The organism is Ralstonia sp. OTU4908 (assembly GCF_038440115.1).
Taxonomy (GTDB): domain Bacteria; phylum Pseudomonadota; class Gammaproteobacteria; order Burkholderiales; family Burkholderiaceae; genus Ralstonia; species Ralstonia pickettii.
Genome location: NZ_JASATD010000015.1, coordinates 1 through 57,671, shown reverse-complemented (window position 1 = coordinate 57,671; position 57,671 = coordinate 1). Strand labels below are relative to the sequence as shown.

The following is a 57,671-nucleotide window of genomic DNA, read 5'->3' as shown; positions in this document are numbered from 1 at the left end:
CCTTGGTCAGTCCATTGATGAGAAACACCATGGGTGCCATCACCAGGATCAGCGTCAGCATCAACCAGGTAAACCGGGTAATGCCCCGGTCAAAGCTGGTCTGCACGCGTTGCGCGGCAATCAGGTTGGCCACATGACCAAAGGCGGTCCGGTGGCCGGTGGTCAGGACCACCCCCGTCGCGTAGCCGCTCACCACGGCGCTGCCCATGAAGCACAGGTTGGGCCGTTCGAAATCTGCCGCCGGCTGGCTGTCGGAAGGCTCCGCATGCTTTTCCTGTGGCATGGCCTCGCCAGTCAGGGCCGACTGGTTGACAAACACATCCTTCGCGCCGAGCAGCCGCAGGTCCGCCGGCACCATGTCACCGGCACAAAGCTGGACGATATCGCCCGGCACCAATTGCTCGATCGGGATTTCCTGGCTCGCTTCGGCGCCGTCGGATGCGACGCGTTTGACCGTCGCCGTTGTATGCACCATGCGACGCAACGCCTCCGCCGCCCGGTTCGAACGATGCTCCTGCAGAAAGCCCAGCACGACGCTTAGCACCACCATGACCGCAATCAGCACGGCTGCCCGTACATCGCCCAGCACCGCCGAGACGGTCGCCAGCGAGATGAGCAGCAGATTCAACGGATTGACCGACCGGCGCGCCAACTCGACCAGCACACCCTCGTGATGGCCGTTGGCCACGCGGTTGAGCCCATATTCGTGCAGGCGCTGCGCAGCGCCCTCCTGCGTCAGGCCGTGCATCTGGGTACCGAGGCGCTCCAGCACGTCTTGCGAGGCAAGCGCCGACCACATCGAGAGATCGTCGGCTGGTGCATGAGCAGACAACACATTGGGCAGCGCTTGCCAGCGTGGCTTCCCGCGCATTGCTAGTCTCCTTGTGCGCAGGCATGCGCCTGGCGAGCTGCGACCCTCGCATCCGACACCCAACCCCCCGCAGCGTGTGCGGGCATGCTGATCCTGACAGCGGCAGACAAAGACGGCGCGGGCGCGGTGTGCATGGGAAATTGCGGGCAAAGCACATGGACGTGCAAACCATTAGAGCGCAGGACGCGCGTCGGGGCTTGATGCAACTCAACGGTCGTCGTCAGTCGGGTGCTTGCTGTACATGTCCCGCCACTGGGGTTTCAATGCTGGCGCCACGCCAGCCTCCGCCGAGCGCAAGGAAAAGCGCCACGGTGTCTTGCAGCCGCTGTGCACGCACCTGCAGTGTGCCAAGCACGGCTTGCTGGTACTGCTGATCGGCACTCAGCACCTGCGGATAGCCGGCAACGCCGGCACGGTAGTCGGCGTCGAGCTCATCCAGTGCGGCACTTGCCGCTGCCTGCGCGCGCAACTGTGCGTCAAGCTGCACGGCATCGTGTTCCAGCGCCCGCAGCACATCGGCCACCTGCTCAAACGAAGCCAGCACCACCTGCCGATAGCCGGCATCGGCAGCCTGCAACGCCTGCCGCGACGCAGAACGGCGGAAATACAGGGTGCCGCCTTCAAACAGTGGGGCCACGAGGTTCACCCCTACGCTCCAGGTGCCGGCTTTCGCACCAAAGAGGTCAGCGCTTCGGCCGCTCATCCGGGCATAGTCTGCGCTGAGGGTCAGACTGGGCAGCATCGCCGCCGTTGCAACACCCACCTCGGCGCTGGCCTGGTGCAGGCGCGCCTGTGCGGCCAGAACGTCGGGCCGCTGGCGCACCAGTTCAGACGGCACCAGGCTGGGCAGATCCGCCGGCAATTGCAGCCCGTTGAGCGCCACGTCTACGGCATCTGCCTCGGAAGGAAATCGGCCAGTCAAGACGGCCTGCAGATTCGCAGCCTGGTCACGCTTCTGCTCCAGCGGCGGCAGCGATGCTTCCAACAACGCCAATTGCGCAGCAAGGCTCAACTCGCTGGCATGCGCCACGACGCCGGCTTCGACCTGCGCGTGTGCAATCTCCATCTGCTCTCGCACCACGGCAATCAGGCTGCGCGTGGTGTCGATCTGCGCCCGATAGGCAGCATGCGCGATCACGGCGTTCACCAGATTGCCGGTCAAGGCGAGGTAGGCGGCGGCCACCGCATACCTTTGTCCCTCCGCTTGCGCGGCTAGGGCTTCCACGGCACGCCGATTGCCGCCAAAGAGATCGACCGCATAGCTGATGGATGCGCCCAGAGTCCACAGCGTAAAAAGGCTTGGCGCCCCGGCCTGCCCAAGCCTGGCGGGCACCGCTGCCTGACGTGACACATCGGCCGATCCAGCCACCTGCGGGTAGAACACGCCCGCGCCGGCTCGCAACAGGTCTTGCGCGGCACGCAGGTTGGCTTGCGCCTGCTGCAGGCCGGGATTGGCCGTAATGGCGGCTTCCATGGCCAGATCAAGCGCGGGACTACCGAGAGCGTGCCACCAGTCTGCCGGCACGGTTGCCGCCGTGAAGCGCTGCGCAACGCCGTCTGCCGAGGGGGGCTGCGCAACTTCACCGTCACGAAGATAGCGATCGACGCCAGGCGCCGGCGGTGCATGAAAATCCGGCCCGACGGCGCAGCCCGGAACCACAAGCGCGACGCCTATCGCCCACGCCGCCGCTTTCACGACGCCCCCTGCAGGTAGACGTCGACCAGTTGGCCCGGATAGACGGCCAGCTTGTCAGGCTGCTTGAAACGGAAAAGCAACGGCAGCACGCGCACATCCACGCGTTCGGCGCGCTGGTCGGACAACTGAATCTTGGGCGACACGTACGGCTGCACGCGCACGAATTCCAGCGGCACGCTAACGTCGGTGCCGCGCACGAACATGCGTGCCTGCACCGTGCCGGGCGGAAGGCGGTGCACCAGAATCTCATCCACATACACGCGCACGGCCAGCTTGTTCTGCCCGGCGCTCATCGTGACGAGTGGCACGTTGGCCCGCGTGTAGGCGTCATAGGTGCCCTGTGGCGATACATAGCCGCCCATTGCTGTATTGACGGACATGACAACACCGTCCATCGGCGCCCGCACGGCATACTTTTCGAGCAGCGCTGCTGCCGCCGCCGCGCCCTTCTGCAAGGCATCGCGCTGTTTTTGCAGCGTGCGGATGTCATAGCTCCAGGCGCCGGCGCGCGTCAGGTCGTACTGACGCTGGGCAACAACGAGATTGCCGTGTGCCACCCGTACCGCGTTGGCAGCGTTGTCCATTGCATCGCGACTGACTGCCTTGGGATTGAGCCGTGCGGCCGCCTCAAGCTTGTCCAGCTGATCCTGCACGGTGCGCAAGCCGGCATCTGCTGCGCTCACTTGTGCACGCGTGACCTCCAGCGCTTCCTTGCGCGGTTGGGCCAGCAGCGCGTTCAACTGCGCATCGACGGCATCCGCTTGCGACTGCTGTTGCGCGGTCAGGGCGCGCTGCACGGAATCTTCGATCTGGATCAGCACGTCGCCGCGCTTGACCGCCTGCCCTTCTTGCACGGCGATGCGCGCGACGGTGCCCGACACCTCGGCATACAGGTTCAGGTTGGCACCGCTGGGCTGATCGCTTTCGACGATGCCGTTGGCGTAGATGCCCGTCGCGTACGGATTGGCTGCGGGCTGGAAGACGGGTGGCAACGGCGGGCGCTGCCGTGCGTAGTAGATCGCCGTGCCAATCCCCGCCAGCGCGCCCGCCACAGAGAGCACAAACAACCATCGGATCTTCATCGCATCGCTCCGTGTTCAATGCGGCTCAGCTTGCCGTCCTCCATGTCGAGGATGCGGCTGGCCAGGTCGAGGATGCGCGCGTCGTGCGTCACGATCACGATACAGCGGTGCGCGTTCAGGATCTCCGTCTTCACGAACTGCATGATGGAACGGCCGGTGTCGCCATCCAGCGATGCGGTGGGCTCATCCAGGATCAGGATGTCGGGCTGCGTGACGATGGCGCGCGCAATGGCCACGCGCTGCTGCTCGCCGCCGCTGAGCTTGACCGGCGGCAACTGGGCGCGGTTCTTCAGCCCGACGACATCGAGGTAGTGCATGGCCTGATCGAGCGCGGTGTCCCAGGCCACATGCCGCAGGATCAGCGGGATGGCGACGTTCTCGACCGTGGTGAGGCGCGGGAACAGGTGGTAATCCTGAAACACGAAGCCGATCCTGCCCAGGCGGAAATCGGCCAGCGCGTCGGCGCCCAGGCTCCAGATGTCGACCCCGTCCACCACCGCGCGGCCGCCATCCGGGCGCAGGATGCCCGATATGACGCTCAGCAGCGTGGTCTTGCCGCTGCCCGACGGTCCGACAATGAACAGCATCTCGTTGAACTCGGCCTCGAAACTGACCTGCATGAGCGCGCGCGTACGCGCTTCGCCCTCGCCGAACCATTTATCGAGGGCCTGAGCGGCAATGGCGACGTTGGCCACAATCAACCCCGGAAGATATCGAAGGGCTCGATGCGAAGCACTTTGCGCACCCCGATGTAGCCCGATATGCCGGCAATCACGATCACCATGGCCAGCGCCAGCATCAGATTGGCGAAGGTGATCATGGCTGCGTAGTCCGGAATGCGAAGACGCACCAGTGCGATCGACGCGGCGCATAGGCCGATCCCCAGCCCGTAGCCCACCAGCGCCACGAACGTAGCCTGGAAGACGATCATCGTGACCAGTTCGCGCCCCTTGGCCCCGATGGCCTTGAGCGCGCCAAAGCGCTCCAGGTTCTCCAGGATGAATGTGTAGAACGTCTGCCCAGAGATCGACAACCCCACCACGAAGCTGATCACGGTCATCAGCAGGATGTTGGTGCCAAGCCCGGTCTGGTAGGTATAGAAGTGAGAGATGCGGCCGATGAACTCTTCCCTGGTCAGGGCGCGATAACCGAGCCGGTCGACCGCACGTTCGATCGCCGCAATGTCGGCCTCGGTCTTGGGCTCGATCAGGATGTACGACATCGTGTAGCGCGTACTCGGCAGGTATTGCACAGCGCGGCGGTACGTTGTGTACAGGGTGGGCACACCAAACAATCCGCTGGACGCCACCTCGCCAATGCCGACGATCACCCCTCGATGGTCGTTGACTTCGAATTCCGTGCCGATATGCGGGTTTTCCAGCTTTCCGAACTCGGCGTCCTGGATGACGATGAAGGCGTTCTCGCCGTACAGATCCTGGATACGGCCACTGAGCATGCGAGGGCGGCCGAACAGGCTGGTGTCGTCGATGCCGACGACGGTCACGGGCTGATAGGAGCCGCTGCTCAGGCGCACGAGCGCGCCGCCTGAATAGAGCGGCACGGCAAACTTCACACCGTGAATGCTGCGTACCGCATCAAGGACGTAATCCGGCATGCCGATCGAGTTGGCCACGGTGTTGACAGCCGGGTCCATGACCCACATCCGTGCGCCGATGTTGTACACGGCAGACGAAGACCGATTGAGCACGCCCGCAAACAGCGACGTCATCTCGATCATCAGAAACACGGCAAAGGTAATGCCGACCAGCAAGCCGCTCAGCTTGGCCTTGTCATTGACCAGCAGCTTGTAGGCGAGTTTGAGAATGGCTTGCACATGGCCCCCTTGGCCATGCACGGCTGACAGGGGTGCGCCCCGGGGTGATATCGACCGGCCGATGCATGTGCATCAACGATAGCGATTCGGGGGCAGCGGCCATTGATGTGTCGCAAGGCCGGGCCGCGTCCAGCAGGGAACGAGCTACAGCGTATCGTCGTCGGAAAACAGGCGATGGCGTATCGCGTAACGCACAAGGGCGGCTTCGCTGGAGAGCTGCAGCTTGTCCATCAACCGCATCTTGTAGGTGCTGATGGTCTTGGCGCTCACGCACAGGCTGGTGGCGATCTCGGTCAAGGGCTCGCCGCGCACCAGCCGGCGATAGACTTCCATCTCGCGGTCAGACAGGCGCGTGTGAGCTGCCTCCTCACTGGGCTCGCCCAGGCTGTGCGCGAGCTTCTCCGCCATGGGGGGGCTGACATACGTGCCGCCGTTGGCCACCTTCTGCAGCGCGGTAACCAGTTCGGTGGCGGCGCTCTCCTTTGTCAGGTAGCCGGCCGCCCCAGCCCGAAAGGCGCGTGCCACGTACTGTTCTTCAGCGTGCATGGTCAGCACCAGCACGCGCACCCTGGGGTGGTCGTCGTGCAGCTGGCGGAGCAGTTCCAGCCCGCTGCGCCCCGGCATGGAAAGATCGAGCACGATCACCTGCGGTTGATGATCACGCACCAGTTGCACGACCTGTGTACCGTCGGAGGCTTCGCAGGCGACTTCAAAATCCCCCGCGCGCTCAAGGATATGACGCACGCCATCGCGCATCACGGCATGATCGTCGGCGATCATCACGCGAATCATGACGGTGCCTCCTCAGTGGCCTTGTGAACGGCGGGAAAGCTCACGCTCAAGCGAAAGCCGCCACCAGGTGCGTGTGTGATCGTTGCCTGCCCGCCCAGTAGCCGGGCGCGCTCGCGAATGCCAAGTAATCCCAGCGGCTTGCGTTCACCCACCGCCGGAGGCGCCCCACTCCAGCCATGGCCATTGTCTTGAATGGACAGTTCGAGCACGTCGTCCTGCTGCGAGAACTCGATCTCAACACGCGTGGCATCGGCGTGGCGCACGACGTTGTTGAGTGCCTCCTGCACGATCCGGAACACCGAGATGGCAGCGCGTTCGTTCATCGCCAGTTCTTGCGCATGCACAGTCACGACCAGGCCAAAGCGTTGGCGAAAATTCTTGGCCATCCATTCGAGGGACGGCACGAGCCCCAACTCGTCGAGCAATGGCGGCCGAAGATCCGCAGAGATCTGCCGAACGGCAACAATCGTCTCGTCGATCACGTGTTGCATTGCCTGGGTCTGGTCGATCAGCGCCTTGTGGCTCCGTGTGGCCTGCAGATCCGCTGCCAGCAGCGAAATGTCCATCTTGAGCGCGCTCAGGCGTTGGCCCAGATCGTCGTGCAGCTCGCGGGCGATGCGGTGCCGCTCCTCCTCGCGCGTAGCCAGGATGCTGTCCGACAGATGCTGCAGTTCTTCCTGGGAGCGCCGCAGCGCCGCTTCCGCACGCACACGCTCCGTGGTGTCGCGCAGCATCACCGTGAAGAGCTTGCCGCCGTTCACTTCGATCTGTGAAATCGACGCTTCGATCGGGAATTCACGCCCATCGGTATGCAGGGCAAACAGCGGGCGCTGCTTACCCATCTGGCGCTCCGATACGCCCGTCACCCCGAAGCGCCGTACATGCGCTTCGTGCGCGCCGCGAAACCGCTCGGGAATAAAGTCTGACAGTGGGCGGCCGATGGCTTGGCGCGCTGAACAACCGAACAGAGTTTCAGCCATGGGATTGAACAGCACGATGCGCTGGGTTTCGTCCACCGAAATGATGGCTTCCATTGATGACCGGATGATGCCGGCCAGCCGCGCTTCGCTCTTTTCGAGGTACGTCAGATCCCGGGCGACGGCGGCTCGCAACTTCCGCAGCCGCAGCCAATAGAAGACCAGTGCGATGACCGCAGAAATACTTGCCGAGGCCAGCAAAATGAAGGGGGCATCCCCGGCCTGAAGCGCAAACGCCAGCCGGGCAACCGCCGCCGCCAGCAGCAAAACGGCCAGCACCCCCACCACCAGTTCTGCCGAAGTGGATTGCAGCTGCAGCAGCCGCCTGTGCGTTGCCTTCGAGGATTGAGTATCTTGCTCCGCCACCGAGCACCACCAAAAGGTCGGGATGCAATCAACATAGCCCATTCCCAAGGCTGGAGGTACTAGCCGTGTGAAGGAGAAGCCCCCCGGAAAACCCTGCCGCCGCTGTCAGGGAATCCTGACAGCGGCATGGCACATCCCGACGACCATCTCAGCGCTGCCTGATTTCGCGCAAACGCCGCGCCTCCGATACTGACCGTACGGACACCGGGCCTTGATGGAGCGCAGTGACCGGATACCCACCACCTCACCGAGGATGTGTGGTTCAAAGACCACAGACGCCTTCCGGAGCCGCCCCCATGATTCCGCGCACGATTGAGTCCCCTTCACCCGTCGAAACCCGCCAACTTCCCCAGCTCAGGCTCGTCCGCGACGCAACGCAGATCCGCCAGACAACCCCCCTGATCCCCAGCAGTCAATGCACCAACTGCATGATGCACTGGGCCTGCATCGCGGGCGCTGTGCCATCGTCACAACACGAACAACTGGATCGGATGGTGCACACCTGGCGCAAGATCGCCAAAGGCGAAGCCCTTTTTCGGGCGGGCGACGTGTTCCACGCGCTGTATGCCATCCGGTCCGGTTCGTTCAAAACCGTGGTATCGCACCCCAACGGCGCAAATCACGTCACCGGATTCCAATTGGCGGGCGAAACGCTCGGCCTCGACGGCATTGCCGCCGATCGGCACACATGCGACGCGATCGCGCTGGAGGACAGCACCGTGTGCTCCATGCCCTTCCATTGCATTGAGGACCTGTGCCAGGACATCCGCCCACTGCAACATCGCCTTCACCAATTGATGGCCGAAGAGATCGTGCGCGAGTCGGGGCTGATGCTGCTGCTCGCCGGGCTGAGTGCGGAAGCGCGTGTCGCCACCTTCCTGCTGAACCTTTCCACGCGCATGCAGGACCGGGGATATTCCCCTTCCAGCTTCACGCTGCGCATGACCCGGGAAGAAATCGGCAGCTACCTTGGCATGCAGCTCGAGACCGTCAGCCGTGCGCTGTCGAGGTTCCAGCGCGAAGGCTGGATCGTCGTCAGCGGCAAGAACATCGAACTGACCGACAAGGCGGCACTGACGGAGCTTTGAGCGCTTGGGCCGCCGCATCAAAAAGAAACGCCGCCCCCCCCTTTTCGGATTGGGGCGGCGTTCATGCTTCCCCGCTTGATTTCCCCGAATGATGTCCGTCCACACTACGGCGCGATCTGGAGATGGTCGATGACTTGCGTCACGCCAGGTGCAGACCATGCCGCCCCCTTGGCCGCGCGCCGCTCAGAGGCGGAACCGACGTGACCGCTGAGCGTGACCGTCCCCCCATCGACAGAGACGCGGATGTGCTCGGCTTCACGCGCGGCATGCCGCTTGAGCGCCGCACCGATCTGCTCGGCAACATTGGCTGGCGCCACGCGCGCTTTGATCTGCAGCCGATTGATCAGGCCCGCCACACCGCGCAACGATCCCACCGCGTGCGCAGCCTGCTCGCTCTGGTAGGGCCAGTCCACCTCACCCGAGAGCGTCACCCAGCCGTTTTCGACCAGCACCTCGATGCGGTTGGACGGCAGGGTAACCTGCCATTCAAGCGCGGCGCGGGCTGCTTGGGCAACGTCTGCGTCCGTGTGCGCTCCCGGCAAGCGGACTTCGATTTTCTGCACGACACCACGCACGCCTGCAACACGCTCGGCTGCATGCTCGGCAGCAAGCTTTTCCATGTAGCTGCGAACGTGGCCGGTCAGTGTCACCACGCCGTTGTCCACCTCCACACCAATCGCTGCGGCATCCACCGCAGGCTCCCAAAGCAGTTCGTCGTTGACGTCCTGCTTGATACCCAGATCGCTTTTCATACTTTGCTCCTGCTGGATAGAGTCGCCTTGCTATGCCCAGTGGCGCTCACACGCTGTTTGGCAAGGCAGACAGCGCATGGCCGTCGGCTGGGCTTGCAGGCGTAAAAACGGAATCGCTTCGCCACAATCGACGCAGATACCGTAGCTGTGCTGCTGCATCCGCTCGCGTGCAGCGTTCAGTTGCTCAAGCTCGCTTCGGTAACGGGCAAGCATCACGTCGTTCGTTTGGTCCCCTGCCTCTTCATCGGCAAGATCCGCGTTTTCAAACGGCGCTTCACGCGGCACCGGCGCAGTGGATGCGCCCAGCGCCGACAACTGGCGCCGCACGCGTGCTTCCTGTTCGTCGAGCAAGCTCCTCAGCCGTTTCCATTGCGCCTCGGTAAAGCGGCTCATGCCCCGTCTCCTTCAATGGATTCAACGTCCGAGCGGTAGGTTCGGCCTCAGGCTTCCGTTGGCGACAGCCAGGCCGGACGTTGCCTTGATTGCTCCCACCGGCCTGCAGTCTTCACCTGTTCGATAAAACCCGCGATCTCTTCCTGCGACAACCCGCTGAGCACGTCGCGCTGGAACAGCGCCAGCACCGGCGCCGGAATGGTGGCCGTGATGCGCATGATTTCTTCAACAGCACGGAATGCCCCGCGGGCCGCCATGACGCAAATCACGGACAGGTGCGTGGACCCCGGCAATTGGTCAGCCAGGAAGTCCCGCATGGGCGAAGCCAGGTGGCCCATCCAGATGGGCGCGATCACGATGACGTGTTCGACATCATCAAGCGGCGGACCTTCATAGCGATACTTGGCGCGCGCATGGAATACCGTTTCGAGGACGCAGCGCGCATCTCCCAGGAAGCCGGCGCGCGGATGCTCGTCCGTCACCTCGGCAAGCTGCCATCCGCTCTGCGCAGCCATCTGCTCGGCCACCTGACGTGCCGTTCCGGTGCGCGAGTAGTACACGATCAGCTTCTTTTCCATCTCGTACTCCAGGGATTTCGAAAGCAGTGGAAATGGCGGATTGCCTCTAGGAACCAACCCACATCTGGTCGACGACGGCGCGCACGCCTGGTGCATCCCATGCGGCCTCACGGGCGGCACGGCACTCGTTGAGGTTGCGCAGCGGACCGTACAAGGTCACCGTCCCGTCCGCCACGGAAACATTCAGGCGCGACGCGTCAACTGCAGCCAGGCGTTGCAGTGCCTTTGCAATGCGATCGCTCAGGTCCGCGGGGCCCGAGGCGGCGCGCAATGTCAGCGCATTGGCCACGGATTTCACGCCGCGCACTCTGCGCACCGTGTCCAGCGCCGCACGGCGCTGGAAGTCCTGGTCGACTTCACCGCGCAGCGTCACGGCGCCGCCCTCGACAGTGATCTGGACAGCATCCGGCGGCACCGATGCATTCCAATGCAACGCGCTGCTGATCGCCTGCGCAATCTCGCCATCCGGGCGCTCCATATCCGGCGGCATCCGCACATCCACATGGATGACGAGCGCGGTCACGCCGGCAACACGCCGGATCGCTTCTTCCGCGGCATGCTTGTCGGCGAACGTGTCGACGCCGCCGGAGAGCGTGACGACGCCATCCTTGGCCTGCACGGCAAAGCGACTGGCATCCACCGCCGGGTCCCATTGCAATTCTTCCTCGACATCGTGCTTGAGCTGGATATCGTTCTTCATCGTGATCTCCTCAGGTTCAATTGAGGTCGAGGCTCAGTGCGACATCAGCACCGGCACGGTCATCGTGTTCAGCAGGGTGCGCGTCACCCCGCCCAGTACGAGTTCGCGCAGGCGGCTGTGCCCGTAGGCCCCCATCACGATCAGATCGGCATTGAAGTCGGCCGCTCGCGAGAGCAGTAACTCACCCACGGCGGCATCGGAATCTGCGCAATCGGTCTCTTCCACCGTTGTATGAATACCGCGCGCATTCAGCGCACGCGCCACCTGACCCACCGTGGTTTCCTCGGCCCAGTGCTTTGGCTGCGTGCTTGTGATCTGCAGCACGTGCACATTGGTGCCCGTCATCATCGGCATGGCATCGTGCAGCGCACGGGCCGATTCGCGTCCGCCGCTCCAGGCCACCAGCACGCGCTGCGGCAATGCGGTGAAGTTGCCCGCATACGGCACAACCAGCACGGGTCGGCCCGACTCCAGGATCAGGGTCTCCACAAAGTCGCCGGCAATGAATTCATCCGGTTCATCGTGGTTCCGTTGCCCGACGACGAGAAGGTCGGTCTCACGCGCTTCACGAAGTACGAGAGCCACGGGGTCGCCTTCCACTGCTCGCCACTCCGTTTCCACCGCAAGCTTCTCCGTCGCCAGGCGAAAGCGCGCGTGCACCGCATCCCGGATGCTGTCGCGCCGGATGCGGTCTTCCTCCAGATAGTGCGCAGCGTTCTCCATCATGTAGAACCAGCTGAGGCTTGGCGCAAAGCTCGCATAGATGCCGACGAGTTTGGCGCCGTGCGCCTGGGCATACTGGGCCGCAAGGTCAAGGCGGTGCATGGCGCGTTCGCTGCGGTCCAGATGCACCATCACACTGGCATAGCTCATGGTCAGATCCCGAAGTCGTGTCAGAAGATGCGCTACCGGACTAGGCAATGACGGCGTTGCTCAGCGGTTCGGTAGGCGCGTGCGACGTTTCCGTCGGCTCCGCGCGGACGAGCAGCACCGGCAGTGTGCTCCGGCGCACAACGCTCTCGGCGACGCTGCCGAGGAACAACCGTTGGAAGCCGCGACGCCCGTGCGTGCCCAGCACCAGGGCTTGGGCGCCGACGTTGTGCGCCGCCTGTTCAATGGCAGTGCCGATATCGAAGGTGCCGATCGGGTCGTCGACCACGACGCTATGGACGTGCACACCTGCCTTTTCGGCCTTGGCACGCGCGTCGGCAACGATTTGATTGCCTTGTTTGACCAGGGCCTCGGTAAAGGCGCCGACATCGATATAGCCAACGTCGTACATCAGGTACGAGTTATCGATCACGTGGGCGATGACCAACTCCGAGCCGAGCTTTTGTGCAAGCTGGATTGCCTCGTCCAGCGCCCGCTCTGCCGTCGGACTGCCATCCACCGCTACCAGAATCCTGTCGTACATGATGTGCCTCCATCGAATCCGTCGTCATCCCCAATCGGGGTTGCTGAATTCCATGTTGGACCACCAAGCGGATCACCCCTTGATTTACATCAGCGTTTGGCTCGCTGCAGCCTCACGCAATGCCAATTGATCTGCCTCAAGAGCCAGCGCGCAACGCTCGATAGACTCGTCCGCAATCCGCTGCCCCCGGGGTGCAGTCATGGAAAGCGCATGGCACCTTGTGCGGGATCAACCTTTGACACCGGCCCGTTCTTATAGTGAAAACGTACGCGCATCGGAGTTCAGCATGAGGGTCGATGAAATTTGTTCCCACCGCATCGTTCACGTCCAGGCGACGGCGACGCTGCAGCAAGCCGCCCGGCTGATGCGGGACGAAAGCGCCCGGGCGCTGCTTGTCACGGAACACGCCGCTGGGGGTTCTCGAGTGGTGGGCATCGTGACAGACCGGGACATGGTGGTGCACGGCCTTGCCAGCCGCAGCGACTGCAGCCAGACCGCCGTATCGGAAGTCATGACGCGCGGCCTTCTGACCATCCACGATGACGCCGTGATCAGCGAAGCCTTGCGCTCGATGCTGAGCCACGGCCTGCACCGTCTGGCGGTGGTCGATCGTCAGCAACGGCTGGTGGGCATGCTCAGCCTGGACGACACCATCCGCGCAATGGGTGGCGAATGGACCTTACTGGCCGGCATTCTCGGTCGCGACAACGCTGGCCAGTCCCGCCAGCACGCGCCGTCCGATTTGATTCTCTAAGTGTTCACCCACCGTTCTTCAGGAGCGCTGTCATGTTTACCAATGTTGGAACCGCGGACCGCGCCGTCCGCATCCTGATCGGCATCGCCATGATCCTGCTGGCATTTTTTGGCAAGGCGCCAGCATGGGTTGGCTGGCTGGGGCTGATCCCTCTGGTGACCGGCCTGATCCGCATGTGCCCGCTCTATTGGGTGCTGGGCATTGGGCGGCATTGACCAGGCGACAAGCGCGAACACCGCCCAGCTGGACAGAAGCATGGTCAGCAGACCAGCGGTGACCTTACCGGCAAAAGCACGGCCTCCGCTGATGGCCACGACAATCTTCGAGAACGTGTTGGCTGTCAGCGCAAGCATCACCAGTGCGCCGGCCGTCGGCGTCTGCAACGTGTGGCTGGCAACCTGCGTTGCGATGGAAGCGGTCGCGGCATGGACATCGGCAAATGCCCCAAACACGGTGACAGCCACCACCGCCGCTGTCCCGAACCATGTGCGCGCGGCAGCTGCGGCAAGCAGCAAGGCAGCCGTCCACAACGCAAAGCCGATTGCGACGCGCCAGTTGATGGATGACACCGAACTCTCCGGCGCCTCCTGGAGCGGCTCGTTGGCGCGCCATATCCAGAGCGCCGACCATGCCACGGTCGCCACCATGCCCACCACCAGCGGAGCCGCCAGCACGCGCAACAAGTCGATGTTGATGGCAGCGATCAGCAACAGCATCTGCACCAGCGTGGCGACATTGGACAGCAGCGCCGCGGCAACCGCCCCATCAACGGGGCGATGGTCCCGCCGGACGCGTGCTGCCACGGCCGTGATCGTGGCCACGCTCGATGCAAACCCGCTGAACAAGCCCGCCAGCGGCAAGCCGATCCGCTCTCCAAACCATCGCGCAGCAAAATGGCCCGTGTTGCCTGTCAGCATGACAAGCAGCACAACCAGCCACAACGTGTGCGGGTTCCAGGCGTTCAGCGGCCCCAAGTTCCGGTCTGGAACCGCGGGCCAGATCAGCAATGCCGCGACGGCAAGGATCAGCAGATCGGCGAGTTCACGCTGGGTAATGACCGTGCGGGCAAACCGATGCAAACCCGCTTTGGCATAGAGCAGGACAAGTAGGACCGTGCCGAGGCCCGCCGTCATTTCGGGCTCGCTCACGGCATAGGCGCCTAACAGCGTGGTCGCGACCAGTGCGAATTCCGTCGTCACGCCAGGATCAACGTTGGCCGAATGGTGATAACCGACCGCCGCCAACACCGCGACCGTCAGCAGCACCGTGGGCACGGCAAACGGTATCGGCAGGCTTGCCGCGATGGCACCCGCCAGCGCCCCGATCGCAAACGTTCGCATGCCCGCTGGCAGCTCTGCGCTGTCGGCATGACTCCGCTCGCGCTCAAGGCCGATCGCCAGCCCCACGCCCAGGGCAACCGAGAAAGACAGCAGTGAAGGCATTCAGTGGAGTCGAATGGCTGTTGCGTTGACCTGTTCAGTATTACGCGCGGCAACGCTTTCCGATTGATCTGGCGCAGTCGATGGTCGACTGCCGGGCGGTCGTTCCACAGCACTGTTCCATACTGACCAGACACGCCAACCTCGGAGACAGCGATGCCTGAATCGATGCAGGCCATGGTGATGGAAGGTGCCGGAAAGCCATTGATCTGGCGTGATGTGCCTATGCCCACGCCTGGGCCCGGTGAGGTCCGGATCGCGGTGTCCGCGTGTGGCGTCTGCCGTACGGACCTCCATATCGTAGACGGTGAACTGACCACCCCAAAACCCTCCCTGATTCCCGGCCACGAAATCGTAGGCATCGTCGAGTCGTGCGGCAAAGGCGTGACGGCGCCCACCCCGGGCGAGCGCGTTGGCGTGCCGTGGCTCGGCTGGACGTGCGGCGTCTGCCCGTACTGCCTGCACGGGCGCGAAAACCTGTGCGACCGCCCTGCCTTCACCGGCTACACGCGCGATGGCGGCTATGCGCAATACGCGGTTTGCGACGCGCGGTACTGCCTGCCGATTCCCGCGCGGTACGACGACGCCCACGCCGCGCCGCTGCTCTGTGCGGGGCTGATCGGCTACCGCACGCTGCGCATGGCCGGCGATGCACGCAGGATCGGCATCTACGGCTTTGGCGCTGCGGCCCACCTCATCACGCAGATCGCCGTGGCGGAGCAGCGCGAGGTCTTCGCCTTCACCCGCACCGGTGACACTGCGGCTCAACAACTTGCGCTGGACACCGGTGCCATTTGGGCAGGCGCCAGCGATGCCTCCGCACCGGAACCGCTCGACGCCGCGTTGATCTTCGCGCCCATCGGCGCGCTCGTGCCGCAGGCGCTGCAGGCCGTGGTCAAGGGCGGCTCGGTGGTTTGCGGCGGCATTCACATGAGCGACATCCCGGCATTTCCGTACCGGTTGCTATGGGAAGAGCGCAAGCTTGTTTCCGTCGCAAACCTGACGAGGGCCGATGGACTCGCGCTCATGCGCATCGCTGCAGAAGTCCCGTTGCGGGTGCACGTCACGCCCTATCCGCTGCAAGACGCCAATACCGCCTTGGAAGACCTCCGCGCCGGACGCGTGGCGGGCGCTGCCGTCCTGCAGGTGCCGTCGAAAGACCTTTGACGCGCATCAACAGCTCACGCGCCACGCTGTCTACGCTGGTTACACGCGGTGCCCGACTGCGCAACGCCTTGGAGACCACCATGTACCAACGAATCCTGCTCGCCGTCGACGGCAGCCACGCGTCCTACCTCGCGCTGCACCAAGCCATTGTGGTCAGCAAGGCGACGGGCGCGGAAGTCGAAGCCCTCTTCGTTGCCGATAGCAGCGATATCACCTTCGACATGGTTGGATCTGACTCGATTGCTTACGCCAAGCAGGTCGCCGGCTACGGCCGTGACACGCTTGCCGAGGTATCGAAGAAGCTGGATGCCGCAGGCGTCAAACATTCGACCAAGCTGCTCGAGAACTCCATTGCGCCCGGGCAGATCTCCGCAACGATCGTCGCAGAAGCCAACGAGACCGCAACCGACCTGATCGTGCTCGGCACACATGGCCGGCGTGGGCTCAAGCATCTGGTGCTCGGCAGCGTGGCCGAAGGCGTGGTCCGCAAGACCAACAAGCCGGTATTGATGGTGCGTAGTGAGGTCGAGGAATAAAGAACACCCATTGAGCGCTGCCCTCGCGTGTGTGTTCGGGGGCACTCGGCTGCCATTCTGTGCACAACGACACGCGCAATCCGATCCGCCGGCTGGGTGAGGCCCTCAAACCGCTGACCGACCCCGCACCGCTGGCCATGGTGATGCGTTTTGACGACAGTATTGCCGTGCTGAACCTGCGGGCCCGGGCCCGAACCGAGCACTTCCGAGACACGCGCTGGACGCTCGCCCGGCAAGTCCGCACAGCCCGTGCGGGGGCCCGCTGCGCCGTGCCCGTGCGGATTCGCGAGCTGTATGTCGTGCGTGACGCCGGCCCAAAAACAGGTGACGGACGTGACCCTCAAGGCCGCGAAGCCGCCCGAACCATGGCCGGATGAGGGTCGGGATTTGCTTGTGCATTCACAAACGCATTGCATAGACTCACCTTTCAAGGAATCCCTTATAGGCAAACGCATCATGTGTCGCTGGCTGGCGTATTCAGGCAATCCCATTCAGATGGAGACAGTGCTGTTCCGGCCGCGGCACTCGTTGATCGACCAGAGTCTGCGCTCCCGCCTTGGCGGCGAGACAACCACCAACGGTGACGGCTTCGGCATCGGCTGGTACGGCCGCTACTCTGAGGTGCCCTTCCGATACCGCTGCCTGCACCCCGCGTGGAACGACACCAACCTGCGTGAAGCCGCCCGCGCCATCCGCTCGTCGATGTTCATCGCGCACGTGCGCGCGGCGACCGACACCCCGGCGCAGGAGACCAACTGCCACCCGTTCCGCTACGGCCGGTGGCTTTTTGCGCACAACGGGCTGATCCGTGAATATCCGATGCTGCGCCGCGCCCTGATGATGGAAGTGGCGCCGGAGCTGTTCCGCTGGATCGAAGGCTCGACCGACTCCGAGATCATGTTTTTCCTGGCGCTGTCGTTCGGGCTCGACCGCGACCCGCGCGGCGCGCTCGAACAGATGGTCGGGCTGATCGAAGACATCGGCCGCCGCCACGGCGTCGAATACCCGCTGAACATGACGGTCTGCGCGACGGACGGCGTTCAGATCGTGGCGGCCCGCTACTCCAGCGAGGGCGAATCGCGCTCGCTGTTCCACAGCACGTCGTTCAGGCATCTGCACCAGCTCTATCCTGACAGCGCCGCGATTGAAGACGCGGGCGACGACGCCTTCCTTGTGCTGTCCGAACCGCTTGTCGACTTGCCGGGCGCGTGGGCGGAGATTCCCGAAGAGACCGTCGTCATCGTCAAGGGCGGCGTGGTCGAGCACCACCGTTTTGTCCCGCGCAAGCCCGGCCCCACGGGCTTTGACCTGCCGGCCAATCAAGCGTCTTACGGGCGCGAAGCCGGCTGATGCGCCCCAGCCGGGGTGATACAGGCATCACCCCGTGCTTTTCTGCCCCTCCGCTGAAACCTCCTGACAAAACGCTGTCAGGAGCCCTGCGTTAGGCTCCCGCCCACAACTTGTTCCGTAGACAAACCGGATCTTCATAATCCGCTACAGTTTACGGCTCGAATTCTGATTGCCGGCGCAGCGGCCGATGCTTGAACCCCGCCGGCATGCCCCTTACCTCCAAGCTCCAAGGAACGCCCTCCATGTCCTCCGGTGTCATTCGCCTGCGCGGAGCCCGTCAGCACAATCTCAAAAACCTCGATCTGGACCTGCGCACGGGCGAAATGACCGTCGTGACAGGCCCGTCGGGGTCCGGCAAGTCCAGCCTAGTTTTCGACACGCTCTACGCCGAAGGCCAGCGCCGCTACGTCGAGACCTTCAGCGCCTACGCGCGCCAGTTTCTCGACCGCATGGACCGGCCGCAAGTCGAGCACGTTGAAGGCGTGCCGCCCGCCATCGCCATCGACCAGACCAACCCGGTGCGCAGCTCGCGCTCGACGGTCGGCACAATGACGGAACTGAACGATCACCTGAAGCTGCTGTTTGCGCGCGCCGCGCAGCTGTTCGACCGCGAAACCGCGCTGCCGGTGCGGCACGACACGCCGGAAACCATCTACGACGAGCTGCTTTCGCGCACGCGCGAGGGCGATCCGCGCCTGGTGGTGACGTTTCCGGTGGAGCTGCCTGCCAATACCAGCCCCGAAGAAGTCACGCAGTGGCTGTCGGTCAGCGGCTATACGCGCGTGCAGGCCGAGCGCGTGGTCGAATCGTCCACGGGCAAGCGCAAGCTGCTCGATGTGGTGGCTGATCGCTTCCGCCTGCAGGGCACCGAGCGTGCCCGCGCGCTGGAGGCCATTGAGTCGTCGCTCAAGCGCGGCGGCGGGCGTGTGAGCGTGTACGTCTTGCCGGCCGATGAGGGCGCGGAGCCCGCGATCTGGCGCTTTTCCACCGGCCTGCACTGCCCCGAAAGCGACCTGCGCTACGCAGACCCGCAGCCGGCGCTCTTCTCGTTCAATTCCGCCTACGGCGCGTGCGATGCCTGCCGCGGTTTCGGCCGCGTGATCGGCGTCGATCTGGGACTGGTGATTCCGGACGAGCGCAAGACGCTGCGCGACGGCGCCATCAAGCCGATGCAGACGCCGGCCTGGAAGGAATGCCAGGACGACCTGATGCGCTACGCCGCCGCAGCCGACATCCCGCGCGGCACGCCGTGGGCGGAGATGACCGAAGCCCAGCGCAACTGGGTCATCAATGGCGACCCGGCCTTCAAGCGTGGTGGCTGGAACAAGCAGTGGTACGGCGTGCGCCGCTTCTTCGACTACCTGGAGTCGAAGGCCTACAAGATGCACATCCGCGTGCTGCTCTCCAAGTACCGCAGCTACACGACCTGCGAAACCTGCGGCGGCGCCCGCCTGAAAACCGAATCGATGCAATGGCGGCTGGGCACCAAGGAAAACGCCGACGCCGTGCTCGCGCCCGAACACCGTTTCATGCCGCGCGGCGTCGCCTGGAGCCGCACCCAGCTCGAAGCCTTGCCCGGGCTGACCGTGCATGACCTGATGCTGCTGCCGATTGAGCGCATCCGCCGTTTCTTCGATGAACTGACACTGCCGTCCACGCTGCTCGACGACGCGCTCAAGCTGCTGCTGGACGAGGTGCGCACGCGCCTGGCCTATCTGTGCGACGTCGGCATTGGCTATCTCACGCTCGATCGCCAGAGCCGCACGCTTTCGGGCGGCGAAGTGCAGCGGATCAACCTGACGACGGCGCTGGGCACATCGCTCGTCAACACGCTGTTCGTGCTGGATGAACCCAGCATCGGCCTGCACCCGCGCGATCTGGATCGGATTGTCCAAGCCATGCAGCGCCTGCGCGACGCGGGCAACACGCTGGTGGTGGTTGAGCATGATCCGTCCGTAATGCTGGCTGCTGACCGCCTGATCGACATGGGGCCCGGCCCCGGCGAGCGTGGGGGCAACATCGTCTTTGACGGCACGCCGTCGGCTATCCGTCAGGCCGATACGCTCACGGGCGCGTATCTGTCGGGCCAGCGCCGCGTGGCCGATGCGACGGACTGGCAAGCGCGTCCTGTCAACGACGCCACGCCGCGGCTGGTTCTGGAAGGCGCGTCGGAACACAACCTGCGCGATGTCACGGTCGAGATCCCGCTGCAGCGCTTGGTGTGCGTAACCGGCGTATCCGGCTCGGGCAAATCGACCTTGATCCAGGACGTGCTGCACCCCGCGCTGGCGCGGCACTTTGGCAAGGCAACGGAATCGCCCGGCGCATTCCGCGCCTTGCGCGGTGCCGATCAGATCAACGACGTGGTGTTTGTCGACCAATCCCCGATCGGCAAGACCGCGCGTTCGAACCCGGCCAGCTACGTTGGCGCGTTCGATGAAATCCGCAAGCTGTTCGCCAAGGCGCCGATGGCGCTGCAGCGCGGCTACACGGCCGGCACGTTCAGCTTCAACTCGGGCGACGGCCGTTGCCCGACCTGCGGCGGCTCGGGCTTCGAGCACGTCGAGATGCAGTTCCTCTCTGACATCTACCTGCGCTGCCCGGACTGTGACGGCACGCGTTATCGCGCCGAAATCCTGGAAGTGAAGATCCCCCGCGGCGGCCGCGCATTGTCGGTGGCCGATGTGCTGGAGCTGACGGTGAGCGAAGCCGCCAGCGTGTTCGCTGATGACGCAGACGTGCTGCGCGTGCTGCAACCGATCGTCGACGTGGGCCTGGAATACGTGAAGCTTGGCCAGCCGGTGCCGACGCTCTCCGGCGGCGAGGCGCAACGCCTGAAGCTGGCCGGTTTCCTGGCCGAAGCCGCACAGGCCGCCCAGGCCGCGGCGCGCAAGCGCGTGAAGCAGGACGTGCCGGCCAATGCCGGCCGCCTGTTCATGTTCGACGAGCCGACCACGGGCCTGCACTTTGACGACATCGCCAAGCTGATGCGCGCGTTCGGCAAGCTGCTCGACGCCGGGCATTCGCTGATCGTGATCGAACACAACCTCGACGTGGTGCGTGCGGCGGATTGGATCATCGACCTCGGCCCTGAAGGCGGCGACGCCGGCGGCCTGCTGGTCTGCGCCGGCACGCCTGCGCAGGTCAAAGACTGCGCCGCATCGCACACCGGCGCCGCGCTCAAGCAATACGAAGCCAGCGTCGGCCAGCCGGAAGCCATCGAAGGCGTGCCGCTGCAGACAGCACTGGCCGAGCGCCGCGCCAAGCGTGCGGCGCTGGCGGAAGTCCAGGGCGAAAATGTCGTGCGCATCGTCCACGCGCACGAGCACAACCTGAAAGGCCTGAACGTCGACATTCCGCACGGCAAGTTCAACGTGGTGACGGGCGTATCGGGCTCGGGCAAGTCGACGCTGGCGTTCGACATCCTGTTCCACGAGGGGCAACGCCGCTATCTTGAATCGCTCAATGCCTATGCACGCTCCATCGTGCAACCGGCGGGGCGGCCGGAAGTCGATGCCGTGTATGGCATTCCGCCCACCGTGGCCATCGAGCAGCGCCTGTCGCGCGGCGGGCGCAAGAGCACCGTGGCGACCACGTCCGAGGTGTGGCACTTCCTGCGCCTGCTGTACGTCAAGCTGGGCGTGCAGCACTGCATCCACGACGGCACGCCCGTGTCGGCGCAAAGCCCGGAGGCGATCTTCGCCCAGCTCATGCGCGATCATCGCGGCCAGCACATCGGCCTGCTTGCGCCGCTGGTCGTAAACCGCAAGGGCGTCTATACCGACCTGGCCAAATGGGCCAAGGCGCGCGGCTATACGCATCTGCGCGTCGATGGCGAATTCCTGAGCGTCGACCCGTGGCCGCGCCTGGACCGCTTCCGCGAGCACACGCTGGAACTGCCGGTGGGGGACATCGTTGTCTCGCCGGAAAACGAAGCCGCGCTGCGCGCGCTGCTGGAACAGGCGCTGGAATACGGCAAGGGCATCATGCACGTGCTCGCGCCGCTGGATGGCCTGCAACACGCCATGCACAACGGCGGTACGGCGCATGTCGGCAATGTGAAGGTGTTTTCGACCAAGCGGGCGTGCTCGACCTGCGGCACCAGCTACCCCGAGCTGGATCCGCGCATGTTCTCGTACAACAGCAAGCACGGCTGGTGCCCGAGCTGCGTCGGCACCGGGTTGGCGCTCACGCGCGAGCAGCGTGCCGCGTTTGACGACACCGTCCTGGGCGGAGACGATCGCGGCCGCGAGCAGACGCTGCCGTCGGAGGAAGTCGATCCGGAAGGCATGACCGACCTGCCTTGCCCGGACTGCCACGGCACGCGCCTGAACCCGACGGCGCGCGCGGTGACCTTTGCCGACAAGCCCATCGTCGACATTGCGCAGTGGACGGTCGGCCAGACCCGCCGCTGGGTCGAGGGCCTGGACCTGACCGGCCGCGACGCCGACATCGCCCGCGACGTGGTGGCCGAGATTCACAGCCGCCTGTCGTTCCTGGAGGAAGTCGGCCTGGGCTACCTGAGCCTGGATCGTGCCGCGCCGAGCCTGTCGGGCGGCGAAGCGCAGCGTATCCGTCTAGCGGCGCAACTCGGCAGCAACCTGCAGGGCGTCTGCTACGTGCTGGACGAGCCGACCATCGGCCTGCATCCACGCGACAACCAGATCCTGTTGGATGCATTGCGCAAACTGGGCGACAAGGGCAACACGCTGGTGGTGGTCGAGCACGATGAAGACACCATCCGCCGCGCCGACCACATCATCGATATCGGCCCGGGCGCCGGCAAGCGCGGCGGCACGCTCGTCGCGCAAGGCGGCGTGGCAGACCTGGCAGCCCAGCCGGATTCGCTCACTGGCCGATTCCTGTCTCAGCCGATCGAGCACCCGCTGCAGCCGCGCCGCCAGGTGGTTGCGCCGCGTGCCGGCAAGCAAGCCGTGCCGGAGCAATGGCTGACGGTGCACGGTGCCAAGCTGCACAACCTGCGCAACGTGACCGCAACGATGCCGCTGTCGCGTCTGGTGGCGATTACGGGCGTTTCCGGCTCGGGCAAATCGACGCTGGCGCGCGATGTGTTGATGACGAATCTGCTCGATGCGGTCGGCCGTTCGGTGCTGTCTTCGCCGGCAACCCGCCGTGCACGCAAGGCCGCGCAGGCTGAGACGCCTGAGGCGAAGATGCCGCGCAAGCTCGACGTCAAACACGACTGGCACGGCTGCGACAGCGTCACCGGCTGGGAAACCATCGACCGCGTGCTCGAAGTCGACCAGACGCCGATCGGCAAGACGCCCCGCTCGTGCCCCGCCACGTACATCGGCGTGTGGGACACCATCCGCAAGCTGTTTGCCGACACGCTCGAGGCGCGCGCCCGCGGCTACACGGCCTCGCGCTTCTCGTTCAACACCGGCGACGGCCGCTGCCCCGCCTGTGAAGGCCAGGGCGTACGCACCATCGCCATGAGCTTCCTGCCTGATGTGAAGGTCGGCTGCGACGTCTGCCACGGCCAGCGCTTCAATGCCGAGACGCTGGCCGTCACCTGGCGCGGCAAGAACATCGGCGACGTGCTCACCATGGAGATCGACGAAGCGGTCGAGTTTTTCGGCGCGATGAACAGCATCGCCCATCCGCTGCAGTTGATGAAGGACGTGGGCCTCGGCTACCTGACGCTGGGCCAGCCCTCACCCACGCTGTCCGGCGGCGAGGCGCAGCGCATCAAGCTTGTCACCGAGTTGTCCAAGGTGCGCGACGACGTCACGCGCCGCGGCCAGAAGGCGCCCCACACCCTGTACGTCCTGGACGAACCGACCGTGGGTCTGCACATGGCCGACGTGGCCAAGCTGATTCGCGTGCTGCATCGGCTGGCAGACGGCGGCCACAGCGTGATCGTGATCGAGCACGACCTCGACGTGATTGCCGAGGCGGACTGGATTCTCGATCTCGGTCCGGAGGGCGGCGATGAGGGCGGCACGATCGTCGCGGCTTGCGGGCCCGAGGCGTTGACGCGGGTGGCCGCCAGCCATACCGGCGCAGCATTGGTGCCAGTGCTGGCGCGCGGCAAGCAGGTCGATCCGAGCAAGGAAGGCGCGACGGTCTGACTTGGCGCGGCGGTCTTCACCCTGGTGGAGACCGCCGGCGCTGCCCGCCGCGTCGTGTGGCGTCGGCAATTCTTTCGCTTTCCTGAGCAAACCCGGACAAAGAGCCTGCCCAAGCAGGGTTTGCCCTAAAGAACCGGGCTGCGCTGCCGTCACATTGTGGAGATTGTGAAGAAAGCGTTTGCGCGCGTCCGACCATGGCCACCTCCTCCACGAGCAACAACTACGTTCCGCCGATTTCCATTCCGGGCATCGGGACGAACATTGACGTCAACAACCTTGTTACGAAGCTGATGCAGGCGGAGAGCAAGGGCATGACGCTGCGGCAGACGCAGCAGAAGGCGTTTCAGACGCAGTTGTCGGCGGTCGGCTCGCTCAAAAGCGCGCTGTCGACCTTCCAGACGGCGATGGCCGCCCTGAACAACCCGGACACGTTTACCGGCAACAAGGCCAGCGGACACGACACCTCGATCCTCACGGCTTCGCTGTCCAACACGGCGCCGGCCGGCACGTATCAAGTCAACGTGACGCAGCTTGCGCAGGCACAGGTACTGTCGGCCGCCGGGCAGACGTCGAGCAAGACGCCCATCGGCGGCGGCACGCCGACCACGCTCACCTTTTCATTCGGCAGCGTCTCGGGCGGCAGCTTTGCCAACGGCAAATACACCGGCGCCACCTTCACGCAGAACGGGAACCAGGCCGGCGGCTCGATCACCATCGACCCGTCGAACAACACGCTCGCCGGCATTCGCGATGCGATCAACAACGCCAACGTGGGTGTCTCGGCCAGCATCGTCAACGACGGCAGCGATTCGCCCTACCGGCTGGTGCTGACGTCCACCGCAGGCGGCGCCAATTCGGAAATGAAGATTGCCGTCTCGGGAGACTCGGCACTGCAATCCCTGCTGAGCCACGACCCCGCCGGCACGCAGAACATGACGGAGGTCGCGACGGGTCGCAACGCCATGGCCACCGTCAACGGCATCAACGTGCAAAGCGCCACCAACACGCTGACGGACGTGGTAGACGGCACCTCGTTCACGCTGGCCAAGACGGGCAGCACGACGGTCACGGTCGGCAGCGACGCCGGCCAGGCCAGCCAATCGGTGCTCAACTTCGTCAAGGCGTACAACGCGCTGCGCATCCAGCTGAATGCGCTGACCAAGTTCGACACGGCCAACGCCGCCAACAACGGCGCCCTGGCCGGTGACGTCAGCACCAAGGCGATGATCAACCAGCTGACTGACGTGCTGGGCCAGGGCATCGGCAACGGCACGTTCCAGTCGCTGGGCAGCATTGGTGTGACGATGGACAAGGAAGGCACGCTGTCGATCGACGACCCCAAACTGACCGCGGCCCTGAAGAAATCGCCCAGCCAGGTAGCGGCCGTGTTTGCCGGCACCGGCATGGCAACGGATTCCTTGCTGAAGGTTTCTGCGTTCTCGACGACCACGCAGGCTGGCAGCTATGCCATCAACGTGACCCAGTTGGCAACCCAGGGTTCGCTCAAGGGCTCGGCGGCCGCCAACACGACGATCCAGAGCGGCGTGAACGACAGCCTGTCGGTCACGCTCAGCGGCATCACGACCAACATCAAGGTGCCTGCGGGCAACTACACCGCGTCGAGCCTGGCTGCGCAGATCCAGAGCCAGATCAACGCCTCGCCCGACCTGCAGAGAGCCAAGGTGGAAGTCGCCATCGGCACCGATGCCAATGGCGTGCTGACGTTGACCGACAAGCAATACGGCTCGGTATCGACGGTGTCGGTGTCAGGGAATGGCGCCGCGTCACTGCTGGGCGGCAGCCCAACGGCCACGGCCGGACGCGATGTACAAGGCACCATCAACGGCGCCGCCGCCACGGGTTCGGGCCAGAACCTCTACGGCGCCAGCGGCTCGGCCGTGGATGGCCTGAGGGTGCAAGTGACGGGCGGTGCATTGGGCGACCGCGGCACTGTCACCGTGCAGCGCGGCTACGCGGCCCAACTGCACACCGTGTCGGGCAACTTGCTGTCGAACAACGGCATGGTGCAGAACGCCAGCGACGCCATCAACAGCTCCATCACCTCGCTCGGCAAGCAGATCGATCTGATGCAGAAGCAGCTCGATGCCAAGCAAGCGCTGTATTACGCGCAGTTCAATGCGCTGTCGAAGGTGGTGGCGAGTATGACGAATACGAGCAATTACCTGACGACGCAGTTGGCGATATTGCAGAAGCAGCGGACGGGGGGCTAAAGGTGCCTTGAGTGCGCCTCCGCTGCAGCCAACCGCTTAGTTACTGCTGCGGCTTCCCCCACAGCGGATTCTTGCTATCGGAACCCAGCACCTGGGCGAGCACTTCTGCATCGCCATCGCTCGCCACCGGAGCACCCTTGCGCGCACGGGCGTTCTTCGCACGCTTGCCGTGTTTCTTTGCGTGCACGACCTTCTTGATTCCGCTTTGCGGGGCATTGCCTGATGCCGGCACGGTGGAGGTGTGCTGGGCGCAGATGCCTGCGGTCATCCAGGCGGTGGTGAGGAGGGCTACGGCGAGTTTGTATTGCAGGTTCATTTGAGAGAGTGAGGTTGTTTTAGGGGTGAATTCACAACGACGTCGCCCCGTCATCTGGAAAGCGCGTCAATGTTGTTCAGGTTGGTGTTGTCATAAATCCGGTCAGCGCCTATGCCTGCAGGGACACCCGTGGAGACCGTTCTCTGACATCCCCCGACAAGACTCTGTGTCTGGAACTGCTCCGCCGCAACGACGCCGCCATCCAAAAATACAACGGAACGTTACGGAGAGATGCTTGCATGTCCCGCGATATCGGCCCCTGAAAGGCCGGAACGCTCACGCTTGCCTCGTGCCAGCGTGCCGGGTCATCCAGCGTCTGCCAGCGCACTGCAAGGGGCACTTGAATGTCTAGCAGCGCGCTGCCCACAAGGCTTGAACGTCGATCGCATGGCGCTTCAAAAACGCGCTCATCGTTGGCACCGATCACCAGAGTCTGACCGTCGATCTCAAGTCTCGCCAAACCTCGCAGGTACTGATCCGACAGCACTGCTGCAAACCAGCTCATTCGCAAACCCTTTCGGAATCGCTACCGTTTGCAGGGCCAGCATCGCGAGGCAAATTCGGCGCGAGCCATTGTTGCATTTCACGATGACAAGCTCTCTCTTAATTTTTCTAATTTTCGAACATAAAAATCTACCACTGGCAACCGATCGAAGTTATAGCATCAGCATTGAGAAAAAATGCAATCTTCTTATTCCCCTGTTTTCTCGTATAAACCATGGACGACACGCCAGTCCCCTGGGAAATCATTTCATATTCGCCAGTCACTTTTCCATCATATACTTCGGTCCACGTATTCGTAGTCTGATCCGGCATATTCTTGTCAAGAGTTTCACTTATCGACCTATTAAGAACGATGGGGATTGTTTTCTTTGAGTTCCGATACCGAACAAATCCAAACGAAAATTTAGCCGATGCGTCGTAGTAAGTTTTGATTTCGAAATTTACCGATTTTATCCCACCAGACTCAAAACACATGATCTCGCTGGATATATCTGCGTGTGCCACCATGGGTGTCACAAGGATAAAAGCAAAAATAAATTTTTTCACGGGAAAGCTCTATGGTCTCTGCAATTCCAATGATACTGAAATAGTGTGTTGCGTTGGGTAAAATTTCTTCTTCTGATGAGGAGGATTGCCAACCATTACCGGGTTCCCTTGAGCATCAAACACGGGCTCCTTTTGTGTGTTCCGCCTCCATTCGAAGGTTAAGGGAAGCATTTGGTCTGGAAAGACATCATCAAGGAGCGCATTACGCAGGTACAGCATGGCCTGCAACCTCGCATCGAGACCATTTAGGTTCTCAATACTTACATTACCATTCACATCTTTACTTACAACGACGGCATTGTCTTGGCCAACACCAGCATCCATATGACTAAGCATTCCCGCTCGAGTCGCAACGTAGAAACAAGCACTGTCAGCGCAATTGTAGGCATTGTGATCACCCTCGTTGTTGCGCGCAATAAAGACATCGGGATCCCAGCCTAGTCCGGAAAACTGGCCTGTCGTTACAGTTGCCGGAAATTTTCGGAATCTTCCATACGGCAAATAATTTTCGAGATGCGTCAACTGAATTAGGCCGCGCCCATAATAAGGAGTATACGTTTTTGACTCACCATTAATTTCTTTAACAAAATGCAGATTCCCCGTCTCCGGTATTACATGCGCGAAGAAATGCAATAAACGCTGCCGTGATATCGACAAACCATATTTTCTCGTCGCCTGATTGAACGGCAAAACCCACGCAATAGAACGCGCATGAGCAACATTCCATGTGGTTGAGTGAGGGACGAACTGTGTTCCAGTCAGATGAAGCAATCTGCGTGGAAAACATCTTGCCATCTCATCGGCATTCAACCACCCGCACCTTCTAAATATTCGAACGAATTCACGCGGATCGAATCGCCAATGCGCATTCGGCAGTGGTTGCCCTCCAGACGGTTGTCCCTGCGCGTCATATTGCGGCACTTGCAAATTCGCTTGCTGCCAAAAAGCGAGAGCCTCGATATGAGCGCGCAGCGCCTGAAATTGTTCTTCCGTCATCGGTTCGGGATTGGTTGGGCTGGCTTGCTTCAACCAGCCCCACCTTGCCTCAATCGTGGCAGCCTCCCACTCCGTCGGAAACTTGCAAATCAGCTTCTTGAGCAAAGCTTTTACTTCGGGGCTATCTAACCTCGTGTGTGCTTCCTCTGCTGTAATGGTGTCGTCATGGTCCCCATCCAACTCGCGAAGAATTGCCGGATCGCTACATAGACTGTCACCGCCTTGTGCGTCCTCGACAAGGCGCCACCCCCTCCAGTGAGGGAAGTCCGCATCGCTAAACTTGCGCACACCTTGGGCATTAAGGTTTACCCATCCGGTGCCGGTCGGCGTTCGAATTTTCCTCCAGTGTGGAACGTCTGTAGGGCTCAATGCGTCAGGACCTATTACTCGACCGAAACGCAGCAATTCGTACACAGCACTGGGACTTGGACGAGCATTCGCTGGATACGCATCACAGATTTGAGTCGCGTCACGCTTACGGTTGTACTCGGCTTCAGCTTCTGTGACCGCATCGCCTAAAGGGAGCCCCGTCAATCGATAAGTGGTTACATATGCGTGCCCACGCGCTCCTTGCGCGCCATCTCCTTCTGCATACCGCACACCAACAAAGACCTCTTCCCCGAGTGGCGTTCCTCCTGGGGGTGAAGGTTGATTCAATGGCGGGTGTTGCGAAAAAACCTGTGTGTCAGCAGCGAGATGAAAATAAAGTTCGCCGAATATAGCGTCGCTACGGCCATCTCCGGCTAATGGAACGTCCCCGCTAACACGGCCGATGAGCTGTCGCAGATTGGTATCGTCGCAGACGATCTCAAAGTGAATCTGATTCGGGCGTCCACCGATATAGCCCGCTTGCCCAAGTTCGTCCTTACGATAGATTCGACGGCCCTGCTGTACCGTACTACGTACCGTATGCAGGTGCATATAGATGGAAAAAAAGACAACTCGTGTAGGCGCGTTTCCCGTAGTGGCCACCCCGATTTCCGTTTCGTGTCTGATGACAACTACCCCGTCACTAGTCCTACCGCGATAGTTGAGAGGTGCGTTTTCCTCTGGCGGGGCGGGCGGCTCAGCGGATCCGCGGCGATAGACGACAGTGCCATCGGCGATTGCGCGAACGAGTTCCACGCCACTATTGCCTCGCGGCGGCGCCGTCAGGTGCAAGCCCCCATGCCATCCCAAGTTGTAGCTAACTGGATATGCACCGTTTCCGGGCTCGCCCCCGGGCATTGCTGCTTCAAGCCATTGGTCTTCAGTCTGGTCGGCGGCTCTCGGCGGAAGAAATGGCGGACTAATAAGCATCTTGCAAAACTCGATTCAAACAGAGAACGGATAGCGCTTTTTGGTCGAAAGCGGCGTCTGCGGAAACAACGGCAAGTCTCGATCTGCGCGAGTCGGCCCCTGAAACGTCCGCTGCGCCGCCTTATACGTAATCGCCCCAGCACACTCCACGGTGATGTTCCCACCTTCCAGCGTGATCGACGCCCCGCCGGCCGTGGCGATGCGGATGCGCTTGGCGGCCGCAAAATCCACGTTCATATTGGCCGACACCAGCTTCAGGTCCTGCTTGGCCATCAGCTTGAGCGCGTCATGCTGGGCTTGCACGTCGATGTTGTCTTGCCCCGCCGTCAGTTGCAGCCCGATGTTGTTGTCACCCGCCTTCGACAAACCTGCAGCCACGCCGATTGCCTGACCGGCGTGCATGCGCGCCTGCTTGCCGATGGCGAGGTTGGTGTCCTGGCCGCTGCCCAGCGCGATGCTCTCGCCGTTGGCGAACTGCAGGTCTTGCCCCGCCACCATGACGAGGCCCGCGCGGCCCGCCAGGTGGGCAATGGCCTCGCCCTGATGCGGCACCTTGCCTTGCGTGGCGGTGTTGCCGGCGCTGGCGTCCTGCTTGGCGGCGTCGAGCGCCTTGCCGTCGACCATGCCGGCCACCGCTTTGGCTTGCTTGGCCAGCGGGGCATCGTCGTTCTTGGCGGTGTCCAGCGAGGCAGTCTGATGCGTGACCGCCCCTTGCCCGAGCGATGACGTCAATTCCTTGGCTTGCTTGATCAGCGCAATGCCGGCAGCGTTGTCGCCGGTGGGCACGGCTTTGCCGCTGCTGGCGTCGCGGTAGGTGGTCAGCAGCAGACCGGCTTGGCCGCGCACGGCGGCGTGGCCATCGGTGCGCAACTCGAAGCCCTGGCCGCGGAAGCTGCCACGCCGGTTGTCTTGCTGATGGACGAGATGGCCGAGGTTGAGCTGGCTGAATTGCTGCGTGGTGGCGAGCTGCGTGCGCAACTGGCCGTCGCTGTCGTCAAAGACGAGGTGGTTGTAACCGCTGCCGCCGTGTTCTGCGCTCTTGAAGCCGGTGTGGGCGGCGGCGTTGCGGTGGCCTTCGGCTTCCGTGCCCATGCCGTGCCAAGCGGGGCTGTGGCCGCCGGCCACGTTGCCTTGCGCACTTGCGGCGCTGTCGCTGCCTTGCTTGTAGAGGGCCGTGCTGTCGCTTTGGTCGGATGCACCCTGCCCGCCCGGCGTTGGCGCGATGCCTGCCTCACCCTGACCGTTGTACAACGAGCCGATCACGACGGGCTGGTCGATGTCGTCTTCGCTGAACTTGACGAGCACCTCCTGCCCGATGCGCGGCAGCCATTGCCAGCCCATGCCGGAGCCGGCCTGCCGCTGCGCGACGCGCACCCAGCGGCTGCTGCGATCATCCGCACGCTCCCCTTGTTGCCAGGGAAAGCGCACGCGGATTTCACCTGCGGGGCTGGCATGGTGCTCGCCATCTCCGCCGGCTTGGGTCTGGCCGTTCGGGCCGACCACGATGGCGCTGTGTACGCCCTGCGCGGTGGGCGCCGCGTAGAGACGGCCGCAATCGGGCTCAGTCACGGCCGGGCGCCAGGGCCGGCGTGCGTCGCCGGCGCGGAACAGGCCAGCGTAGCCGTGCGTCCGTGCGGCTTTGAGCAGATCGCCAGTCGGCGTGCTGCGCTCGACGGGGCCTTCTGCCTCCTGGAAACCAAAAACGCCCGGGCCGGATTCCGGCGCGCTGGGCGGCGTATCGAATGCCAGCGCGGCATCGAGGCCGCCCAAACGCTGGCTGAGCGCGTTGTGCGTATCGACGGTCAGGTTGTTGATGCCGCAGTGCTCGACCAGATCCATCAACAACGGATAGGCGCCTTCCACGTCTTGCGGCAGGTGCGGGCAATCCACCACCTGCAGGCGCGTTCCGCTGCGCAGTGTGCGCACGGTGCCGCGCCCTGAAAACAACAGCGCGCGCGCTTCCAGGCTTTCCATGACCTGCTCGGCAATGCGCTGGGCATTGGCGGAATCCGGTGCGAGCGATGGGCTGATCGACAGATACGCATCCGGGCTGCCCGTGCTGGTGGCGAAGCGTGCAGGCGCGTGGGCGCGAGCGTTCTGCTTGCCTTCCGGGTCCCACGCGGCCACCGCGACGCCGCCTACCGTTGTGCGGCTGTGGCAGGCGAGTTGCTGGATGGCGTCGCGCTCTTCCAGGCTGTGCGCGCGGTGGAAACGGATACCGCCAGCCGATGCGGACTCCGCATCTTCCGGCAGCTGCGTGCTGTCGGCAAAAATCACCAGCGTGTGGCCGCCGTGCGCCTGGTCGTCTTCCACCGTGGTGAAGCCGAGCCCCGCTTCGGCCAGCAGGCGCGTGACGAAGTGGTAGTCGGTCTCGCGAAACTGGGCGATGTGCGCGCGTGTACCGAAATCGCTCATGCGTGCTTCGGCACCGGCCGCGTAGCGCCACGAGGCGTACGGCTCGTACGGCGACAGCATCTGCTCAATGATGTCGGCGAGCGGCCGATTCTGGAACACTTGGCTGTGGCGCTGCTGCGTGGTCAACCAGAACCATGGCACCACCGTCAGGCGATAGCGCGTGAGGCTGCCGTCCGCGCCGAGTTTCTCGGCCAAGCGAATCAGGCCCGTACGCTTGGCTTGCGTACCGTCGGCCAGCGTCGTGACCAGCGTGACCCGCTGGCCCAGCAATGATTTCAGTGCGATGCGCGCATTGGCGCTGACGGCCACCACGCGCCACTCAAACAGCTCGGACAGCGCCTCGCGACCAAGCCAGGCTTCCACCGCAAGGTCCGCAAGCGGCCCTTCGCCTTCGAGCGTATAGAGGCGGCGCGTGGGTGCGAAGAGGTTCTGAAGAAGGGTCGTGGCGTCCATTCGCTGTCCGGTGCTGCAACGCGTGGCGTATCACGGACGATTTTCGTGAGACCAGCGCGGGCATTTACGAGGCAGCGCAATGTCGGGCATCGCACTTGCCTCCGCTCAATTACCCGATTGTAAAAACGACCAACCGGATAGCCGGGCGGCTATTGCCCTTTGTAAGTGGGTGAATTGGCGGCCTTATTGGCAGCATTCTGTGGCGCAAGCAATGCGGCCAGCAGATCGGCATCAGGATCATCGGGCGCCAAAGTGCCTTTTCGGTTCTTGGCAGTTTTGGCAGTGGATTGCGCCTTTGGTTTGGTCGGCTGCTGCAACGCCTTAAATGGCGTGTTGGTCGATTTGGCGACGAGCTTGGCAGTTGCCGTCTTGCCTTCCTCGGTATCGGCCGTGGTGCCGCCGGACTTTGCCGCCACGGCATGCGCGGCTGCCGTTGCGTCATGCGTGTCTTTGGCGGGCAGGCTGGCAACCGGCGTCTTCTCGCTCTTATCGCCCTTCTCGTTTCCGTGCTCTTCGCCCGGCGCGACGTTGACGATGGTGGCGGCCTGCGCTTCTGCCACAGGCTCGCTTGCGGAGGCAACCGGCGCCGCAGCGGCCGTGTGAGCGGCTTCCGCGGCCGCAGCTTGTGTGGACGCAGGCGGTTGCGCGGCTGCAGGCGTGGCCTGTTCTGCCACCTGCGCGGGCGCAGATTCGCCGCTCGGATTCAGCAGGACCCACGCGCCGATACCGGCGGCCAGCACGACAACCGCCGCCGCAACGCCATAGCGCTGCCCCGACTTTTTCGGTGCCTTGCCGTTGGCCGCAACGCGGCCCTCCAGGCTCGCAAGAATGCGCGTATGCCCGGCCTCATCGGTCTCGGATTCAGAATTGAAGAGCGTTGGAGGCCCTTCTTGTTTCAAATCGCCGTTATTACTCATCACGGGTCCAGAATTGAAATAGAATGCGCGGCGAACGTATGGATTACAAACAAGCGCCGATTCCGGTGGTGGCTGCTGATTCTAAGTCTGGCCTTGCTGAAAGACAAATGATTGACGCAGGTTGCGGTATTTTCTTTATCGTTTCTTAATATTTCTGTGTAGTGGGCGCTGGATTATTACCGTTTATTAATAATTTAGCGTTGTAAATACAGATATAAATCTGGATGAATTGACGTAGGCGCGCACGCTCCGCAGGTCGGTATGGTTTTTGTCGCTCTGGTTCTCTACTTCGTTGCCATGGTGGTGGTGGCTGCCGTGCTGCTGCTGCCGTCGGTACGGCAGCGCTGCGCGGCGTTGCTGCGTGCGCAGTGGCAGCGCGTGAGCACGGGGGCTGCGGTGGTGGGCGCGCGCTCCGCAGGGTCGTTGCGCGAGTCGGTGGACAGCGCAACGTCCGGGGTGTCGGCGTTCAAGCAGTTCGTGGTGCGGCGGCGGATGCTGCTGCTCGGTGCGCTCGGCGTGCTTTCGGTGCCGCCCATGCTGGCACTGGCGCTGCGCGAGCAGCAGTCGTTCGAGTTCGATGACGATCAGGTGCGCGAGCCGGATCCGCACATCTCGGCGCTGCTCAACGGTGAACGGCTGATCCCGCCGCCGCCCCTGCCGCCCGAGGTGTTCACCACGCGTGAAGTCGAGCAGATTCGCCCGGCCATCCGCGATGCGAGCCGCGACTGGAACCTGCTCGACGCGGATTTCCGTCAGCGCCTGCTGCTGGTCTACAAGATCATGCGAGACGAACACGGTTACGAGATGGCGCTGCTCGAAGGCTACCGAAGCCCCGAGCGGCAAGTGAAGCTGGCGGCGATGGGCAGCAATGTCACGCAGGCCACGGCGTTCCAGAGCTATCACCAGTACGGCCTGGCGGCGGATAACGCGTTCTTCCGCGACGGCAAGCTGGTCATCAGCGAGAAAGACCCGTGGGCGATGCGCGGCTACGAACTGTACGGGCAGACGGCTGAGTCGGTCGGCCTCGTGTGGGGCGGCCGCTGGAAGATGATGGACCTGGGCCACGTCGAACTGCGCCGCAAGGGCGTGCTCGGCAAACAGCCCGCACCAAGGCAATGACGATAGGACACATGGGGAGCATGCAATGACACGGCCCTTCATCCTGCTGGGTGACAAGACGGACCACGGCGGCGTGGTGATCACCGCGTCGGGCAACACCAGCACCGGCGGCAAGGGCATCGCCTGCGTGGGCGACAAGGTGACGTGCCCGAAGAGCGGCCACGGCGGCACGACCGTGATCGTGACGGGCGACCCGAACGTCATCATCGACGGCAAGCAGGCGGCGCGCCACGGCGACAAAACCGCCTGCGGCGCCACGCTCCTGTCCAGCCAGGGCAACACCGGCAGCATCTGAACGGGCACGACATGGTTGCAAGACTCTTCCGGTCCGGGCTGACGCTGCTGGCTGTCTTCGTGGTGGTGTGGATTGCCGTCATCGTGTGGTGGCAGTCCGCCAACCGCATGCCCACCACCGCCGACATCCTGACCTACCTGCTGTTGCTGCCGGTCGGCATGATCGTCGGCTATTGGGTCATCAAGCGTGCGCTGGACGGCATCCGCTCGAATGTCGTGGCGGGCCGCGAGCTGGCGGCGGCCACCCCGGCCGCAACAGGCACCGATGCCAAAATCGCCGCCCCCCAAGACGCCACGCGCCAATGGCGCGCCGTGCTGCTCGCCAGCGCACTGCGTGCGCCGGCCGGCGGCGATGCCGCTTCAGTGGTCGAGGCCGTGCAAGCCAATACGCAACCCGGGTTGACCGATGTGCAAGGCTTCGGCCAGCCGATCTTTGCCGCGCAAGTGGAAGGCATCGACGTGGAAGACCTGCGTGCCGAACTTGCAGAGCAACATCCCGATGTCGACTGGCTGGATGAACGCCTGCGCGCCCTGTCGCTGGCGGGCCAGGTGGCCGAAGAACTCGCCGCACACGCCGTTGCGCACGCCCCGGAAACGACCGAGCCGGACACCACGCGGCTGATCATCACCGCACTGCTCCCGCGCGAGTGGACACCGCAGCATCAAGCCGCCGCCGATGGCTGGCTGCGCCGGCGCATCGCGTTGATCTGGCCGGCAGACCGTTTGACGCTGGAGCCCATCACCGCGAAGGGCGATGCCGATGCGCTGCTGTTGCTCGATCGCGCCACGCAAAGCGTCAACCGCGCCAGCGACGAGCGCGTGCTGCGCATGGTGGTGGTGGCAGATTCGCTGGTGGGCCCAAGCGCGGTCGAACAACTGATGCAGCACGAGCAATTGTTCGAAGCCAATCGCCAGCATGGCCGCGTGCCGGGCGAAGCCGCTGCGGGCGTGCTGCTGTGCGCGCCGGCGATGGCGCAGAGCCTGCTGCCACCCGCGCTGGACGGCGACGCCGCGGCAACGGAGGCGTTCACGATCACGCGCGCCGGCGTGGCGCGGCTGGAAGCGCCGACGCCCGATCGCGGTCAGCCGCAATTGCAGGCGCTGGGCGACGCCGTGGGCCACGTACTCGACACCTTGGCCGCCGCACCGGTCAAGGCCAAGCAGGACGCGGCACCCGCCGAGAAGGCCGAAACCGCGGAGGGCGATTCGCCTGCCGAACCCATCACCGTTGCCGGCGTCGTTTCAGACACCGGCATGCATCCCGTACGCACCGTCGAGGTGGCTCGCGTGTTTTCCGAACGTTTTCCTGCGCTGGACCTGGCTGCGGATCTGCTGCCCGTTGGCACGCCGTGCGGCTATGTAGGCGCTGCGGGCCCGCTGCTGTCGGTGGTGGTGGCGCACCAGTTGAGCCAGCAGACCGGCAAGCCGGTGCTGGCGATTACCGCCAACGACATCCAGCAGCGCGGCGCCATTGCGGTGGTGCCCAGCCTGACCTGATCTTGTTCCAGATTTCGAGTTTGATTCCGATTCCGTCTGTTCCCGAGCCGAAGGCAACATGCAACGCTTCCTGAACTTCCTGACCAACTCACGCACGCTATCCATTCTTGGCGTGATCGTGCTGACCATCTTCCTGCTGCTGATGGCGCAGACCTTCGAGGTTGGCCTGGTCTGGGTCGGCATCGCGCTGGGCGTGCTGCTCGCGCTGTGGCTGCTGACGTATCTCTGGAAGCGCTGGCGCGCGCGTCAGGCCAGCAACAAGCTGGAGGGCGTGCTGGAACAGGCCGCTGCCGACAAGACCGCCACGCCAGACAAGCGCGAAGAAGTGGAAGCCCTGCGCGTGCGCCTGGCAGAAGCCGTCAAGACCATCAAGCGCTCCAAGCTCGGACAGATGTCGGGCAGCGCGGCGTTGTACGAGCTGCCCTGGTACATCGTGATCGGCAATCCGGCGGCAGGCAAAAGCACGGCCGTGCTCAATTCCGGCCTGCAGTTTCCGTTTGCCGACAAGGGCGGCGCGGTCATCCAGGGCATCGGCGGCACGCGTAACTGCGACTGGTTCTTCACCACCGAAGGCATCCTGCTCGACACGGCCGGCCGCTACTCGGTGCACGAAGAAGACCGCCGCGAGTGGCTCGGCTTCCTCGACCTGCTCAAACGCTATCGCCCCAAGGCGCCCATCAACGGCATCGTCGTGACGGTGAGCGTGTCGGAACTCACGCAAAACCGCCCCGAATTCGCCATCAACCTGGCCAAGAACCTGCGCCAGCGTGTGCAGGAATTGACCGAACGCCTGGAAGTGTTTGCCCCGGTGTATGTGATGTTCACCAAGGCCGACCTGATCACCGGCTTTACCGAATTCTTTGGCGACAGCGAGAAGCAGGAGCGCGACCGCGTTTGGGGCGCCACCCTGCCCTTCGAGCCGGATTCAAAGCCCGACGTGGCGGCCGTGTTCGACCAGCGCTTTGACGAGCTGTGCGACGGGCTGAAGGAGATCAGCGTGGCGCAGATCGCACTGCACCGGAACAACAAGCTCTCGCCGGGGCTGCTGAGCTTCCCGCTGGAGTTTGCGTCGATCAAGCCGACGCTGCGCGCGTTCCTGATGACGCTGTTCGATGAGAACCCGTTCCAGTACAAACCGGTGTTCCGCGGCTTCTACTTCACTAGCGCGCTGCAGGAAGGAGCCACCAACAGCGTATCGGCCGAACGCATCGCACGACGCTTTGGCCTGTCGACCGACGGCGCCGCACGCACCCGCGAGGTGTTCTCCAAGAACGGCTTCTTCCTGCGCGACCTGTTCTCGAAAGTGATCTTTGCCGACAAGCAGACCGTGCGGCAATTCGCCAGCCCCGCCAAGACGCGCCTGCGCATCGCCACGTTCTTTGCGCTGGTGCTCGCCCTGGGTGTGATGCTCGGCGGCTGGACGTGGTCGTACATGGGCAACCGCACGCTGACGGCCAACGTGCAGGCCGACCTCGACAAGATCGTGAAGATGCAGCAGAACCGGGTAGACCTCCAGGCTCGCCTGGAGGCACTCGACATCCTGCAAGACCGGATCGAACAGCTCGACCGGTATCGCAACGACCATCCGCTCGCGCTGTCGCTGGGCCTGTACCAGGGCGACACGCTGCAGCACAAGCTGCTCGACGAGTACTACAACGGCCTGCGTCAGGTCATGCTCAAGCCCGTGGGGGGCGCGATCGAAACCTTCCTGGCAGAAGTCAACGCGCATCCCGATCAGTTAGCACCGATGGTGCGCCCGCCGGAAACCGGCGCTGTGATGACCACGTCCGTGACGACGGCTACCGCCACCGTGGGCGGTGCGTCGGGCGCCTCGGGTGCAGCGGCCAACGCGCCTGCCGCGCCAAACCAGGCTACGGCGTCGACCGGTGCCAAGCGCTACACCGATGCCTCCCCCACCAACGTGGAAGACGGCTACAACGCACTCAAGACCTACCTGATGCTGTCGGACAAGCGCCACGTGGAGGTCGCACACCTGACCGATCAGATCACGCGATTCTGGCGCGGCTGGCTGGAAGACAACCGGGGCAACATGCCGCGCGAGCAGATGATCCGCTCGGCGGAGCGCAACCTGTCGTTCTTCCTGGCCCGCGTAAACGACGACAACTGGCCGCTGCTGGAAGGCAATCTCTCGCTGGTCGACCAGACGCGTGAGAACCTGCGCCGCGTGGTGCGCGGCATGCCCGCACGCGAACGTGCGTACGCCGAAATCAAGGCCCGCGCCTCCACGCGCTACGCCCCGATGACGGTCGCACGCATCGTCGGCGATACCGGTGCCGGGCTGGTTGCCGGCAGCTACGCCGTGCCCGGCACGTTCACCAAGGAAGCGTGGCTGGGCTACGTGCAGCCCGCCATCAAGGAAGCGGCCAACAAGGAACTGCAGACCAAGGACTGGGTGCTGAACGTTGCCGCGCGCGACGACCTCACGCTGGAAGGCAGCCCCGAGCAGATCCAGAAGGCGCTGGTCACGATGTACAAGACCGAATACGCGCGCGAATGGCAACGCTTCATGCAAGGCGTGGCGATCCAGGATTTCTCCAGCTTCGATCAGGCCGTCACCGGCATGAACTTGCTGGGCGATCCAACCAACTCGCCGATCCGCAAGGTGCTCGACACCGCATACGAGCAGACGTCGTGGGACAACCCGTCGATGTTCAACGCCGGCCTGAAGCAGGCCAAGTCCGGCGTGCTGGGATGGTTCAAGCAGCTGTTTGCGCGCCAGACGCCGTCGCAGGTGAACGTCAACCTGGACGTGGGCGGCAATGCCGATGCCGGCGCTATTCCGATGGGCCCGGTGGGCAAGGAATTTTCGGGGCTGGCACGCGTGGTAGTCATGCGCGACGACAAGTCGCTGCTGCGCGGCTACATGGATTCACTCTCCAAGGTGCGCACGCGCTTCAACCAGATCAAGAATCAGGGCGACCCGGGGCCGGGTGCGCGCCAGCTGATGCAGCAGACACTGGACGGCAACGGCTCTGAACTGGCCGACACGCTCAAGTACGTGGATGAGCAGATGCTGACCGGCATGACCGACAGCGAGCGCGCGACGCTGCGTCCGCTGCTGGTGCGTCCGCTGCTGCAGTCGTACGCGGTGGCGATTCGCCCGGCCACGACGGAAGTCAACAAGGTCTGGAACGCCCAGGTGTATCAGCCGTTCGCCACCACGCTGGCAGACAAGTATCCGTTTGCACCCAACGCCAAGATCGAGGCCAGCGCGGCTGAGATCGGCCAGGTGTTCGGCCCGGACGGCGCAATCGCCAAGTTCGCCAGCACGACGATCGGTCCGCTGTCGGTGCGCCGTGGCGACATGATCGCCTCCCGCACGTGGGGTGACCTTGGCATCGCGTTTGTGCCCGAGTTCACCACGGGCTTCACACGCTGGATCGCGCCGCTCACGGGTGGCGCCGCCGGTGGTGCTGGCGGTGCCGCAGCCGCAGCGCCGCAGACGGTGTTCCAGATCCTGCCGGTGCCGTCGCAAGGCGCCACCGAATACACGATCGAGATCGACGGACAACAACTGCGCTATCGCAACACGCCACCGCAGTGGGCCAATTTCGTGTGGCCGAATCCGCAAGGCACCCCGGGTGCGCGCGTGACGGCCACAACGTTTGACGGCCGCACGGTGGAGCTGCTCAACGAGCCCGGCCGCTTCGGCCTGGAGCGCCTGATTGCGACAGCGCAACGCAAGCGTCGTCCGGACGGCGCATTCGATTTGTCCTGGACGAAGGACAACCTGACCGTATCGATCAGCCTGCGCATCATCAGCAGCCCGCAGGCCGGTGGCACGACGGCATCGGATTCGCCGCAGGGCCAAGGCCTGCGCGGCTTGCGCCTGCCGACGTCGATTGCCGATGCATCGGCACCGCAGAACACCCTGACGCCGCCTGCTCCGGCAGCGCCCGCAGGCACGGCGCCTGCCGCGCAAGCGGCCGTGTCTACACAGGCCGCACGCCACAACATCACGGAAGAGCAAGGAGGGACGGCGCAATGAGCCAGACCCAGTTGCAGCTTTCGTATTTCGGCAAGCTTCCGTCGCGCGGTGACTTCGTCAAAAGCGCAAACAACGTCCAGCTGCTCGACACGCTGGACCGCTGGCTGGCGCAAGGCATGGAATTGCTGGCCGAAGCCCCGGACTGGAAGTCGACCTATGACAGTTGGAAGCCTGTGCAGTTTGCGTTTCTTGGCTCGCAGAGCAAGCTCGCCATTGCGGGCACGCTCATGGCCAGCAGCGATCTGTCGTCGCGCCGGTTTCCGTTCCTGACGGCAGCGGCCATGGAGGTCGAGCGCCCGATCAACTTCATCGCCCGCAGCCCGATTGCACTCGCCCGGCTTTGGACACGCGCCGGCCAGCAGATGCTCTCGCTCGGCACCGCCACCGACGCCACTGAAGGACTGCGCCTGCTGGCCGAAGGGCAGCACGGCGTGGAGACCGGCACGGGCGGCACCAGCACGCAGTCGCACGACGCGAGCTTTTCGGATTTCATCGACTTCCAGACCGTTGCCGGCCTTGAGCAGATGCTGCGCGCTGAGGGCCACAACATCCGTCTGCGCCGCACCCTGCTCGCGCTCGGCACGCTGCTCCAACCTGTGATGGCCAATGGCTCGTCGCGGCTTGAGAAAGGGCTCACGCTACCGCTGCCGGCAGACCCGCTCTATCGCAGCCTGGTCGCGAGTTTCTGGCTGGAGCTGGTGTCGCGCTTCCTGCAGCGGGCGGACTTCGAGCTGTCGCTGTTCCTGGGCGATATCAATGGCGCCGAGCGGTTGGTCATCGGCTTCAACGGCGCCTCGTCACGCACGTTGCACAGTGTGATGTCCCCACTGGCGTATGCCGAACAGAACATCAACATCGACGATCCGGAATGGGTCGACCAGCACGTCAGCGGAGATTACGGCTTGGCCAAGTTCGTGAGTTACCTGGATCAACCGCAGCTGTCGCTGCGCGTGGCGGTCGATACCTTCCGCGAAGTCTTCATCGGAGAATGAACATGGGTCTGGATGCAATCAAGCGCGGCTTCCGGCCTGCAACACTGGTGACGAACGCCGCCATGCTGGCCTGCCTGGCAAGTGCCCTGCCCGCGCATGCCGCAGCGGGCGATGCCGCGCCTGTGCCTGGCCAGGTCGTGGCCGGCGGCATGGTGCCGGACGAAGCCACCAAGGCGACCGTGCTGGCCAAGCTGCGCGAGTTGTACGGCAGCGCCAACGTGGTCGACCAGATCGAAGTGGGCAACGTGGTGTCGCCGCCCAACTGGTCGGCCAATGTGCAGAAGATCCTGTCGCCGGCCATCAAGCAGGTGAACCGCGGACAGCTCAACATCGACGGCACGCAGGTGTCGCTGCACGGCGACGTCGGCAACGAGGCGCAGCGCCAGCAGTTGACCAGTGACATGGCGACGGCGCTGGGCCAGAGCTACACGATCAAGAATGGGCTGCGCGTAGCGGCCGTGTCCGAGCAAGGGCTGCTGGACCAGACGCTGGCCAACCGCATCATCGAGTTCGAAACCGGCAGCGCCACGCTCACCCCCAAGGGCCGCGCGATTCTGGATGAAATGGCCGCCGTACTGCCGCGCCTGAACGGCCGCAAGATCGAAATCGTCGGCCACACCGACAACTCCGGCAGCCGAGCGTTGAACCTCAACCTGAGCCAGGCGCGCGCCGAGACGGTCAAGAACTACCTCATCGCCAAGGGCGCCGAGCAAGGCACGCTGACCGCGATGGGTGTGGGGCCGGATCAGCCGGTGGCAGCCAACAACACCGATGAAGGCCGCTCGCGCAATCGGCGGATCGAGTTTCGGGCGAGTAAGTGACGCAGAGAGATCCGGCAGCGCCGACCGACGCGGATCGCCAGGCGTGCCTGCTTCGGCTGAGCGAGTATTCACCGGACGCGCCCGATGCTCCATTGCCGTTCAGCCAACGCTTGGCCGAAGCCGAGGGGTGGTCGCGTTTATATACGCTGACCGTCATCGAGGAATACAAGCGCTTCGCGTATCTGGCGGTGTTTGCAGGGCACCCTATCACGCCTTCCGAGGCGATCGATGCCGCCTGGCATCTCCATCTGCAATATTCGAAAGAGTATTGGACGGTGTTCTGCGGCGAAGTACTGCGCGCGCCGCTGCATCATGCGCCCGGGATTGGCGCGCCGGACGAAGACGACGCCTACGCGCAGCATTACGCGCAAACACTGGAAAGCTATCGGCGCACGTTCGGCGAGGAGCCGCCGGCCGATGTCTGGCCGAGGCCGGAGCAGCCCGATGCAGCCCAGGCGTCGGAAACCATTGTCCCCACACGGCATGCGCCGGATCCGGTCATGCCGCCCGCATCCACAGCGCGCTCATTCATACCATCCGTATGGCTTGTGATCGGCATCAGCCTCATCGCAATCACCACGAATGTCGCCTCGGATGTTCATGTGCTGAGCTATTCAGGGCCACGCTTTCTCGCGTTCTATCTGGGTGTGTGCGTGATGGCGTGTCTGCTGATTCGGGGCCTGCATCGCGCTGCCTACAGCCGGAACCCCTGGGGGGCCGCGGGTGGCAGCGTACCGCGTCAGCTGACACCTGCCGAAGCCGCGCTGATCGCCGGCGATGCGACGCGAATGGCGCAGGTTGCGGCCTTGACGTTGCTGGATGCAGGAGCGATCCGCATCGTCCCTCCAGCAAAGAAAAAAAGAGACCGCGACACCTACGTGGTCGCGAACCAGGACCGCCCCCCAAAGCGTCACACCAACGCATGGACATGGCTCGCCCGGCAAACGCAGCAGCGCGCGCCATGGCCGAACTTCCGGGATCGGCTCGTCGACGAAGCACCCGAGATGACAGACCGGCTACGCAGCGAGGGATGGATGTGGACCCGCGGCGCGATGCGCGGAACGCCGCTCGCAGCCTGGGCCATTGTGCTGGCGACGCTGTGGCTCGGTGTGATGAAGGTCTTTGTGGGCTTGTCGCGAGGGCGCCCGGTGATGTGGCTGCTGATGGAGATGGCGCTGTTCGGAATCGTCTACTGGTGGGTGACGGCGCGACTGATCGGCGTGGGCCGTGCCGGCCCCACCGCGGGGGCCAACGCGGCGCTCGATGTTTATCGGCAGCGCGGCCAGCAGGGGCCACGTTCAGGTTTGTCGACGCACGATCTACTGTGGTTGACTGCGTTTGGCGGCACCAGCGTGCTGGCCAACACAGCATGGGCCGGATACCGATCGATGATGGGACCACCCGCCGGCGCCAGTTCCGGCGGCTCCGGAGGCGACACGTCGAGCAACTGCAGCTCAAGCAGCAATGGCTCCAGCAGCTGCAGCTCGAGTAGCTGCGGATCCAGCGGCTGCGGTGGTTGTTCGAGCAGTTAGCCGGCTCAGCTGGCGCTTTCCGAGGGCGGATCGCCCAGGCCCAGCAGCTCCTCGATCTGCGACAGCGTCGCATCGTCCTTGACCACCGTGCGCAGCCAGGCGTGCAGCGGCATGTCGCCCCACTTTGCAGCACGTGCGGCGAGGTAGGCAACGGGGCTGTGCGGCTCGGTCTGGCGGAAGAACTCAGCCACATCGCGCAGCTGGTTCAACGCCTGGGCGCGCGTGCGGATGGGGCCGGAAACTACCGTCTCGATGACGGTGCCGGGGGCAGACTGCGCCGTCTGTTGAGGAACACCCTTCGCTTCCACGGCGGTTGGCTTGGGCTCCGGCTTGCCACCGAAGCGCTCCACCAACGCGCGCACCGCTTGCAAGGCTTCGCGCGCGGGGCGGAAACTCGGCGCGTGGTCCCCTGCCCGTGCATCCAGAACGGATTCCAACCGCAACAGCGCGGCGCCACAGCCAACCACATCATCGTGCAGCGTCTTGTAGAAGGCAGGCGGCGTGGCGCGCCGTGCGGATTCAAACTGCTCCAGCGTGATTTTTCCGCGCGACAGCTCGTCGGCCTGTTCCGGATCGCGGCGGATGGCTTCGACCAGGCTGGTCGCGACTTCCCAATCGATCAAGCTATAGCCGCCCTTGCCCGCCTCCACCAGCGGCACCTCGCAAATGAGCTGGCTCGAACGCGTGGCAAGCCACGCCATGCTGCCCGTGCGCGCTTCAGGATCGTCGGCTTCCGGCAGCGGATAGAGGTGCTCCCAGAACTGCTCGCACAATCCGGCGATCAATTCGTAGCCCTCGCGCAGGCCGGCAAAGCCACACTCCTTCGACAACGCCTCGGCCAACCATGCGGCCAGGCGCAGATCCTTCGTGCGGTTCTGCAGCAGCGACGTGCTTTCGGCGATGACGGCGCGCCAATCCGCTTCCTTGATCTCCGTGACCCACTCACCTTGATCGAGTGACGGGTCATCAAACCGGCGCGCATCCTGGATGCTGTCGAATTCTGCAGAGAAGAGCATGTCTTCGCCGCACGGTTGTGCCCCGGGCAGCGGAGCGAGCAATTGGTCAAACGGAAGAGTGGCCATGATCGAAAACGAAACCGGAATGCAATACGAAAATCAGGGCTTGCCGACGCGGCAATCCGCCAGCGCCAGCGTCAGGCCAACGAAGTGCCGGTTCAAGCAGTCCAGCGTGATGTCCTTGCTGGGCTTGTACGCCGCAAGCTTGTGATCGGGAAACAGCGCCTTGAGCGCGTCACGCTGATCGTCCTGGAACGGCGCGCCCACCTTCAGGTCTTCCGTCACGGCCAGCGTGTTCAGGCTGTCGTCGGACAACGGATAGACCTGGCCCTTGAAAACCAGGCGGCGACCGTCGTATTTCTTTGACGCGGTCGGCGCGTCCTTGAAATATTCGGTCAGCACCTGGCGGTACGAAACCTGCAACGGGGTGTCGTCCTGGGCGAAGGCGGGCGTGACGAGCAACGCGACCCCAGCACAAGCGGCGGCGAGGCGGAGCAGAGCGTTCATATCAGCGTGCGTGAATGTGACGTCCGCACGCGCGGGGCGGACGGTGGAGATGCTACGCAGGCTTGGGGCGGTTGGGGGCATTGTTTCTAAATCTTCATGTGTGGACGGGCCCATCGTAATTGAGGTCAAGGCGAGGTTTAGTTGGTCATTCTTGTCGCTGGACTTGAGCGGCACGGTTGGGCCGGGCAAGTCTTCATACCAGTAGGGGCTCTGCGGCTGCAGCTTCGATGCATTTCCCGTCATCTCGACCACTCATCATCGTTCTCCGCTCTGCCTGAGCTTGCCTGAGGCAGAGCGCTCCCCGGATTTCCGATGTGAAGCGCCGAAGTCCGCTGTCTTTGCCTGCTGCGTTGCCCTGGAGTCCCTTTTCTTTGGCAGTACGACAGCGGAACATCGGCCTCAAAGAACGGCCGTCGGGGCACAACGGTCCACACTCCGCTCTAAAACAACCGGCCCATCGGACCTCCGAGAGCGGCCTTCCGCCTTCGTGCAACGAAACGTGCAGCATTGAGGCTCCCACGCCAGGGCTCAGACCGTCGGCCATGCCCGTCAGAGGTCGAAATATTGGACCTCTGGCAGTGGAATGCCGCTGTTTGACACTTGCATTGCGAGGTCCACGGCTGGAATGCGCAGTTCAGAGGCGCATGTCGGGGGCTCGGATGCGTAGGCGGCTTGTCGCTAAGGAGCTACGGTGCTTTTCGGTGGCCCGCCATCGCAACCGCGCCTCCAGAATCCTAGGTGCATAGGCACACGGCTAAACGGCTTTAGACAATGCCTCGTTCAATGCATCGTGCGTGCCCCAGCGCCGCAAGAACTCGAGATTATCTTCTGCAGACAAGCGACCCTGCGCCCGATACACCATCGCGGTCATTACAGCGCCCGTTTGTACCGGGTGATCTTCTGGCTCGCCCAGGCCCGAATCACTCCCCCATTCTTTAGGAAACCGGGGCCACGCACATGTCATCTGGCTCATCATGTGGCAAGACGCCTCCATGAAGCCAGGCTTCTGCTCCAAGATGTACTGACGCCAACTGGGCTTACCGCAGTACGTCGTGTATTCCTGCGGCAGATAACGCGGAATCTGCTTGTAGTTCGACGGCGCGTTTGGCGGAATCTGGTCGACCGTAGGGCCCTCCTCCATGTAGCGACGAATGTATTCCCACATGCCAGCCGCTTGCAGATCCCTGAACGGCAAAGTCGGCCCGACAAAGATCGCGTCCTCATCGGAATCACTTCCGCCCCCGTGAGAGGGAGGGCGATATAGCGCTATCGCCTGAACAGTCTCCTTATCCCCCCGTCGAACACCCTCGGGTTTCAGCAATGCGACGACCTTGTCCCAGTCGATCACCACATTGCCGCCGCAATAGCGTGGTCGCAATACGTATATCTTTCTTTTCAGTCGATTAAATCGAATTCTTCCACGCGCCAGCGTGAAGAATGCAGTGCGCATTCCGCCGACGAAGAACCACAGGTATAACAAGAATCCGCATCCAATAGCCAATGGGAAGAAAAGAAGCCACCCCATCCACAACAGAACCTTGTCTCCATCCCCTAAAGATGTTTTCACAAAAAAGAAAATAACTCCATCCGATATCAATGGATAAATGGCGAAACCAAACCACCACCATATCATTAACAACGCTGGAATCACGACAAAAAAGTTTCCAATGCCTGCTCGCCACTGCAGATCCCATCCTGGATTGCATATTTCGAGGTACGCATCGTTTTGCGCAAAAATGCATCTACCCGGGAGGCTCACGCCCTCCGCATCGCTGGGCTCGTCAACACGCCATTGGCGCTGCCCGTCAACATTGAGGTACTTGCGACCTTGCTCAGAGGAGCGACTTTTTTTTCGCGCGTAGGCGTTTTCACGTACAAACATTTTTTCCCACCTAAATTCCAGACTGCGCGTTCGCCAACTTCTGAAGCGTGTCGCCTAGATTGTTGTGTATTGGCTTTTTTCCCTTCCGCTTCAAGCTCAGTGGGTTGTCGCGCAGCCAAGTAATCCAGTCGTCCTCTTTGAGAAGCAGAACTGCAATGACCGCCACGACAGTAAGAACCGCGCCGATCAGACCCAGTACAGCAGCTACCGCCAGCAACGAGGCGTTTCCTATTGCAAAAACGGCAACGCCAGTGCTTACAACGGTGAAAACCGTACCAGCCACGCTTGCGATCTGAGCCGCCATCACTGCATAGTTTCCTCGTTGCCCCGACGTCCAAGCATCAATCCCATCAAAAAATGCCGAGATGAGCGCAGCGGGCAGCAGGAATTTGAACGCCGTCAGCCTTAGTCCCTTGAGTTGAAGGGCTTGCAACTCATCGAATGTCGCCTGCATGCCAGGCGTTGCGAACAGGTTGCGACCTTCAATTCCCTTGAATACGGTCTCCTCATAAGCCTTAGCCCTCCAATCCGCCAAGCTTCCGATACCTTGCAGAATATTGCCGACCAACTCCGTCCCGGTTCGGGCATCCATTTTCGTCTGGAATTGGGTGCCCTTGATGATCGCAAAACTCACATCCAACAAACCCGCCAGCGCGGCAGCGCGCGCATTCGGAGCCGCTTTGAAGGCATCAGCCCGGTTTGCTGCAGTGGAAAGGCCTCGTTCGGCGTTTCGCAGTCGGTCTCGGTTTGCTTGAGACAGCGTCCCGGCGTACTGGGCCGCTGTTCGGCCGAGTGTAGTTAGACCAAGCGATACGAGATACCTGGTCAGCTTAGCCTCGACCTGCGGGACTGGAAGACCTTGAACAGTCTTCATCATCTTCACACTCATGAGCGACGCGATATGCAGCGGCCAAGCAAACTTGCGCAGCGCGGCGCTCTCGCTGATATTCGGAAAAGCTTCCATAAAGCCCAGCGCCTTGTCCCCCAGCGAAACTCGGGCGGCAAATGGCTTCAACTTGTCCGTGATAGCGTCAGCAAGACTTGTCGTTGGTTCAGCATTTGGCAGAGCCTGTGCAGGAGGCGATTCCTGCGTCAGCCCCTTCATCTGCTGGCGATAAGGCACATTATTGAAAGACAGCGTCTTGCCGAGCACGTTGTCATCCCATAGATCTACTTTCGCGAGCCAGGCCTTGCCCGCCTTGTTGGACTCCGTTCCGCTCATGCAGTGCGCTAACTCCAAACTCAGAGCCGCGCCGCCCCCCGGCTGGTTGACTGCCGTGTCTTTCGGGCTATATAGCGCAATCGCTTGCTTGAGCGACGCCGAGTCGAGCCAGGCAACCTGGTCGCGCCCCAGGTTCTCGCGCAACGCCTGCACGTTGTTGTACTCACTGCCTTGGGCCGCAATAATCGTTGCAGCGGAAGTCGAATCAAACAACTCTTTGAACTCTGCATCGCCCGCTGCGGCTGCCCGATCTCGCTCGGCTTGCTGGTTGCGGGCAATCGCCGCTTCGCGAATGGCCTCCTCCCTAGCGCGTGTCGCCTTGTCTGCATAGAACACCCCTGCGGGGCGCCGCATCTTGTTCCAATTATCAATATGCTCGCTAGCTTTTTGGATCGCTCCTTTCTTTACAAGATCACGCAAGCCTTGTGCACCTATGGCCGTTTGGTACACCCATTCATTGCTGACACTGCTATCAAACCCTGGAGAGCTTCTCGCCTGCCATGCTGTGTAGACGGTCTGCGCCTCGCCTTGCAAGTGGCCCAACTCCTGTGTGATACCCATCGCATCATCACACGCAACTACCGCACCGTGGTTCTGCTGCAAGAACGCAGCCATTTGCTTCAGACGGGCTGCATGGGCCTTCTCATAAGTCGGGCCAGTCCGCATAACCGTAGTTGTTTCATCAAAACCTGAAGCGTAACCGTCCAGCGTCATCTTCGGAGTCGAAACCTCCTCCTGGTAATCGCCCCAGCCGCGTTCCTGCGGCGTACTGCCCATCAAGCCATACAGCAAAGGATCCAGCGCATCTATTAACTTGGGGTTCGCCAACGCAGCAAACTCGGCCACTTGCCCATTGAGCAGTCCTGGTTGCGTCGTGTCGGGCTGACTCGTGTTGCCGTTTGCCCAGCCTGCCACATCGAACGATTTCATGTACGCGGCAGGATTGGCAGAAATCACGTTTTTGAAATGCTCATAGTCAATCGGATCTGGGCTAAACAGATACCAGAGCTTCTTCACTCGCTTCGCATCTCGGATCCACACCATGCTGTTGTTCGCTTGCCTGGAGTCGCGCGCACAAGCGATCTTCGGTGCCGTTTTCCCGGGCACAAACACATCGAACTCGGTCAGATACCCTTGTGGATGCACCACATAGCCCTTCCATTCATCGTCGGTGCAGATGAGAGGGCCTCGGTCAACGTGAACGTACAGATAGCCCGCACGGAGCAAGCGTACGTTATAAACCGCCGTTCCGATCGCAACACCAGCAGGTTTGGCCTGTAGTTGCCCAGCGGGACTCAGTTGCTTGAGCAACGCCATGTTTGCCTTCTGAGCGCTGTAAGCAACTGCGTATCGCGTGAACAAGATAGGCAGCCCCTTGCGATCGCAGTTGCTGCACGGCGTTGCACAGACTTTTTCAGCGGCCATGGAAATGCTTCCTCATGCAAATTGCTCGTAGTCTTCAAACAGGCTGGCAAAGCCTGCTTCGGGATCGTTACGCAGCGCTTGCAAAACACGTGCAAGCACGTCGCGCCACCGTGGGCTGTCCCAATCAATCGGTAAACCGGCCGCGCTGTCCCGTGCGCTTTGCAGAATCGGTCGCCAGCTGCACCAGATGAAGTCCTGCAGATTGGAGTCCACCAACCCCAGCTCCTGTCCCTTGCTTAACAACCGGGTCATGCTTGCCGCGTCCGGCTGTTTTTGAGCCGAGACCCCTCGCCGTGCCAACCTTGCCCATATGCGATTCCCAATCGGCGACGAATGGGCTGTCTGCCACTGGTCCGCGTTCATCAGACGGTTAAGCGGGGGCACGACGGTTTGCGTATCAGACGAAACGTTTCTCTGCGCTTTGAACCAGGTCGGCGCGGGAGAGGCGCTATCTTCTCTTGCAGACAAATCTGGCATGGGGCCCCATGGTTGCGTCAATGACCACCACGCCTGCGTTTGTCCCAGCCACACGTTCTGCTGCTCTGTCGACAGCCTCGGCCAGACACGTTGCATGACACGCGGATCCTGATAGCGAAACAGTCTTGCCGTGTGACTTCGCGGTACGTATTGCAATCCCAGCTGAGCAAGATGCTGGGCAAGCCGCGTAGCCGACTCTGGACTAAACAGGACAGCGCAGAAGTACTGCCTCGCCAATCGTTGACCCGCCTCCTTGCTAGCCTCCTCAAGCCAACGAGCCAGCGCGTCTCGCACGCGCGCCTGGGGCAAATTGTCGGAATCTGCATCGAGCAACAAGTGGTCGGGGAACGGCACAAGGCAAGGCGCCTCGTCCTCTCGGCCCGCGTAAAAGCTATCGGGAACGGCTTCCCTCTCGCTGATCGTCTCGGGCCACTGTTCGGATAAATCGGCTGCAAGGGGATTACCTTCCCAAGCGTCAAGCAGCAAATACGCGCGCAATGGACGGTCGTGAGAGGCCTGTTGTTGCAGCATGCGATAGCCGGCCGCCAACTCCCTGCACCGAGCCAGGTAATCGTGAGCCGGAACCTCTTTCTCTGCTGCGGTGGCGTTCAACATCACATCTGCTAAATCGGCCAACATGCGATTCGTCATGTCCTGGGTCAAGCCGTTCACCGCGACACCGAGCCCGCGCCGCTCGCGGCAGCGCTATCTTCCTGGACACTGCATCCCCTCAATTTGCCCTGCGCCAGGCTGTTATCTCCGCCCGCACCACCCGGCCCCACAAACCGATGCCCCGCCCCCTTAAACGTCACCATCCCAGGCGCATGCAACTCAATCGTTCCATTCGTCACCTTGATCTGCGCACCGGCCGCATTGACGAGCACATGCTGCTTCGCCTCCGCAGTGACATTGCCTTGCGTGGAGGCGACCGTCACGGCCTTCTCGGCCACCAGATGGGTCTCGCCCTTGAGGCTCGAAAGTCCGACCTTGCCGCTTGCGGCATGCATTGCAATGCCCGGTGCGGCATCCCCGGCTTGCCCGAGCGACTTGCCGTGCGCATAGAGGCTCAGCCCCTCCGCCACCGCCACTGAGAGATTGCCGCCCGCGGCGACGTTGGTGTCTTGCTTGGCGATCAACGTGGCCTGCGTGCCCGCGACCAGCACTGCATCGGCCGGTGTTGTTGTGACGATGCCCTTGGGCGCCGAGACTTGCAGATGCGGTTCGCTGTAGGCAACGGCCTGCGCGCCTTCACCCGCGCTCTCGGTGTGGCGCAGCACTTCGGTGGTGTGGCGCAGTTGCTTGAGCGCGGGGAGTTCCTTGGCGGCGGGTTCGTCGGCCAGGCCGGCTTTCTGCTTCTGCGCCGCGTCGGCGAGGGATTCGGCGAGGTCGCTCGCGGCTTCGATCTGGCTGGCGGCAGCTTCGCTGTCCTGCAGAGACGCGCTGGTGCCGGCACTGTGGGCGGTGAGCAGCAGGCCGGCACCGGCGCGCACGGCGCCGCTGTCGTCGGTCGCGAGCGCTGCTCCGTGGCCTAGATCGGCCTGCCGCGCGCTGTCGATCTGTTCCTTGTGATGGCCGAGCACGAGGCCGCTTGCCGCCTGCGTGGTGCTGAGCTGCGTGCGGCCCTGCCCTTCGGAATCATCGAAGACGAGCTGGTTGTAACCCGACGAGCCCGACTGGCTGCCGGCCAGCGCCTGCGTCTTGATGCCGGACAGCACTGCGTTGTGGGCGTAGGCGCCCTGGCTCTTGCTGTCGCCGGCAAACCACGCCGGCGCGTTGCCGGTGGCGCCGGCTGCGCCGGCCTGGTTCTGGTTGTATTGCGCGTCAGTCTGGCCGCTGCCGTTGTAGGCGGCGCCCACCACGACGGGCCGATCGATATCGCCTTGCAGGAATTCGACCAGCACCTCCTGGCCGACGCGCGGCAGCGCCACGCCGCCCCAGTTCGGGCCGGCCACGGGCGCCGTCACGCGCACCCATGCGCCAAGACCTGCGCTGGCGCGCGCGTTGTCGTCGCCGGCCGGATGCGATTGGCGGCTGGCCGACCGAGCGCCGCGTTGCCAATGGAATTGCACCTTGATCCGATGGTCCCGATCGGTATGCACGGGCCCTTCTGCACCCACCACCAACGCGGTCTGGCTGCCATTGACGGTCGGGCGTGGATGCAGCGCGCGGCCTTGCTCGTCGCTCTGCTGGGGGCGCACGGGCACGTTGTCGCGCACGACGGTGAAGTGGTTGCGATAGAACGGCGCGTCGTCGCCCGTGCCGCGGTTGCTGCCTGCGGCCAGCACATCGCCGCCGCGCAGCGCGCCCAGTGTTTCCGTCAGCACCTGGCCGAAGCGGTCGTTGAAGTTGTTGCGCGCCTGGTGGGTGACGGCCAGCACAGCAAAGCGCTGCTCGCCATCGTCATGATCGAAGTGATCGAGCAACTGGAATCGCGTGCCGGTCGCCAATGTCCGGGCCGTACCTTCGCCGCCGAACTGCTTGTCGCGCAGCTCCAGCGCTTCCATCATCAGCCGCGCGACGCGCTGTGCCTGGTTGTTGTCTTCAAACCAGTACTGACCGGGGTAATCGGTGTCTTGCAACGTCAGCTGCGGGCCGTCGTTGCTTTGCTGCTGCGCCCCGAGTTGCGCGGTGCGCTTGGCGTTGGCGCGGTAGTCCCAACTGGCGATCGATACGGCATTGGTCTGCCAACGGCGGGCGCCTTGCCAGCGGTCGATCACGTCTTCGGTGGCGGTGGCATCTGCGCGGCCAAAGCGGATGCTCGCCTGTGCGTTGTCGGAAAACACGTCATTCGAATCTGCAATGACCATGCGGTGCACGCCCAGTGCATCGCCGTCTTTGGCTTCGTGCTCGAAGAAATAGAACAGCCCTTCTTCAGCCAGCAGCCGCGTGACGAAATCGAAGTCGCTTTCGTCGTATTGTGTGATGACGCTGCGGCGCGTGTAGACCGCGCTGTCGCGCAGGGCCCAGCGCCAGGCGGGCACGAGGCGGCCTTGGCCCTGGTAGTCGCCAAACAGGCTGTCGATCACCTCGATGACCGACATGTCCTGGAACAGGAAGCTGTCTTGCCGATGGCGTAGGAAGGCGAGCCAGGGTTCGATCACCAGCCGATAGCGCACCAGCCCACCGTTGGCCCCCACCTGCTCGAAGCGCGTGACGTGGCCATGGAACGGCCGCAGTGCGCTTCGGCTCTGCTGGGTCAGCAAGTCAAGCCGCACGGGCTGGCCGAGCAGCTTGGCCGAATCGATGTTCGCGTTGTCGGACAGCGCCGTCAGTTCCACTCGGAAGCCGCCTGCGTCGATGTGCTCAGCAACGTCCACCTTTTCAGGCAGAAGCGCGTTCGGCCCTAGCGGCGTTTCCATGCGCAGCAGCCGGTCGGCCTGGGAGAACGACGCACGTAGCAGGTTTGCCAACTCGGTCGGAGAGACCATGATGTGCTCCAGCGAAGCGACTTAGTTGATGCGGTACTTGAATTCGCCGTTCTTGCCGACGCCGACCTTGATCTTCTCGACGCTGCCGCCTTCGGCCATGCGCGTCAGCACCGACTCGGCAATCTGCGGCAGCAGCGTGCCGTTGAGGATGTGATCGACCGCGCGGGCGCCGGCATCCACTTCCGTGCAGCGTGCGAGCACCGATTCAACCAGCGCGTTGTCCCACTGGAACGTGGCCCTGTGATTGATGGCCACGCGATCGCGGATGCGGCCCAGCTTGAGCGTGATGATCTCGGCCAGCACATCGTCGGAAATCGGGTAATACGGCACCACCTTCATGCGCCCCAGGAATGCGGGCTTGAACGCCTTATAGAGCGTCGGGCGCAGCTGCTCGGCCAGCGCATCGGCATCGGGCAGTTCCTCGGCAGACTTGTTCAGGCACGCCTGCATGATGGCCTGCGAGCCGACATTTGACGTGAGGATGATGATGGTGTTGCGGAAGTCGATCGGGCGGCCTTCGGCGTCATCCATCTCGCCCTTGTCGAAGACCTGGAAGAACATCTCCAGCACGTCCGGGTGAGCCTTCTCGACTTCATCCAGCAGCACGACGCTGTACGGGTTGCGACGCACGGCTTCGGTCAGCACGCCGCCTTCGCCATATCCGACATAACCGGGCGGCGAGCCCTTGAGGCCCGACACGCTGTGCGCTTCCTGGTACTCGCTCATGTTGATGGTGATGAGCTTGCGTTCACCGCCGTAGAGAATGTCGGCCAGTGCCAACGCCGTTTCCGTCTTACCGACCCCAGACGGGCCAGCAAACAGGAACACGCCACGCGGCTTGTTCGGGTCTTCCAGGTTGGCGGTGGCGGTGCGCACGCGCTGCGCGATGGCATCCAGCGCGTGGTCCTGCCCGATCACGCGGGCGGCCAGCAGCGGCTTGAGGTTCAGCACCGTGCGCAGTTCGTCCTTGACCATGCGGCCCAGCGGAATGCCCGTCCAGGCCGACACGATTTCCGACACGACATGGCCATCCACCTGCAGCGGCACCATGGGCGATTCGCCCTGCAGCGCGCGCAGCTCGGCGAGCAGCCTGGCCAGTTCGTCCTGTTCGTCCGTTTTGTCGGCGGCGCGTTTGCGCTTGGGTATCGAGACGACGTCGCTGTTGGCGGCCACGGGAAGAGCGTCTTCCTCGCCGGCTTGGGCGCTACCGCTTTCGCGCGCCTCGCGCAACGCCTGAATGCGGGCGACCAGCGCGCGCTCCTGCGCCAGACGTTCGGTGTTCTGCGCGACGCGCTGTTCTAGATGCGTGCGCTGCTCGTTCAGCGCCTTCAGGCGCGCGTCGTGCTCGGCACCGGCGCTTTGCTCGCGCTCCAGCGCGTTGATCTCGCCTTGCAGGCGTTCGAGCGCTTTCTGGTCGTCTTCAATGGCGCCGGGCGTGGCGCTCTGGCCCAGCGCCACCCTGGCGCACGCCGTGTCCAGCACGCTGACGGCCTTGTCCGGCAGTTGGCGGCCGCTGATATAGCGATGCGACAAGCGCACGGCCTCGGTAATCGCCTCGTCCAGCACGCGCACGCCAAAATGGCGCTCCATCAGCCCGGCCATGCCGCGCAGCATGGCGGCCGCCAGCGGCTCGCTGGGCTCTTCCACCTTCACGACCTGGAAGCGGCGCGCCAGTGCGGCATCTTTTTCGAAGTACTTCTTGTATTCGCTCCACGTGGTGGCCGCGATCGTGCGCAGCTCGCCGCGTGCAAGCGCAGGCTTGAGCAGGTTGGCCGCATCGTTCTGCCCGGCCTGCCCGCCTGCGCCAATGATGGTGTGCGCCTCGTCGATGAACAAGATGATCGGCTTCGAGCTCTTCTTCACCTCGTCGATCACGTTCTTCAGGCGGTTCTCGAATTCGCCCTTGACGCTGGCGCCAGCTTGCAAGAGCCCCATGTCGAGCGTGCGCAGCGTCACGCCTTGCAGCGGCGGCGGCACATCGTTGGCGGCGACGCGCAGGGCCAGGCCTTCGACCACGGCAGTCTTGCCCACGCCGGCTTCGCCGGTGAGGATGGGGTTGTTCTGGCGACGACGCATCAGGATGTCGATCACCTGGCGGATCTCGGCATCGCGGCCGATCACGGGGTCGATGCGACCATCGCGCGCGGACTGGGTCAGGTCTACGGTGAACTGGTCCAGCGCGGGAGTGGACGTCAGCGCCGCGGCGGGCTTGCTGCCTTCGCCTTGCGAAGCGTCTGCTCCGTCGTCGGCAATGTCGACCGCCTGCTCTTGTTCGTCCGAACCGGCGGTCAGCCGATCGAAGTCGTGCTTCAAGCGGTCGGCTTCAATCTGCCCGAACAGGCGCGAGCCCCGTTGCGCGAGCGCCGACAGGCTGGGCTCGGTCAGCAGCGCCAGCAGCAGATGGCCCGAGCGGATGCGCGTGATTTGCGAATCGAGCGAGGCGATCAGCCAGCCATGCTCGAACAGTTTCGGCAGATACGGCGAGAACGCTGGCGTGCGGGTATTGCCGGTCTGGAAGCGGCCGATCTCGGCTTCCAGGTCACGTTGCAGCGCGGCCAGGTCGATGCCGCTGGCGCGGGCGGCCACGGCAAAGTCGCTGCGGCGGTTTTCCAGCAGCGCCAGGAACAGGTGTTCAAGATCGACCTCGTAATTGCCGCGCGCCATGCACAGCGAAGCGGCGCGCTCGGCGGCTTGCCGGCTCGTCGCATTCAGCTTGGCGATCAGGGTTTTGAGTGGGATGGCCATGGCGGCAGCGCTCCGGAAGAATCGATGAATGTGTCGGTATCAATGCAGCGGCGCGAGCGTGTATTGCGCATCGCTGCGGTCCTGCTGCGCGGGGCGGGAACACAGGAAGGTGTCCCAGCCCAGGCGCCCGTCGTTGCTGTTGTCCAGCGTGCTGCCGGTCACGTCCTGCTGGCGCAGGATCAGCTTGATTTCGAACTCCAGCGTGGTGCCGCACAGGATGGTCAGCATCTTGCGCAGCGCCAGCGCGCCGGAGGCACCCGGCAGGAAATTGCGGTATTGCGCGCGCTTGAGCGGCCCGACCCACAGACGCACGCGCAGGTCGCGCTGCCACACCCGCGCGCCGGCCAGCGCCGTGGCGCCCAGCACGTTGTTGGTGCTGCCCAGCCGCGTGTACTGCGACGCCGGCACGCGATACCACCCGCCGACAAACTGCTCCACCCGCATCGGCGCCTGGAAGTAATCCGACAGCACGCGCTGCAGGTACGCCGCAGACACCGGCCGATGCCGGATCGCCGTGGCATAACCGGCCAGCGCTTCGTCGAGGATGGGCCCCGGCGTGGTGGAAAGATCGCGGCGCAGCGTCTTGTCAGCGGCCCCCGCCAGCGACAGCAGCAGCGGCAGGTAATGCTTGGTGCTGTCGACTTCGTACTGGAACGGCAGGCGGTACTTCTTCCAAGCGAGATAGAACAGCGCCGTGGCCCGGTTCGAGAAGATGTCGAAGAACGCACGTGCAGCGCGATCGCGCCAGAGGCTTTCGCGCTCGGCCACGATTTCGGTGTAGCGCAGCGGCAAGGCACCTTGGCCGCCCAGCATGCCGAAGAACGTGGGCGTGATCGCCAGCGAATCGAGCGCGCCCTCTTCCAGCGCAGCGATGAACGCGGCGTCGGTTTCAAGCATCTCGGCGGTGATGCCCTCGGCCTCGATGTGCTGCAGTTCGCTGGGCGGAAACGACAGCGACAGCGTGTTGCGAAAGCTCAGGCGCGTGGCCAGCGCCTGCTCTGGCGCCATGCCGCCTTCGCGCGCGAACAGCTGCTCCAGCAGGCGCACGGCCTGGAAGAACTGGTACCGGTGCGGGGGGGGGGGCACCCCCCGGGGACCCCCCCGGTTGAATAGCCCCGGGGGGGGGGGGGATTTTCCAAATTCTTGG

General features: G+C 63.4%; 42 protein-coding genes and 1 pseudogene (1 of these 43 running past the window's edge). 16 read left to right on the top strand and 27 right to left on the bottom strand.

The window, feature by feature from the left end:
• From mgtA to AAHM38_RS14760, 7 genes are all read right to left on the bottom strand, one after another.
• Positions 1-871, bottom strand: the start of a protein-coding gene (mgtA, locus tag AAHM38_RS14790; RefSeq protein ID WP_116575951.1) for a magnesium-translocating P-type ATPase. The gene continues 1,757 nt to the left of window position 1, outside the view; 871 of the gene's 2,628 nt are visible here — the first part of the coding sequence; its start codon is at positions 869-871; its stop codon lies off the left edge, out of view.
• A gap of 220 nt (positions 872-1,091) precedes the next feature.
• Positions 1,092-2,567 (bottom strand): efflux transporter outer membrane subunit, encoded by a 1,476-nt coding sequence (locus AAHM38_RS14785; RefSeq protein WP_116575952.1) that lies wholly within the window; start codon positions 2,565-2,567, stop codon positions 1,092-1,094.
• Positions 2,564-3,649, bottom strand: coding sequence for an HlyD family secretion protein (locus AAHM38_RS14780; RefSeq protein WP_116575953.1), 1,086 nt, complete (start codon positions 3,647-3,649; stop codon positions 2,564-2,566). Before AAHM38_RS14780 ends, AAHM38_RS14785 begins: the two co-directional genes overlap by 4 nt.
• Entirely contained in the window at positions 3,646-4,344 is a 699-nt protein-coding gene (locus AAHM38_RS14775; protein WP_116576025.1) for an ABC transporter ATP-binding protein, read from the bottom strand. The genes AAHM38_RS14780 and AAHM38_RS14775 overlap by 4 nt, the downstream gene beginning before the upstream one ends.
• A 2-nt stretch (positions 4,345-4,346) precedes the next feature.
• Positions 4,347-5,483 (bottom strand): ABC transporter permease, encoded by a 1,137-nt coding sequence (locus tag AAHM38_RS14770; RefSeq protein ID WP_009241782.1) that lies wholly within the window; start codon positions 5,481-5,483, stop codon positions 4,347-4,349.
• A gap of 144 nt (positions 5,484-5,627) precedes the next feature.
• Positions 5,628-6,275 carry a response regulator gene (locus AAHM38_RS14765; RefSeq protein WP_004634015.1) on the bottom strand — a complete coding sequence of 216 codons (648 nt, stop codon included), beginning with the start codon at positions 6,273-6,275 and terminating at the stop codon, positions 5,628-5,630.
• Positions 6,272-7,660, bottom strand: a complete 1,389-nt coding sequence (locus AAHM38_RS14760; protein ID WP_116575954.1) for a PAS domain-containing sensor histidine kinase — start codon at positions 7,658-7,660, stop codon at positions 6,272-6,274. The genes AAHM38_RS14765 and AAHM38_RS14760 overlap by 4 nt, the downstream gene beginning before the upstream one ends.
• Before the next feature lie 254 nt (positions 7,661-7,914).
• Between AAHM38_RS14760 and AAHM38_RS14755 the strand changes: the two genes are divergently transcribed.
• Positions 7,915-8,706 (top strand): helix-turn-helix domain-containing protein, encoded by a 792-nt coding sequence (locus AAHM38_RS14755; protein WP_009241784.1) that lies wholly within the window; start codon positions 7,915-7,917, stop codon positions 8,704-8,706.
• A gap of 104 nt (positions 8,707-8,810) precedes the next feature.
• Here the strand turns inward: AAHM38_RS14755 and AAHM38_RS14750 are convergent, their stop codons facing one another.
• The 6 genes from AAHM38_RS14750 to AAHM38_RS14725 are packed head-to-tail and all read right to left on the bottom strand — an operon-like array spanning position 8,811 to position 12,543.
• The gene (locus AAHM38_RS14750; protein ID WP_009241785.1) at positions 8,811-9,458 is read right to left on the bottom strand and encodes a BON domain-containing protein; all 648 of its coding nucleotides are present in this window, start codon (positions 9,456-9,458) and stop codon (positions 8,811-8,813) included.
• A 30-nt stretch (positions 9,459-9,488) separates the two neighbouring features.
• A complete protein-coding gene (locus AAHM38_RS14745) occupies positions 9,489-9,851 on the bottom strand; it encodes a TraR/DksA family transcriptional regulator (protein WP_009241786.1) in 363 nt (120 codons plus the stop codon).
• 47 nt (positions 9,852-9,898) lie between these two features.
• Positions 9,899-10,429, bottom strand: a complete 531-nt coding sequence (locus AAHM38_RS14740) for a flavodoxin family protein (protein WP_004634007.1) — start codon at positions 10,427-10,429, stop codon at positions 9,899-9,901.
• Positions 10,430-10,475: 46 nt separating this feature from the next.
• Positions 10,476-11,129, bottom strand: a complete 654-nt coding sequence (locus AAHM38_RS14735; protein ID WP_009241787.1) for a BON domain-containing protein — start codon at positions 11,127-11,129, stop codon at positions 10,476-10,478.
• Positions 11,130-11,162: 33 nt separating this feature from the next.
• Positions 11,163-12,002, bottom strand: a complete 840-nt coding sequence (locus AAHM38_RS14730; RefSeq protein WP_004634004.1) for a universal stress protein — start codon at positions 12,000-12,002, stop codon at positions 11,163-11,165.
• A 40-nt stretch (positions 12,003-12,042) separates the two neighbouring features.
• Positions 12,043-12,543: a universal stress protein gene (locus AAHM38_RS14725; protein ID WP_009241788.1), complete on the bottom strand. Its 501-nt coding sequence runs from the start codon at positions 12,541-12,543 to the stop codon at positions 12,043-12,045.
• A 286-nt stretch (positions 12,544-12,829) separates the two neighbouring features.
• Here AAHM38_RS14725 and AAHM38_RS14720 point away from each other — a divergent pair, with 286 nt between their 5' ends.
• Complete coding sequence (locus tag AAHM38_RS14720; RefSeq protein WP_004634000.1) at positions 12,830-13,297, top strand: CBS domain-containing protein; 468 nt, start codon at positions 12,830-12,832, stop codon at positions 13,295-13,297.
• Positions 13,216-13,512, top strand: a complete 297-nt coding sequence (locus tag AAHM38_RS25690; protein ID WP_375139923.1) for a YgaP family membrane protein — start codon at positions 13,216-13,218, stop codon at positions 13,510-13,512. Before AAHM38_RS14720 ends, AAHM38_RS25690 begins: the two co-directional genes overlap by 82 nt.
• A gap of 99 nt (positions 13,513-13,611) precedes the next feature.
• On the opposite strand, the pseudogene AAHM38_RS14710 reads toward AAHM38_RS25690, so the two are convergent.
• A pseudogene (locus tag AAHM38_RS14710) lies at positions 13,612-14,739 on the bottom strand (MgtC/SapB family protein); the annotation flags it as partial.
• 153 nt (positions 14,740-14,892) lie between these two features.
• Here AAHM38_RS14710 and AAHM38_RS14705 point away from each other — a divergent pair.
• The 6 genes from AAHM38_RS14705 (at position 14,893) to fliD (ending at position 26,112) form a co-directional block, all read left to right on the top strand.
• The gene (locus tag AAHM38_RS14705; protein ID WP_116575956.1) at positions 14,893-15,903 is read left to right on the top strand and encodes a zinc-dependent alcohol dehydrogenase family protein; all 1,011 of its coding nucleotides are present in this window, start codon (positions 14,893-14,895) and stop codon (positions 15,901-15,903) included.
• Between the two features lie 80 nt (positions 15,904-15,983).
• On the top strand, positions 15,984-16,439 hold the full coding sequence (locus AAHM38_RS14700; protein ID WP_004633994.1) for a universal stress protein: 456 nt from the start codon (positions 15,984-15,986) through the stop codon (positions 16,437-16,439).
• Between the two features lie 59 nt (positions 16,440-16,498).
• Positions 16,499-16,816, top strand: coding sequence for a hypothetical protein (locus tag AAHM38_RS14695; RefSeq protein ID WP_125472841.1), 318 nt, complete (start codon positions 16,499-16,501; stop codon positions 16,814-16,816).
• A 79-nt stretch (positions 16,817-16,895) separates the two neighbouring features.
• Positions 16,896-17,789, top strand: a complete 894-nt coding sequence (locus AAHM38_RS14690) for a class II glutamine amidotransferase (protein ID WP_116575957.1) — start codon at positions 16,896-16,898, stop codon at positions 17,787-17,789.
• A 242-nt stretch (positions 17,790-18,031) separates the two neighbouring features.
• On the top strand, positions 18,032-23,881 hold the full coding sequence (gene uvrA, locus AAHM38_RS14685) for an excinuclease ABC subunit UvrA (protein WP_116575958.1): 5,850 nt from the start codon (positions 18,032-18,034) through the stop codon (positions 23,879-23,881).
• 194 nt (positions 23,882-24,075) lie between these two features.
• Positions 24,076-26,112: a flagellar filament capping protein FliD gene (gene fliD, locus AAHM38_RS14680; protein WP_116575959.1), complete on the top strand. Its 2,037-nt coding sequence runs from the start codon at positions 24,076-24,078 to the stop codon at positions 26,110-26,112.
• Between the two features lie 40 nt (positions 26,113-26,152).
• Here the strand turns inward: fliD and AAHM38_RS14675 are convergent, their stop codons facing one another.
• The 5 genes from AAHM38_RS14675 to AAHM38_RS14655 form a co-directional block, all read right to left on the bottom strand.
• Entirely contained in the window at positions 26,153-26,482 is a 330-nt protein-coding gene (locus AAHM38_RS14675; RefSeq protein ID WP_259393907.1) for a hypothetical protein, read from the bottom strand.
• 579 nt (positions 26,483-27,061) lie between these two features.
• Positions 27,062-27,478, bottom strand: coding sequence for a hypothetical protein (locus tag AAHM38_RS14670; RefSeq protein WP_310735559.1), 417 nt, complete (start codon positions 27,476-27,478; stop codon positions 27,062-27,064).
• Between the two features lie 9 nt (positions 27,479-27,487).
• Complete coding sequence (locus AAHM38_RS14665; protein ID WP_287275764.1) at positions 27,488-29,446, bottom strand: hydroxyethylthiazole kinase; 1,959 nt, start codon at positions 29,444-29,446, stop codon at positions 27,488-27,490.
• Between the two features lie 342 nt (positions 29,447-29,788).
• Positions 29,789-32,641: a type VI secretion system Vgr family protein gene (locus AAHM38_RS14660; protein WP_116575963.1), complete on the bottom strand. Its 2,853-nt coding sequence runs from the start codon at positions 32,639-32,641 to the stop codon at positions 29,789-29,791.
• Between the two features lie 149 nt (positions 32,642-32,790).
• Positions 32,791-33,558, bottom strand: a complete 768-nt coding sequence (locus tag AAHM38_RS14655; RefSeq protein ID WP_116575964.1) for a hypothetical protein — start codon at positions 33,556-33,558, stop codon at positions 32,791-32,793.
• Positions 33,559-33,819: 261 nt separating this feature from the next.
• Between AAHM38_RS14655 and AAHM38_RS14650 the strand changes: the two genes are divergently transcribed.
• From AAHM38_RS14650 to AAHM38_RS14620, 7 genes are all read left to right on the top strand, one after another.
• A complete protein-coding gene (locus AAHM38_RS14650; RefSeq protein WP_116575965.1) occupies positions 33,820-34,677 on the top strand; it encodes a M15 family metallopeptidase in 858 nt (285 codons plus the stop codon).
• 25 nt (positions 34,678-34,702) lie between these two features.
• Positions 34,703-34,972, top strand: a complete 270-nt coding sequence (locus AAHM38_RS14645) for a PAAR domain-containing protein (protein WP_065855326.1) — start codon at positions 34,703-34,705, stop codon at positions 34,970-34,972.
• 11 nt (positions 34,973-34,983) lie between these two features.
• Positions 34,984-36,468, top strand: a complete 1,485-nt coding sequence (locus AAHM38_RS14640) for a hypothetical protein (RefSeq protein ID WP_116575966.1) — start codon at positions 34,984-34,986, stop codon at positions 36,466-36,468.
• Between the two features lie 58 nt (positions 36,469-36,526).
• Positions 36,527-40,477, top strand: a complete 3,951-nt coding sequence (tssM, locus tag AAHM38_RS14635; RefSeq protein ID WP_116575967.1) for a type VI secretion system membrane subunit TssM — start codon at positions 36,527-36,529, stop codon at positions 40,475-40,477.
• Positions 40,474-41,469 (top strand): type VI secretion system-associated protein TagF, encoded by a 996-nt coding sequence (gene tagF, locus AAHM38_RS14630; RefSeq protein ID WP_065855156.1) that lies wholly within the window; start codon positions 40,474-40,476, stop codon positions 41,467-41,469. Before tssM ends, tagF begins: the two co-directional genes overlap by 4 nt.
• Before the next feature lie 2 nt (positions 41,470-41,471).
• On the top strand, positions 41,472-42,290 hold the full coding sequence (locus tag AAHM38_RS14625; protein WP_009241803.1) for an OmpA family protein: 819 nt from the start codon (positions 41,472-41,474) through the stop codon (positions 42,288-42,290).
• 110 nt (positions 42,291-42,400) lie between these two features.
• Positions 42,401-43,822 (top strand): TIGR04222 domain-containing membrane protein, encoded by a 1,422-nt coding sequence (locus tag AAHM38_RS14620; RefSeq protein WP_259394423.1) that lies wholly within the window; start codon positions 42,401-42,403, stop codon positions 43,820-43,822.
• A 5-nt stretch (positions 43,823-43,827) separates the two neighbouring features.
• On the opposite strand, the gene tssA is transcribed toward AAHM38_RS14620, so the two are convergent.
• From tssA to tssG, 8 genes are all read right to left on the bottom strand, one after another.
• Positions 43,828-44,904, bottom strand: a complete 1,077-nt coding sequence (gene tssA / locus AAHM38_RS14615) for a type VI secretion system protein TssA (protein WP_116575969.1) — start codon at positions 44,902-44,904, stop codon at positions 43,828-43,830.
• A gap of 33 nt (positions 44,905-44,937) precedes the next feature.
• Positions 44,938-45,345, bottom strand: a complete 408-nt coding sequence (locus AAHM38_RS14610) for a hypothetical protein (protein ID WP_171924799.1) — start codon at positions 45,343-45,345, stop codon at positions 44,938-44,940.
• 754 nt (positions 45,346-46,099) lie between these two features.
• Complete coding sequence (locus AAHM38_RS14605) at positions 46,100-47,227, bottom strand: DUF6708 domain-containing protein (RefSeq protein WP_009241807.1); 1,128 nt, start codon at positions 47,225-47,227, stop codon at positions 46,100-46,102.
• Positions 47,228-47,237: 10 nt separating this feature from the next.
• On the bottom strand, positions 47,238-49,874 hold the full coding sequence (locus AAHM38_RS14600; protein WP_116575971.1) for a T6SS effector BTH_I2691 family protein: 2,637 nt from the start codon (positions 49,872-49,874) through the stop codon (positions 47,238-47,240).
• 12 nt (positions 49,875-49,886) lie between these two features.
• Positions 49,887-51,023: a DUF4123 domain-containing protein gene (locus AAHM38_RS14595; RefSeq protein WP_116575972.1), complete on the bottom strand. Its 1,137-nt coding sequence runs from the start codon at positions 51,021-51,023 to the stop codon at positions 49,887-49,889.
• Entirely contained in the window at positions 51,020-53,779 is a 2,760-nt protein-coding gene (locus tag AAHM38_RS14590; protein ID WP_116575973.1) for a type VI secretion system Vgr family protein, read from the bottom strand. The genes AAHM38_RS14595 and AAHM38_RS14590 overlap by 4 nt, the downstream gene beginning before the upstream one ends.
• Before the next feature lie 21 nt (positions 53,780-53,800).
• On the bottom strand, positions 53,801-56,524 hold the full coding sequence (gene tssH, locus AAHM38_RS14585; RefSeq protein WP_182552928.1) for a type VI secretion system ATPase TssH: 2,724 nt from the start codon (positions 56,522-56,524) through the stop codon (positions 53,801-53,803).
• A 39-nt stretch (positions 56,525-56,563) separates the two neighbouring features.
• On the bottom strand, positions 56,564-57,610 hold the full coding sequence (gene tssG, locus AAHM38_RS14580; protein WP_342234295.1) for a type VI secretion system baseplate subunit TssG: 1,047 nt from the start codon (positions 57,608-57,610) through the stop codon (positions 56,564-56,566).
• Positions 57,611-57,671: the final 61 nt, after the last annotated feature.

Coding starts and splice junctions, on each gene's coding strand:
- AAHM38_RS14645 (WP_065855326.1), top strand. CDS start 34,703: ATGACACGGCCCTTCATCCTGCTGGGTGACAAGACGGACCACGGCGGC.
- tssH (WP_182552928.1), bottom strand. CDS start 56,524: ATGGCCATCCCACTCAAAACCCTGATCGCCAAGCTGAATGCGACGAGC.
- AAHM38_RS14745 (WP_009241786.1), bottom strand. CDS start 9,851: ATGAGCCGCTTTACCGAGGCGCAATGGAAACGGCTGAGGAGCTTGCTC.
- AAHM38_RS14600 (WP_116575971.1), bottom strand. CDS start 49,874: ATGGCCGCTGAAAAAGTCTGTGCAACGCCGTGCAGCAACTGCGATCGC.
- AAHM38_RS14690 (WP_116575957.1), top strand. CDS start 16,896: ATGTGTCGCTGGCTGGCGTATTCAGGCAATCCCATTCAGATGGAGACA.
- AAHM38_RS14730 (WP_004634004.1), bottom strand. CDS start 12,002: ATGAGCTATGCCAGTGTGATGGTGCATCTGGACCGCAGCGAACGCGCC.
- AAHM38_RS14700 (WP_004633994.1), top strand. CDS start 15,984: ATGTACCAACGAATCCTGCTCGCCGTCGACGGCAGCCACGCGTCCTAC.
- AAHM38_RS14740 (WP_004634007.1), bottom strand. CDS start 10,429: ATGGAAAAGAAGCTGATCGTGTACTACTCGCGCACCGGAACGGCACGT.
- AAHM38_RS14605 (WP_009241807.1), bottom strand. CDS start 47,227: ATGTTTGTACGTGAAAACGCCTACGCGCGAAAAAAAAGTCGCTCCTCT.
- AAHM38_RS14610 (WP_171924799.1), bottom strand. CDS start 45,345: ATGAACGCTCTGCTCCGCCTCGCCGCCGCTTGTGCTGGGGTCGCGTTG.
- AAHM38_RS14765 (WP_004634015.1), bottom strand. CDS start 6,275: ATGATTCGCGTGATGATCGCCGACGATCATGCCGTGATGCGCGATGGC.
- AAHM38_RS14725 (WP_009241788.1), bottom strand. CDS start 12,543: ATGTACGACAGGATTCTGGTAGCGGTGGATGGCAGTCCGACGGCAGAG.
- AAHM38_RS14750 (WP_009241785.1), bottom strand. CDS start 9,458: ATGAAAAGCGATCTGGGTATCAAGCAGGACGTCAACGACGAACTGCTT.
- AAHM38_RS14705 (WP_116575956.1), top strand. CDS start 14,893: ATGCCTGAATCGATGCAGGCCATGGTGATGGAAGGTGCCGGAAAGCCA.
- AAHM38_RS14625 (WP_009241803.1), top strand. CDS start 41,472: ATGGGTCTGGATGCAATCAAGCGCGGCTTCCGGCCTGCAACACTGGTG.
- AAHM38_RS14660 (WP_116575963.1), bottom strand. CDS start 32,641: ATGGACGCCACGACCCTTCTTCAGAACCTCTTCGCACCCACGCGCCGC.
- AAHM38_RS14780 (WP_116575953.1), bottom strand. CDS start 3,649: ATGAAGATCCGATGGTTGTTTGTGCTCTCTGTGGCGGGCGCGCTGGCG.
- tssM (WP_116575967.1), top strand. CDS start 36,527: ATGCAACGCTTCCTGAACTTCCTGACCAACTCACGCACGCTATCCATT.
- AAHM38_RS14590 (WP_116575973.1), bottom strand. CDS start 53,779: ATGGTCTCTCCGACCGAGTTGGCAAACCTGCTACGTGCGTCGTTCTCC.
- AAHM38_RS14675 (WP_259393907.1), bottom strand. CDS start 26,482: ATGACGGGGCGACGTCGTTGTGAATTCACCCCTAAAACAACCTCACTC.
- uvrA (WP_116575958.1), top strand. CDS start 18,032: ATGTCCTCCGGTGTCATTCGCCTGCGCGGAGCCCGTCAGCACAATCTC.
- AAHM38_RS14760 (WP_116575954.1), bottom strand. CDS start 7,660: ATGGGCTATGTTGATTGCATCCCGACCTTTTGGTGGTGCTCGGTGGCG.
- tssA (WP_116575969.1), bottom strand. CDS start 44,904: ATGGCCACTCTTCCGTTTGACCAATTGCTCGCTCCGCTGCCCGGGGCA.
- AAHM38_RS14735 (WP_009241787.1), bottom strand. CDS start 11,129: ATGAAGAACGATATCCAGCTCAAGCACGATGTCGAGGAAGAATTGCAA.
- AAHM38_RS14755 (WP_009241784.1), top strand. CDS start 7,915: ATGATTCCGCGCACGATTGAGTCCCCTTCACCCGTCGAAACCCGCCAA.
- AAHM38_RS14640 (WP_116575966.1), top strand. CDS start 34,984: ATGGTTGCAAGACTCTTCCGGTCCGGGCTGACGCTGCTGGCTGTCTTC.
- fliD (WP_116575959.1), top strand. CDS start 24,076: ATGGCCACCTCCTCCACGAGCAACAACTACGTTCCGCCGATTTCCATT.
- AAHM38_RS14655 (WP_116575964.1), bottom strand. CDS start 33,558: ATGAGTAATAACGGCGATTTGAAACAAGAAGGGCCTCCAACGCTCTTC.
- AAHM38_RS14720 (WP_004634000.1), top strand. CDS start 12,830: ATGAGGGTCGATGAAATTTGTTCCCACCGCATCGTTCACGTCCAGGCG.
- tagF (WP_065855156.1), top strand. CDS start 40,474: ATGAGCCAGACCCAGTTGCAGCTTTCGTATTTCGGCAAGCTTCCGTCG.
- AAHM38_RS25690 (WP_375139923.1), top strand. CDS start 13,216: ATGGACCTTACTGGCCGGCATTCTCGGTCGCGACAACGCTGGCCAGTC.
- AAHM38_RS14650 (WP_116575965.1), top strand. CDS start 33,820: ATGGTTTTTGTCGCTCTGGTTCTCTACTTCGTTGCCATGGTGGTGGTG.